This window comes from Pusillimonas sp. DMV24BSW_D (genome assembly GCF_011388195.1).
Lineage (GTDB): Bacteria > Pseudomonadota > Gammaproteobacteria > Burkholderiales > Burkholderiaceae_B > Neopusillimonas > Neopusillimonas aestuarii.
Map to the genome: position 1 here is coordinate 2,276,388 of NZ_CP049990.1, position 56,856 is coordinate 2,333,243.

At 53.5% G+C, this 56,856-nt stretch carries 55 protein-coding genes (2 of these 55 running past the window's edge); 42 read left to right on the forward strand and 13 right to left on the reverse strand.

All coding sequences use genetic code 11. The features are described from left to right. The 9 genes from aceE to G9Q38_RS11120 all read left to right on the forward strand — a co-directional run. On the forward strand, positions 1–1,798 hold the 3' portion of the coding sequence (gene aceE, locus G9Q38_RS11080) for a pyruvate dehydrogenase (acetyl-transferring), homodimeric type (RefSeq protein WP_166130951.1). The gene continues 917 nt to the left of window position 1, outside the view; 1,798 of the gene's 2,715 nt are visible here — the last part of the coding sequence; its start codon lies beyond the left edge, outside the window; it ends in the stop codon at positions 1,796–1,798. 14 nt (positions 1,799–1,812) lie between these two features. Beyond that, positions 1,813–3,543, forward strand: a complete 1,731-nt coding sequence (gene aceF / locus G9Q38_RS11085) for a dihydrolipoyllysine-residue acetyltransferase (RefSeq protein ID WP_166130954.1) — start codon at positions 1,813–1,815, stop codon at positions 3,541–3,543. A 9-nt stretch (positions 3,544–3,552) separates the two neighbouring features. Further along, entirely contained in the window at positions 3,553–5,337 is a 1,785-nt protein-coding gene (lpdA, locus tag G9Q38_RS11090) for a dihydrolipoyl dehydrogenase (RefSeq protein WP_166130957.1), read from the forward strand. A 12-nt stretch (positions 5,338–5,349) separates the two neighbouring features. Continuing rightward, positions 5,350–6,657, forward strand: a complete 1,308-nt coding sequence (gene folC / locus G9Q38_RS11095; protein ID WP_166130960.1) for a bifunctional tetrahydrofolate synthase/dihydrofolate synthase — start codon at positions 5,350–5,352, stop codon at positions 6,655–6,657. A 47-nt stretch (positions 6,658–6,704) separates the two neighbouring features. After that, entirely contained in the window at positions 6,705–7,556 is an 852-nt protein-coding gene (locus tag G9Q38_RS11100; RefSeq protein ID WP_166130962.1) for an SPOR domain-containing protein, read from the forward strand. Further along, a complete protein-coding gene (locus tag G9Q38_RS11105) occupies positions 7,553–8,041 on the forward strand; it encodes a CvpA family protein (protein WP_114421679.1) in 489 nt (162 codons plus the stop codon). Before G9Q38_RS11100 ends, G9Q38_RS11105 begins: the two co-directional genes overlap by 4 nt. 24 nt (positions 8,042–8,065) lie before the next feature. Next, the gene (purF, locus tag G9Q38_RS11110; RefSeq protein ID WP_166130964.1) at positions 8,066–9,568 is read left to right on the forward strand and encodes an amidophosphoribosyltransferase; all 1,503 of its coding nucleotides are present in this window, start codon (positions 8,066–8,068) and stop codon (positions 9,566–9,568) included. A gap of 159 nt (positions 9,569–9,727) precedes the next feature. Further along, positions 9,728–10,861 (forward strand): FAD-dependent monooxygenase, encoded by a 1,134-nt coding sequence (locus G9Q38_RS11115; protein ID WP_166130966.1) that lies wholly within the window; start codon positions 9,728–9,730, stop codon positions 10,859–10,861. A gap of 6 nt (positions 10,862–10,867) precedes the next feature. Then, entirely contained in the window at positions 10,868–11,668 is an 801-nt protein-coding gene (locus G9Q38_RS11120) for an IclR family transcriptional regulator (protein WP_166130968.1), read from the forward strand. Positions 11,669–11,684: 16 nt separating this feature from the next. On the opposite strand, the gene G9Q38_RS11125 is transcribed toward G9Q38_RS11120, so the two are convergent. Genes G9Q38_RS11125 through G9Q38_RS11145 form a run of 5 tightly spaced genes read right to left on the reverse strand, consistent with a single transcriptional unit; the run spans position 11,685 to position 14,553 of the window. Further along, positions 11,685–12,473 (reverse strand): IclR family transcriptional regulator, encoded by a 789-nt coding sequence (locus G9Q38_RS11125; protein WP_166130970.1) that lies wholly within the window; start codon positions 12,471–12,473, stop codon positions 11,685–11,687. Positions 12,474–12,501: 28 nt separating this feature from the next. Next, positions 12,502–12,936, reverse strand: a complete 435-nt coding sequence (locus G9Q38_RS11130) for a RidA family protein (RefSeq protein ID WP_166130972.1) — start codon at positions 12,934–12,936, stop codon at positions 12,502–12,504. 5 nt (positions 12,937–12,941) lie between these two features. Beyond that, a complete protein-coding gene (locus tag G9Q38_RS11135) occupies positions 12,942–13,976 on the reverse strand; it encodes a Rieske 2Fe-2S domain-containing protein (protein ID WP_166130974.1) in 1,035 nt (344 codons plus the stop codon). A 20-nt stretch (positions 13,977–13,996) separates the two neighbouring features. Continuing rightward, positions 13,997–14,233 carry a recombinase-like helix-turn-helix domain-containing protein gene (locus G9Q38_RS11140; protein ID WP_114421685.1) on the reverse strand — a complete coding sequence of 79 codons (237 nt, stop codon included), beginning with the start codon at positions 14,231–14,233 and terminating at the stop codon, positions 13,997–13,999. Next, positions 14,233–14,553, reverse strand: a complete 321-nt coding sequence (locus G9Q38_RS11145) for a hypothetical protein (protein ID WP_119442645.1) — start codon at positions 14,551–14,553, stop codon at positions 14,233–14,235. Before G9Q38_RS11145 ends, G9Q38_RS11140 begins: the two co-directional genes overlap by 1 nt. A 358-nt stretch (positions 14,554–14,911) precedes the next feature. Here G9Q38_RS11145 and G9Q38_RS11150 point away from each other — a divergent pair, with 358 nt between their 5' ends. The 12 genes from G9Q38_RS11150 (at position 14,912) to G9Q38_RS11205 (ending at position 26,515) form a co-directional block, all read left to right on the forward strand. Further along, the gene (locus G9Q38_RS11150) at positions 14,912–15,694 is read left to right on the forward strand and encodes an ABC transporter ATP-binding protein (RefSeq protein ID WP_114421687.1); all 783 of its coding nucleotides are present in this window, start codon (positions 14,912–14,914) and stop codon (positions 15,692–15,694) included. 66 nt (positions 15,695–15,760) lie between these two features. Further along, entirely contained in the window at positions 15,761–16,756 is a 996-nt protein-coding gene (locus tag G9Q38_RS11155; protein WP_114421688.1) for an ABC transporter substrate-binding protein, read from the forward strand. 104 nt (positions 16,757–16,860) lie between these two features. Further along, positions 16,861–17,637 carry an ABC transporter permease gene (locus G9Q38_RS11160; protein ID WP_370523855.1) on the forward strand — a complete coding sequence of 259 codons (777 nt, stop codon included), beginning with the start codon at positions 16,861–16,863 and terminating at the stop codon, positions 17,635–17,637. Between the two features lie 11 nt (positions 17,638–17,648). Beyond that, positions 17,649–18,431, forward strand: coding sequence for an SDR family oxidoreductase (locus G9Q38_RS11165; RefSeq protein WP_166130976.1), 783 nt, complete (start codon positions 17,649–17,651; stop codon positions 18,429–18,431). 17 nt (positions 18,432–18,448) lie between these two features. Continuing rightward, the gene (locus G9Q38_RS11170) at positions 18,449–18,979 is read left to right on the forward strand and encodes a cupin domain-containing protein (protein ID WP_166130978.1); all 531 of its coding nucleotides are present in this window, start codon (positions 18,449–18,451) and stop codon (positions 18,977–18,979) included. 25 nt (positions 18,980–19,004) lie between these two features. After that, positions 19,005–19,859: an alpha/beta fold hydrolase gene (locus tag G9Q38_RS11175; RefSeq protein ID WP_158536718.1), complete on the forward strand. Its 855-nt coding sequence runs from the start codon at positions 19,005–19,007 to the stop codon at positions 19,857–19,859. A 2-nt stretch (positions 19,860–19,861) separates the two neighbouring features. Next, positions 19,862–20,665, forward strand: coding sequence for an IclR family transcriptional regulator (locus G9Q38_RS11180; RefSeq protein WP_166130980.1), 804 nt, complete (start codon positions 19,862–19,864; stop codon positions 20,663–20,665). Between the two features lie 32 nt (positions 20,666–20,697). Beyond that, on the forward strand, positions 20,698–21,489 hold the full coding sequence (locus G9Q38_RS11185) for an SDR family oxidoreductase (protein WP_166130982.1): 792 nt from the start codon (positions 20,698–20,700) through the stop codon (positions 21,487–21,489). Continuing rightward, positions 21,482–23,167, forward strand: a complete 1,686-nt coding sequence (locus G9Q38_RS11190; RefSeq protein WP_114421694.1) for a thiamine pyrophosphate-binding protein — start codon at positions 21,482–21,484, stop codon at positions 23,165–23,167. The genes G9Q38_RS11185 and G9Q38_RS11190 overlap by 8 nt, the downstream gene beginning before the upstream one ends. A gap of 13 nt (positions 23,168–23,180) precedes the next feature. Continuing rightward, the gene (locus G9Q38_RS11195; protein WP_114421695.1) at positions 23,181–23,996 is read left to right on the forward strand and encodes an aspartate dehydrogenase; all 816 of its coding nucleotides are present in this window, start codon (positions 23,181–23,183) and stop codon (positions 23,994–23,996) included. A 68-nt stretch (positions 23,997–24,064) separates the two neighbouring features. Next, entirely contained in the window at positions 24,065–25,540 is a 1,476-nt protein-coding gene (locus G9Q38_RS11200; protein WP_166130984.1) for an aldehyde dehydrogenase, read from the forward strand. A gap of 12 nt (positions 25,541–25,552) precedes the next feature. Further along, entirely contained in the window at positions 25,553–26,515 is a 963-nt protein-coding gene (locus G9Q38_RS11205) for a VOC family protein (protein WP_166130986.1), read from the forward strand. 276 nt (positions 26,516–26,791) lie between these two features. Here G9Q38_RS11205 and G9Q38_RS11210 read toward each other — a convergent pair whose 3' ends face one another. The 4 genes from G9Q38_RS11210 to map form a co-directional block, all read right to left on the reverse strand. Then, the gene (locus G9Q38_RS11210) at positions 26,792–27,940 is read right to left on the reverse strand and encodes a porin (protein WP_166130988.1); all 1,149 of its coding nucleotides are present in this window, start codon (positions 27,938–27,940) and stop codon (positions 26,792–26,794) included. 432 nt (positions 27,941–28,372) lie between these two features. Continuing rightward, positions 28,373–28,849 carry a disulfide bond formation protein B gene (locus G9Q38_RS11215; RefSeq protein WP_166130991.1) on the reverse strand — a complete coding sequence of 159 codons (477 nt, stop codon included), beginning with the start codon at positions 28,847–28,849 and terminating at the stop codon, positions 28,373–28,375. A 15-nt stretch (positions 28,850–28,864) separates the two neighbouring features. Beyond that, positions 28,865–31,465, reverse strand: coding sequence for a [protein-PII] uridylyltransferase (locus G9Q38_RS11220; protein ID WP_166130993.1), 2,601 nt, complete (start codon positions 31,463–31,465; stop codon positions 28,865–28,867). Between the two features lie 24 nt (positions 31,466–31,489). Then, entirely contained in the window at positions 31,490–32,311 is an 822-nt protein-coding gene (gene map / locus G9Q38_RS11225) for a type I methionyl aminopeptidase (RefSeq protein WP_114421747.1), read from the reverse strand. 222 nt (positions 32,312–32,533) lie between these two features. Here map and rpsB point away from each other — a divergent pair, with 222 nt between their 5' ends. The 17 genes from rpsB to G9Q38_RS11310 all read left to right on the forward strand — a co-directional run bounded on the left by rpsB (position 32,534) and on the right by G9Q38_RS11310 (position 48,883). Beyond that, positions 32,534–33,289, forward strand: a complete 756-nt coding sequence (gene rpsB / locus G9Q38_RS11230; protein WP_114421702.1) for a 30S ribosomal protein S2 — start codon at positions 32,534–32,536, stop codon at positions 33,287–33,289. 96 nt (positions 33,290–33,385) lie between these two features. Then, the gene (gene tsf / locus G9Q38_RS11235; RefSeq protein WP_166130995.1) at positions 33,386–34,261 is read left to right on the forward strand and encodes a translation elongation factor Ts; all 876 of its coding nucleotides are present in this window, start codon (positions 33,386–33,388) and stop codon (positions 34,259–34,261) included. A gap of 121 nt (positions 34,262–34,382) precedes the next feature. Continuing rightward, a complete protein-coding gene (pyrH, locus tag G9Q38_RS11240) occupies positions 34,383–35,105 on the forward strand; it encodes a UMP kinase (protein ID WP_114421704.1) in 723 nt (240 codons plus the stop codon). Positions 35,106–35,125: 20 nt separating this feature from the next. After that, complete coding sequence (frr, locus tag G9Q38_RS11245; RefSeq protein WP_114421705.1) at positions 35,126–35,686, forward strand: ribosome recycling factor; 561 nt, start codon at positions 35,126–35,128, stop codon at positions 35,684–35,686. 27 nt (positions 35,687–35,713) lie between these two features. Further along, the gene (gene uppS, locus G9Q38_RS11250; RefSeq protein ID WP_166130998.1) at positions 35,714–36,475 is read left to right on the forward strand and encodes a polyprenyl diphosphate synthase; all 762 of its coding nucleotides are present in this window, start codon (positions 35,714–35,716) and stop codon (positions 36,473–36,475) included. 14 nt (positions 36,476–36,489) lie between these two features. After that, entirely contained in the window at positions 36,490–37,341 is an 852-nt protein-coding gene (locus G9Q38_RS11255; RefSeq protein WP_114421707.1) for a phosphatidate cytidylyltransferase, read from the forward strand. 8 nt (positions 37,342–37,349) lie between these two features. After that, complete coding sequence (ispC, locus tag G9Q38_RS11260) at positions 37,350–38,567, forward strand: 1-deoxy-D-xylulose-5-phosphate reductoisomerase (protein ID WP_166131001.1); 1,218 nt, start codon at positions 37,350–37,352, stop codon at positions 38,565–38,567. 45 nt (positions 38,568–38,612) lie between these two features. Then, positions 38,613–39,947 carry an RIP metalloprotease RseP gene (gene rseP / locus G9Q38_RS11265; protein WP_166131003.1) on the forward strand — a complete coding sequence of 445 codons (1,335 nt, stop codon included), beginning with the start codon at positions 38,613–38,615 and terminating at the stop codon, positions 39,945–39,947. A 53-nt stretch (positions 39,948–40,000) separates the two neighbouring features. Then, positions 40,001–42,337 carry an outer membrane protein assembly factor BamA gene (bamA, locus tag G9Q38_RS11270; RefSeq protein WP_166131006.1) on the forward strand — a complete coding sequence of 779 codons (2,337 nt, stop codon included), beginning with the start codon at positions 40,001–40,003 and terminating at the stop codon, positions 42,335–42,337. 62 nt (positions 42,338–42,399) lie between these two features. After that, entirely contained in the window at positions 42,400–42,957 is a 558-nt protein-coding gene (locus G9Q38_RS11275; protein WP_114421711.1) for an OmpH/Skp family outer membrane protein, read from the forward strand. A gap of 6 nt (positions 42,958–42,963) precedes the next feature. Beyond that, positions 42,964–44,052 carry a UDP-3-O-(3-hydroxymyristoyl)glucosamine N-acyltransferase gene (gene lpxD, locus G9Q38_RS11280; RefSeq protein ID WP_119442664.1) on the forward strand — a complete coding sequence of 363 codons (1,089 nt, stop codon included), beginning with the start codon at positions 42,964–42,966 and terminating at the stop codon, positions 44,050–44,052. Between the two features lie 44 nt (positions 44,053–44,096). Continuing rightward, on the forward strand, positions 44,097–44,552 hold the full coding sequence (gene fabZ, locus G9Q38_RS11285) for a 3-hydroxyacyl-ACP dehydratase FabZ (protein ID WP_114421713.1): 456 nt from the start codon (positions 44,097–44,099) through the stop codon (positions 44,550–44,552). Further along, on the forward strand, positions 44,549–45,343 hold the full coding sequence (gene lpxA, locus G9Q38_RS11290) for an acyl-ACP--UDP-N-acetylglucosamine O-acyltransferase (protein ID WP_166131009.1): 795 nt from the start codon (positions 44,549–44,551) through the stop codon (positions 45,341–45,343). The genes fabZ and lpxA overlap by 4 nt, the downstream gene beginning before the upstream one ends. Further along, positions 45,340–46,530: a lipid-A-disaccharide synthase gene (lpxB, locus tag G9Q38_RS11295; RefSeq protein ID WP_166131011.1), complete on the forward strand. Its 1,191-nt coding sequence runs from the start codon at positions 45,340–45,342 to the stop codon at positions 46,528–46,530. The genes lpxA and lpxB overlap by 4 nt, the downstream gene beginning before the upstream one ends. Beyond that, positions 46,508–47,128 carry a ribonuclease HII gene (rnhB, locus tag G9Q38_RS11300; RefSeq protein ID WP_199532539.1) on the forward strand — a complete coding sequence of 207 codons (621 nt, stop codon included), beginning with the start codon at positions 46,508–46,510 and terminating at the stop codon, positions 47,126–47,128. The genes lpxB and rnhB overlap by 23 nt, the downstream gene beginning before the upstream one ends. Then, positions 47,128–47,907, forward strand: a complete 780-nt coding sequence (locus tag G9Q38_RS11305; RefSeq protein WP_114421716.1) for a TrmH family RNA methyltransferase — start codon at positions 47,128–47,130, stop codon at positions 47,905–47,907. Before rnhB ends, G9Q38_RS11305 begins: the two co-directional genes overlap by 1 nt. Before the next feature lies 1 nt (position 47,908). Further along, positions 47,909–48,883, forward strand: a complete 975-nt coding sequence (locus tag G9Q38_RS11310; protein ID WP_166131014.1) for a calcium/sodium antiporter — start codon at positions 47,909–47,911, stop codon at positions 48,881–48,883. Between the two features lie 22 nt (positions 48,884–48,905). Here the strand turns inward: G9Q38_RS11310 and ppsR are convergent, their stop codons facing one another. Beyond that, complete coding sequence (gene ppsR, locus G9Q38_RS11315; protein WP_114421718.1) at positions 48,906–49,739, reverse strand: posphoenolpyruvate synthetase regulatory kinase/phosphorylase PpsR; 834 nt, start codon at positions 49,737–49,739, stop codon at positions 48,906–48,908. Positions 49,740–49,900: 161 nt separating this feature from the next. On the opposite strand from ppsR, the gene ppsA reads away from it, so the two are divergent. After that, complete coding sequence (ppsA, locus tag G9Q38_RS11320) at positions 49,901–52,267, forward strand: phosphoenolpyruvate synthase (protein ID WP_119515611.1); 2,367 nt, start codon at positions 49,901–49,903, stop codon at positions 52,265–52,267. A 42-nt stretch (positions 52,268–52,309) separates the two neighbouring features. On the opposite strand, the gene G9Q38_RS11325 is transcribed toward ppsA, so the two are convergent. After that, the gene (locus G9Q38_RS11325) at positions 52,310–52,942 is read right to left on the reverse strand and encodes a TetR/AcrR family transcriptional regulator (protein ID WP_114421720.1); all 633 of its coding nucleotides are present in this window, start codon (positions 52,940–52,942) and stop codon (positions 52,310–52,312) included. A 66-nt stretch (positions 52,943–53,008) separates the two neighbouring features. Here G9Q38_RS11325 and G9Q38_RS11330 point away from each other — a divergent pair, with 66 nt between their 5' ends. From G9Q38_RS11330 to G9Q38_RS11340, 3 genes are read left to right on the forward strand one after another with little or no spacing between them, the layout of a single operon-like run. Beyond that, entirely contained in the window at positions 53,009–53,695 is a 687-nt protein-coding gene (locus G9Q38_RS11330; RefSeq protein ID WP_228276119.1) for a methylated-DNA--[protein]-cysteine S-methyltransferase, read from the forward strand. A 44-nt stretch (positions 53,696–53,739) separates the two neighbouring features. Beyond that, on the forward strand, positions 53,740–54,159 hold the full coding sequence (locus G9Q38_RS11335; RefSeq protein ID WP_166131017.1) for an NfeD family protein: 420 nt from the start codon (positions 53,740–53,742) through the stop codon (positions 54,157–54,159). Positions 54,160–54,164: 5 nt separating this feature from the next. Next, positions 54,165–55,103 carry an SPFH domain-containing protein gene (locus G9Q38_RS11340; protein WP_119442672.1) on the forward strand — a complete coding sequence of 313 codons (939 nt, stop codon included), beginning with the start codon at positions 54,165–54,167 and terminating at the stop codon, positions 55,101–55,103. Positions 55,104–55,105: 2 nt separating this feature from the next. Here G9Q38_RS11340 and G9Q38_RS11345 read toward each other — a convergent pair whose 3' ends face one another. Together G9Q38_RS11345 and G9Q38_RS11350 are read right to left on the reverse strand one after the other, a co-directional pair. After that, positions 55,106–55,891, reverse strand: coding sequence for an ABC transporter ATP-binding protein (locus tag G9Q38_RS11345; protein WP_166131019.1), 786 nt, complete (start codon positions 55,889–55,891; stop codon positions 55,106–55,108). 8 nt (positions 55,892–55,899) lie between these two features. Next, positions 55,900–56,856, reverse strand: the 3' portion of a protein-coding gene (locus G9Q38_RS11350) for an ABC transporter permease (RefSeq protein WP_166132387.1). It continues 711 nt past the right edge of the window; the window shows 957 of its 1,668 coding nt (coding positions 712–1,668); its start codon lies off the right edge, out of view; its stop codon occupies positions 55,900–55,902.

Genomic DNA, 56,856 nt, shown 5'->3' on the forward strand with positions numbered 1-56,856 from the left:
TGGCTATTGGGATCCGCTTCTGGCGCGCGATAAAGAAGGTATTTTGCGCAAGATTATGGAAGAAACCGTCGATGGCGAGTATCAAACCTATAAAGCCAACGACGGCGCGTATGTCCGTGAGAAATTCTTTGGCAAGCATCCCAAGCTGCTCGAACTGGTAAGCCGCATGAGCGACGAAGATGTTTGGCGCCTTAACCGGGGTGGACACGACCCGTATAAGGTTTATGCCGCATTCCAGTCGGCCTCAAGCCACAAAGGTCAGCCCTCAGTGATTCTGGCAAAAACGATCAAAGGTTATGGCATGGGGCATGTCGGTCAGGCCAAGAACCCGACTCACCAGCAGAAAAAACTGGACATCGATGCCATTCGTGAATTCCGTGATCGTTTCAATATCCCGGTTCCCGACGACAAGCTGGAAGAAGTGCCTTACGTGAAGCCGGCGGAGGATTCCCCGGAGATGAAATATTTGCACGAACGCCGTGAGGCACTGGGCGGGTACTTGCCCAAGCGCCGCATGCGCGCAGATGAGTCCTTCAAGGCGCCACAGCTCGACGCGTTCAAGGCAACGCTTGAGCCGACTACCGAGGGCCGTGAAATCTCAACGACGCAGGCATTTGTGCGTGTGTTGAACCAGGTATTGCGTGACAAGGCCTTGGGGCCGCGTGTTGTGCCCATTTTGGCCGATGAATCACGAACCTTTGGTATGGAGGGCTTGTTCCGCCAAATCGGTATTTATGCGCCGGAAGGGCAGAAGTACGAACCGGTCGATAGAGACCAGGTGATGTATTACAAAGAAGCTGCCAACGGCCAGTTATTACAGGAAGGCATTAACGAAGCAGGCGCTTTCAGTTCCTGGATTGCCGCGGCAACGTCTTATTCCACCAACAACCGCATCATGGTGCCGTTCTACGTGTACTACTCCATGTTCGGTTTCCAGCGTATCGGCGACCTGGCTTGGGCTGCGGGCGACATGCAGGCACGTGGCTTCCTGATGGGTGGTACTGCAGGCCGCACAACTTTGAATGGCGAAGGTCTGCAGCATGAAGACGGCCATAGCCACATTATGTCGTCGCTTATTCCCAACTGCGTGTCGTACGACCCTGCGTTTGGGCACGAATTGGCGGTGATTATTCAGCATGGCATGAAGCGCATGGTTGAAGATCAGGAAAACGTCTTCTACTACATTACGATCATGAACGAGAATTATGCCCACCCTGGTTTGAAGCAGGGTGACGAAGAGGGCATTATTCGCGGCATGTACAAGCTTCAGAGCAACGGTAAAGAGAAAGACAAGTTGCGCGTTCAACTGATGGGGTCGGGAACGATTCTGCGCGAAGTCATGGCGGCTCAGGACATGCTTCTGGAAGATTGGGGCGTGAGCTCCGATCTTTGGAGTGTGACCAGTTTCACCGAATTGCGTCGTGACGGTCTCGATTGCGAACGCGAGCGCCTTTTGCACCCCGAGCGCAAAGATTTGCCTGTTCCCTATGTTACGCAACAACTTGAAAAAACCAGTGGCCCCATTGTGGTTTCAACGGATTATGTAAAGCTGTTCGGCGACCAGATTCGACCCTTCGTACCTAAAGGACGCTCCTACAACGTGTTGGGCACCGACGGCTTCGGGCGTTCCGATTTCCGTTACAAGCTGCGTGAACATTTCGAGGTGGATCGTCGATTCGTTGTGTTGGCGGCATTGCGTGCTTTGGCGGACGAGGGTGCGATTCCGCTCTCCAAAGTGTCCCAGGCCATCAAGAAGTATGAAGTCAATCCCGATAAAGCCAACCCACAATACGCCTGAGCAGGGGAGTCGTCATGAGCAATATCGTTGAAGTTAAAGTGCCGGACATCGGAGATTTCGATAATGTCGAAGTGATCGAGGTGCTGGTATCCGAAGGTGATACCATCGAGGCGGAACAAAGTTTGATTACCGTAGAGTCGGACAAGGCCTCTATGGAAATTCCCGCGTCGGCCTCGGGCAAGGTCAAGTCACTTAAGGTCAAAGTGGGTGACAAGGTTCACGAAGGGTCTGTTATTCTTGAGTTGGAAAGCGCTCAGGCGCAGAAGCCGGCTGATAAGAAAGAAGCGGAAAACGCATCTAAAGCCGATCCTGACGAGCCGAAAGCGGATTCCGCTTCAGATTCGAATACGGCTGACTCCGGTCAGAAAGAGCACGAGCCCGCGAAGCAAGCCTCATCAGGGGCTAGTAGGTCGGCAACTGTTGTTATCCCCGATATCGGCGACTTCGACGAAGTTGAAGTCATCGAGGTGTTGGTCAATGAAGGTGATTCCGTCGAGGCCGAACAGAGCCTGATTACCGTTGAGTCCGATAAAGCTTCAATGGAAATTCCATCGTCTGAGTCGGGTACGGTTAAATCACTGAAAGTGAAAGTAGGCGATAAAGTCAGCAAAGGAACGGAAATTCTGGAGCTTGCCGTAACAGGTTCAGGCGGTGCCAAATCGTCACAGGCGCCTGCCAAAGCGTCGGACGCGTCGTCAAACGAGGAAAGCAAGCCTGTTGAACAGGAAGAGAAGCCTGAACCGCGTGGCGAAGAGTCAGCCGAAGAGTCAGGCCAAACACAGCGCGTATCACCTACCCAGGCTTTTGAAGAGGACAAGCGTCCGTTACGCGATTTGCCGCATGCATCACCTTCCGTCAGAAAGTTTGCGCGCGAGCTGGGCGTGAATCTTGCTCAGGTTAAAGGTTCCGGTCCGAAAAGTCGCATTCTGGCCGATGACGTGCGCCAATTCGTGAAGCAAGCTGTCGCGGGTACCGGTGCCGGAACGGGTACTGCGTCCGGCGCGGGCGGCGGGCTTCAGGTGCTGGCTTGGCCGAAGGTGGACTTTGCCAAATTCGGGCCGGTGGAAAGCAAACCCTTATCGCGCATCAAGAAGTTGTCGGGCGCTAACTTGCATCGTAACTGGGTCATGATTCCCCACGTTACGAATAACGATGAAGCCGACATTACCGACCTTGAGTCGTTGCGCAAACAACTGAACAAAGAGAACGAGAAGTCCGGTGTAAAGGTCACCATGCTGGCGTTTCTCATCAAGGCCTGCGTGGCGGCTTTGAAGAAGTTTCCCGAGTTCAACGCATCGCTTGACGGTGATAACCTGGTCTTGAAGCAGTATTACCACATTGGTTTTGCCGCTGATACACCGAACGGCCTGGTGGTACCGGTTATTCGCGATGCCGACCAAAAAGGTATTTTGGACCTTGCGCGTGAAATGTCTGAACTGGCGGCCCAGGCGCGCGACGGCAAGTTGTCGCCGGCGCAAATGCAAGGGGGAACGTTTTCGATTTCGTCGCTGGGCGGCATCGGTGGAACAGACTTCACGCCCATTATTAATGCGCCCGAAGTCGCCATTCTGGGGGTCTCGCGCTCGGGTATGCAGCCAGTATGGGATGGCAGTGCATTTCAACCGAGGTTAATGTTGCCGTTGTCGCTTTCCTATGATCATCGCGTGATTGATGGTGCCGCCGCTGCACGCTTCAACGCGTATCTGGGGCAACTGCTGTCAGATTTCCGCCGTATCGCTTTATAAGGGCCGAATATGAGCAAGTATGAGCTGAAAGTGCCGGACATCGGCGACTTCGATGAAGTTGAGGTCATTGAGGTTTTGGTTAGTGAGGGCGATACCGTCGAGGCGGAACAGAGCCTGATCACGGTCGAGTCCGACAAAGCATCCATGGAAATTCCGGCCGACAAAGGCGGTAAAGTGGTGAAACTGCGGATCAAGGTAGGCGATAAAGTGGCGCAAGGTGCCGTTATTGCCGAAATAGAAGCGCAAGCGTCTGAGAAAATAGAAGAACAAGCTTCTGAGAAAACGCCGGATGCAGCCTCAAGCGCCGATAACAAAGCAGAGCAGGGTCACGTTGAGAGCAACAAAGGTTCAGCCCCCTCCGCCGGTCAGTTTTCAGGTTCAGCCGATCTCGATTGTGATGTATTGGTTTTGGGTGCGGGGCCTGGCGGTTATTCCGCTGCTTTTCGCGCGGCCGACCTTGGCCTGAAGGTGGTGCTGGTTGAACGTTACAGCACACTGGGTGGGGTTTGCCTGAACGTGGGTTGCATTCCGTCGAAAGCGTTGTTGCATACCGCAGCGGTACTGGAAGAAGCACAATCGCTCGCAGCACACGGTATTAAATTTGGTGAGCCTTCAATCGACCTGGATGCCTTGCGCGGTCATAAAGACGGTGTGGTTTCCAAGCTTACCAATGGCTTGGCCGGCATGGCCAAAGCACGAAAGGTCACGGTGGTGACAGGGTCGGGACAGTTTGTTGACCCGCATCATTTGCAGGTGGAAACAAAAGACGGCACGCAAACCATCAAGTTCGCTTCGGCCGTTATTGCCGCCGGCAGCCAGTCGGTAAAATTGCCCTTTTTACCCGATGATCCGCGGGTGGTCGATTCAACCGGAGCCCTGGAGCTGGCGTCAGTACCAAAGCGCATGCTGATTGTGGGTGGTGGCATTATCGGTCTCGAGATGGGCACTGTTTATTCCGCCTTGGGTGCCCGTCTTGATGTCGTTGAAATGCAGTCGGGCTTAATGCCGGGAGCCGATCGTGACTTGGTGAAAGTTTGGGAGAAAATGAATGCCGAACGTTTCGACCACATTATGCTCGAGACCAAAACCGTTGATGCGAAAGCAGATAAAGACGGTATTTGGGTGACCTTCGAAGGTAAGAACGCACCTTCCGAACCCCAATGTTACGACCTTGTGCTGCAGGCCGTTGGCCGTGCGCCGAATGGAGGTCGCATCGGTGCCGAACACGCCGGTGTGCAGGTAACCGAACGCGGCTTCATTGAGGTTGACCGTCAAATGCGTACGAATGTGTCCCATATTCACGCCATTGGCGACATTGTGGGTCAACCTATGTTGGCGCATAAGGCAGTGCACGAAGGACACGTGGCGGCCGAGGTAATAGCCGGCAAAAAGAGCTTCTTTGATGCACGTGTTATTCCGTCGGTGGCCTATACCGACCCTGAAATTGCCTGGGTGGGAATCACAGAAGACGAGGCCCGCAAGGAAGGCGTTAAAGTGGATAAAGGGTTGTTTCCCTGGGCTGCATCGGGGCGAGCCATTGCAAATGGCCGCGACGAAGGCTTTACCAAGTTGTTGTTTGATGCCGAAACTGGGCGAATTCTGGGTGGCGGCATCGTCGGCACCCATGCGGGCGACCTGATTGGTGAAGTGGTTTTGGCCATTGAAATGGGTGCTGATGCGGTCGATATCGGCAAAACGATTCATCCGCATCCAACGTTAGGTGAGTCAATCGGCATGGCGGCGGAAGTCGCGCATGGCAGTTGTACCGACTTACCCCCGCAAAGAAAGAAATAAAGAAATCGCAACATGTCTTCTTCTTTAACTGCAGCCAGTCCTTTACAGGACTGGCTGACGCATCTTGAAACCATCCACCCCAAGAAAATAGATCTTGGGCTCGAACGTATTACAACGGTTGCGCAGCGACTGGGTGTTCATACACTGCCGTGTGTCACCATTACGGTGGGCGGAACCAATGGAAAAGGCTCCACTTGCGCCATGTTGGAGGCCATACTGGTTGCGGCCGGTTATAAGGTAGGGCTCTATACCTCGCCTCATTTAATCGACTTCAACGAACGAATCAGGGTGAACGGCAATATCGTCGACGATGCTCAAATCGTTCAGCAGTTTGCTCGTATTGAAGCCGCGCGTGCCGATGTTTCACTGAGTTACTTTGAATTTGCAACGTTGGCTGCACTACTAACGTTCACCGATGCCAAAGTCGATGTCGCGATTCTTGAGGTTGGGTTGGGTGGTCGTCTTGATGCAGTGAATATGCTCGATGCCGATTGCGCTGTAGTGACGAGTATCGATCTCGACCACATGCAATGGCTGGGAGACACACGCGACCAAATCGCGCTAGAGAAGGCACATATTTTTCGTGCAAATTGCCCGGCCATTTGTGCCGACCCTGTGCCTCCCCAAACGCTGATTGATCATGCGCAGGCAATTGGCGCAGACCTTTGGCTGTTCGGGCGCGATTTCAATTATTCCGGTGATCGTCAACAATGGGCATACGGAGGTCGCGACAAGCGCCGTCCGGGCCTGGCGTACCCGGCTTTGCGGGGAGCGAATCAACTATTGAATGCAAGCGCGGCGCTGGCGGTTATCGAAGCGTTACACCCGCGGCTGGCGGTGCCTCAACAGGCTATCCGGATCGGTCTGGCTCAGGTTTCGCTGCCTGGGCGTATGCAAATATTGCCGGGCTCACCGGTTGTAGTATTGGATGTAGCCCATAATCCCCATGCGGCGGCAGTGCTTGCACAGAATCTGGATAACATGCCTTTTTATCCCTATACCCATGCAGTGGTTGGCATGTTCAAAGATAAGAACATAGAAGCAACATTGCAAAAACTCGCCGATAAAGTGGATCACTGGTATTGTGCCGATATCGACGGCCCCAGAGCCGCTCCGGGTAAAGAGTTGGCGCAGATCGTTGAAAATCTAACCGCCTCACGTCCGGCTGACGAGGTCGTCACGACTGCCGTTTTTGATGATCCGGTACAAGCATTTAAAGCAGCTCAGAATCAGGCCGCAGAGAATGATAGAATTCTTGTATTCGGGTCATTTCACACTGTTGGCCCGATACTGAGGGAACTCGGTCGCAAGGCGCATTAACACGCACCTCCCACCGCATTCATCGTTTGGCCAATCAGGGTTGTTACATGGGTTTATTTTCTCGTGATTCAGGGTCGGCTTCCGACCGCCGTAAATCAGGCCGTTCCACGACGGATTCCCAGGCAAACGAACTGCGCGTGCGGGCACGTCGGCGTTTGGTAGGGGCTTTGGTCTTGGTTGTGGCGGCGGTTATCGTGGTTCCCATGCTTATTGATACCAACCCGCCGGCTAACGACGCGCTGCAGCCTATTGTGCTGCCACCGGTTGCGTCGTCGCCCGAAGGGCAGCTTGCCCAGTCCGGTAACAGTACCGGTTCAATCACGATCGAGCGGGTTGATATCCCTGCGCCTTCGGATAGCGCCAATAATGGGGCCAATCCCGAGGCTTCTTCGGGTTCCCAGCAGTTGCAACAAACCTCAGAGCCGGCAACCGGTTCAACCTCTTCGTCCGCAAGTCAGCCTCCCGCTGCCAATAATGATGAGTCTGAAACGCGCAAACCCGAATCAACGTCAGAAAGCGCGCAAAGCTCTACCAGTACAAACGCGCAAGCACAACAGGAGCCGGCTCGTAACTCACGCTCCGACGACGGCGCGGTTGCATTGGCTCTGCTTGAAGGAAGGCAGCCACCCGGTGCGGGTGAGGGCCAGACGGCACAAAGCGACACGGGCAGCTTTGTTCTGCAAATCGCTGCTTACACCACAGAGCAAGATGCCAATGCCCGACGTGACAAACTGTTCGAGGCCGGCGTGACCAATGCTTTTGTGGAGCGGGCCGTGTCCGGGGGTAAGCCCACATACCGGTTACGTGTAGGGCCTTTCCCATCCCGTGAAGCTGCCCAGGCCGCACAAACCCGTTTGCGCGCCTTGGGTTACGACAACGGCTTTATTTCCAGCAAGTGACCAGTTTCGATTACATCCTGCTCGCAATTCTGGGGGTTTCGGCCTGTTTGGGTTTGCTGCGTGGCCTGGTTAAAGAATTGCTTTCGCTGATTGCCTATCTGGCCGCCTTTATAGCAGCGGTATGGTGGGGCCCAAGGGTGTCGGTGTGGTTATCCCCTTACCTTGAAAATGATCTTCTTCGTACCGCGGTAGCTTACGCTGCGGTTTTTATCGTTGTGTTGCTTTTGGTGGGCCTGGTGAATATTACCCTGGCCACTTTTATCAAGAAAACGGGTCTGACACCGGCCGATCATGGCCTGGGTGGACTGTTCGGATTGTGTCGCGGTGTCATTATTGTGTTGGTTTTGGTGGCCCTTGGCGGCTATACCGAACTGCCGCGTGAGCCGTGGTGGCGCGATGCCCGCTTTGCGCCACTTGCTGTGCAAGGGGTGCAAGCGGTAAAGCAGGTTCTTCCTCCCTCGTTGGGGTCCTGGTTGCCTTATTAAGTTGTTATTTCGGGAATTGAAAACATGTGTGGAGTTGTAGGGATTGTTGGCCGCAATCCAGTGAACCAAACCATTTACGATAGTTTGCTGCTTTTGCAGCACCGGGGCCAGGACGCTGCAGGCATTGCCACATCCTACGACCAGTTTTTCAGCATGTATAAAGCGCATGGGCTGGTACGCGATGTATTCCGTACGCGAAATATGCGTTCTTTGCCCGGTAACAGCGGTTTGGGCCAGGTACGTTATCCCACCGCCGGTTCCAGCGACAGCGTCGACGAGGCACAACCTTTCTATGTTAATGCGCCGTTTGGCATTACCTTTGTGCATAACGGCAACCTGACTAATTGGCGTGAGCTGCGCGAAGAACTGTTCCGCATTGATCGCCGCCATATTAATACCAACTCAGACTCCGAAGTCTTGCTGAATATTTTTGCCCATGAGTTGCAGCGCGCTTCAACGGGGGTGTCGCTCGACGAATCCGCAGTATTCGAAGCGGTAGCGGCTGTACACCGGCGCACGCGCGGTGCGTACGCCGTTATTGCTCAAATTGCCAGTTTCGGCATGGTGGCATTTCGCGATCCGTTTGGCGTGCGCCCTCTGTGCCTGGGAACTCAGGAAACCGAACAGGGTGTGGAGTGGATGGTTGCCTCGGAGTCCGTGGCGCTAACCGGGTGTGGTTACACATTTGTGCGTGATGTCCAGCCCGGCGAGGCCATTATTATTGATGAAGACGGCAATTTAAGCAGTCGTCAGTGTGCGGAATCACCGCGCTTAACGCCATGTCTATTCGAATACGTCTATTTTGCGCGTCCCGACTCCTTAATGGATGGAGTTTCCATTTACGATGCGCGTTTGCACATGGGTGAGTACCTGGCGGATAACGTCGCCAAATCATTGCGTTTGGGTGAAATCGATGTTGTCATGCCTATTCCTGATTCCTCCCGACCTTCGGCCATGCAACTGGCTGCGCGCCTGAACCTGAATTACCGTGAGGGGTTCATTAAAAATCGCTACGTCGGCCGCACCTTTATTATGCCCGGGCAGGCGGTGCGAAAGAAGTCGGTGCGTCAAAAACTCAGCGCAATCGACATGGAGTTCAAAGGTAAAAACGTGCTGCTTGTCGACGACTCGATCGTTCGTGGCACGACCAGCCGACAAATTGTAGATATGGCGCGCGAGGCCGGGGCGAACAAGGTGTTTTTTGCCTCTGCCGCGCCACCCGTTCGTTTTCCGAACGTGTACGGAATTGATATGCCGACGCAATCGGAACTCATCGCTTTCGAGCGCGAACCGAACGATGTTGCGCGTGAAATTGGCGCCAATGGTTTGGTTTATCAAGAGCTGGCCGATTTACAGCGTAGTTTGCGCGACCTGAATCCGGCGATGACGCAGTTCGAGTCTTCCTGTTTTAACGGTGAGTATATTACCGGCGACGTCGATGCGGCCTATCTCGATCGTTTAAGCCAAACCCGCGGAAAAGCGGCTTTGGCGCAAGCCAGTTTGAATACCGGTGCCGACGACCGCTAAAACGCTGTTTGTGTGCACCCAATGCTAATGCAGGCAGCCGGGTTTACCCGGCTGTTTTTTTTGTCTTAAATGGTCGCTTCGTATGTTTTCGTTGACGTGCTTATGCAAGGTGAGTTAAATTATGAACATATCGTTCATTTTTGATCATAAGGATGAGGCATGACACAACGTATTGGGGTTTCAGGTGCAGGCATTGGCGGGCTGAGCGTTGCCATAGCATTGCAGCAGGCTGGAAAAGAGGTGGTGGTGTTTGAGCAGGCAAAGCAATTTGCACGCGTTGGTGCCGACATCAATTTAACGCCGAATGCCGTTCGAGCAATAGACGGCCTGGGACAGGGGGTTGGCGAAGCGTTGCGTAAAACGGCGGCACGGCCACGTTATCGTATCAGTCGAGACGGTTATACCGGCGAAGAAACCTCGCGTATTGAAATGGCCGAGGCGGCGCAAGAGAAATACGGTGCGCCCCAGCTTACATTGCACCGCGCCGATGTCATGTCTGCGTTGGAAGAGGGCGTTCAACCCGGTACGGTGAAACTGGGCAAAAAAGTGACTCGGATCGACGACCAGGCGGGCGGTGTGACGGTTCATTTTGATGATGGCAGTCAGGAGCAGGTGGATGTGCTGATTGGCGCAGATGGTATTCATTCCACCGTGCGCACCGCGATGTTTGGGCCGGAGCAGCCGGAATTTACCGGTGTGGTGGCCTACAGGGCAGTGGTGCCGGTTGCGAAGCTGGGTAATTTGCCGAATCTTGATAGCTTTACCAAATGGTGGGGCAAACAACCCGAAGTGCAAATCGTTTCCTTCCCGCTCAATCAAGGCAAAGACTTGTTTATTTTCGCGACTACGCCACAGGAAGGTTGGCACTTGGAGTCCTGGACCGCGCCGGGCGAGGTAAGCGAACTTCGGTCGCATTACGTTGATTTTCATGAAGAAGCTCGCGCATTGCTTGATGCCTGTGATTCGGTGCTGAAGTCGGCACTGTACGTGCGTGATCCATTGCCGGAGTGGCACAAAGGGCGGCTGGTATTGCTGGGCGATGCATGTCATCCCATGATGCCGTTCATGGCGCAAGGCGCCGGGCAAGCCATTGAGGATGCCGTTGTGTTGGCGCGCTGTCTCAGTTCCAACGATTTTGCCGAACCTACTGCGGCATTCGGTGCATATCAGAAAGCGCGTCACGATCGTACGGCGGAAATACAAATTGCGTCGCGTGGCAATAATTGGTTGAAATCGGGCACCAACGCCGATTGGGTTTACGGCTATGATGCGTGGTCGGTTAAATTGGGTTAGGCAGGAATGGCAAAAGAGTCAGTGGGGCGCGGCGAACAATCGAGCCTGGAACCGGGGGCTTTGGTCACCCCCATGGTGCGTGGCTTACGGTTGCTTGAATACATTGCGCAGGGCGGCAATACCAGTAATTTAAGCGAAGTTGGGCGGCTGATCGATGTGAATCGCGTAACCGTCACGCGCTTGCTGGCCACGCTGGAGCAAGAGGGCATGATCGAACGTCTGCCTTCGGGCGGCCATCGTGTTAGCCTGCGTTTTCTGGCTTTGTCGGCCACCACATTGGGTCATAATGATTTCATATCGGTGGTTAGGCGTTATGCGCAGTCCATTTGTCATTCCTTGGGCATTTCGGTTTATTACACTGTGTTGGATGGCACTGATATGGTGTATCTGTTGCGGGAAATGCCGCCTGCGGGGCTGGTGAGTCATATCACGCTGGGTAGCAGGGTGGCGGCCTGGCAATTGGCGCCGGGAAAAGCAGTGTTGGCAAGCCGTTCCAACGATGAGTTAAACCTCATGTTCGGCCCTTCTGCACCGAAGCCTATTCCCGATTTCGATAGATGGATGCAGGAAATAGGCAATATTCGCGAAACGGGCTATGTTTGGAGTCGGTCTCGGTTGGAGAAAGGGATTAATGCTTGCGCCGCGGCAATTAAGGACGCGGGCGGCGGCGCTGTGGGTGCATTAAGTGTTGTCGGCCCGGAACAGGTTTTTATTGAAGATCAAGCGCTGGAAGTACAGGCTCAAAAAGCCGTGTGCGAAGCGGCCCGGGCGTTATCGGAAATTAAATGCTGCGATGGCAGCAGCTGAAATTTGCCAAGTGTATTCAAGCGTATGCGCCGCTGTAGTTCAATGAAATCGACAGTGATCGCGCTGCATTTTTTACCTTTTCAATAAGCTGTTCGCGTTCAACTTCCGGTATGCGCAAATTGGGTACAGTTAAGCCCAGTGCGGCAGCCACTACGCCAGACTCGTCGTGTACGGGTGCGGCAATTGTTGAAATATTGGTTTCGAAGAAACCTTCTTCCATCACATAGCCCCTGGCTTTGTCTTTTTGAAGCAAAGTGTAAAGGTCATGTGTGGTGGCCGGCGTGTTAGGCCCATGCGCTTGAAGCCGCTCTTCCGGATAAAGTGTCTGCAATTGTTCGAAGCTGTGATGGCTGAGCAATACCCGGCCCAAGACGGTTGCGTGTGCCGGAAGCCGCGTACCGATATGCACCGAGCTGCTGAATACCGATGCCGGAGCCACCTTCTGGATATAAACGATGTCGCGTCGGTCTCGAATGACTAAATTGGATGAGTAGCCGGTGTCGTCGCGCAGACGCTCGAGAATAGGTCGGCTAAGCTCAGTAATGGATAAAGACGCCAGATACTCGAAGCCCAACCGAAGCACCGCTGTGCCTAATTGGTAATCGCGCCCGTTGTTCAGTCTTTCAACAAATCCCAGATTTTCCAGCGTGACCAGCAGCCGAAAAATGGTTGTACGAGGCACGCTGAGACGGCGAGCCAGTTCCGGCGCGGTGAGCGTAGGGGTTTGGCGGGAAAATTCACTGAGTATGCGTAGACCGCGCTCAAGTCCGGGCACTGCATATTTTTCTGTATCTTTAGCCGCCATATTCAGTAGAAGTTATCCCTGTAAGTCATTAACGGGTTTGTGCTTGCCTTAAATCAATATCAAGCCGGGCAAATGCGTCGATTTCAATACTGAGACCCGGAAAAGCAAATGCACTTACCTCAACCAGCGTGGAGCACGGGAAAGTACCAGCGAAATAGTGTTTGCGCAACTCGGAAACAAGGGCTTTATCTTCTGCGTTCGTTAGATAAACAACCAGTTTGTAGATATTGTGCAAATCGCCACCGGCCGCCTGCAGCATGGCGCGGATGCGCTCCATAATACGAGTGCCCTGAGCTTGCGTACTCAAGGTTTCGCCTTGGTCGTTCACTGCCGGATTGGCGGTGACGCCCGACATGACCACTTCCTGCCCGATAACCAAACAGTTCGACCAGGTTGCGTTGGGCGGTTCAGGAACAGACGGCACGTTAATGTGCCGCACGTTCCCGTTCTGATTTGGCGCCATGGCCACTACAGAACACCCCGGTTCAATTGATCGGTCGCCAGTTTGCGTAGTTGCCGGCGTGCGCGGGTGACCCCGACATCATGTTGATAAAGGTGTTCGCGTTGGTTTGCGTCCGATTCCATTTGCTCGAGCACCACGCGGTCTTGCTCCAGAACCGTCCAATGACGTGCTTCCAAACGATTTTTGTAAAGGAAACGCCAGGCGTCGCGCTGCCAGCCTTCAACTTTGCGAACGCGCCAGTGGAATACCGCGGTGATGTCGGGCGAAATAGGGGTGTAGCAGCCGATAATGCCGAAATTGCCGCCAGGGCCACCAGTTTTGGGGTAGGGGATTTCCAGTCGCAGCCAGATTAGCCCGGTGTCGGCCCATTCCGACCAGTCGAAGTTAACGTCACGCTGGCCTGCCTTCTCGAAAATAAAGCCGGTATCGGTATCGCGCAGTTGGAATTCGGCTGAACGCGCGCCCACCGACATACTGTGCGACTGCTTGTGCAGATACGTGCCGTGCATCGGGTCCATGACGTTGTCAATTACGTAGCGATAGCCGCCACGCCATTCCGTGTAGCACAGGAAGGCGGAATATTCGCCGGATGTCAGTTGCTCGGGCAATACCAGTGGAGGGGGTTCGTCGACGTTTTCAGACGAGTTATACATGAAAATTGCACCGGCGCTTTCCTGTATATGAAAAGCACGTGTGGGACGCGAACCTTCCAGTTTACAGCCGGGGTTGCCGGGAACAGAGACGACTGTGCCGTCGCAACTGACTTCGACGCCATGGTAGCCGCAGGCAATTTTATTACCCAGCGGGATGCCGAAAGAAAGTGGGGCGCCGCGATGGGGGCAATGATCTTCGAGACAATGTACTTTGTTGTCGGCATCGCGCCAAAGCACCAGTTTGCGACCCAGGCGGCGCAATGATACCGGCGTGTCTTTAACAAAATGCGACGGACAAATGGCGTGCCAGTAATCTTTCAGGCCATCGGTCAGGATTTTCTCAACTTGCGCTTCGGTTTCTGCGCGGTTTGCAGTTGCTGTACTCATGGAATGTCCTATTGATCTCGTTAGTCGTTGGCGAGACGCTTGAGCTCTTCAGCCAGATTATCTGTTGTCCAGTTATCTGCCGTTTGTGGCTGGGGCCCTTGGTCGTTCAAAAAGGTGACGAGTGCATCGAGTTCGGTAATACCGGAACCAAAAGCACGTTCAATACTGTCGCCCAACAGGTTTTCGTAAGCGGTTGGCTCATGACTGCGAGCCTGATGGGGATCAAGATAACAAGGGGTGAGGTAGCGGTCTTGCATTATTGGCCTCCGTTACGTACGCGTTCCTTGATTCGTTCGCGTACAGGGATAAAGTCATAAGTGGGAAAACATTCGGTGGTGAATACGCCCCACGCCGAACGTTCAAGTTCGACATTCACAACCGGAAGTAAGTGTGGCGGAACGCGTAGCGTGACGATTTGTCCAAACCCCATGGCAACCGTCCAGGAAACAATTTCAACACCGTCGGGCGGAAAGCGATCCCACCATTCGGCGGCTTTGAGCTTGCCTTGAATAGTGTCCAGGTTCTGCGACTGATCGTGTTTAAGAAATACGGTTAATAGTGTGGTGTCAGACGCCATGCCGGCTCCGTAGTATGGGTAATACGTTGACATGGTTTGCGATAGAATTCCATGTCAACGCCGTGTTCCATATATTAAACAGCGTTTTACATAAGGTTAGTGTAGGGGTGGCGGAAATAACGATCCATAAGTAAAAACCCTAGGTTTATTTTATCGGACAACAATAAGACATTGAAATAAAAGCAATTTTATTATTTATATTTGCACATAAATATCGCCTGAATTGTTGATTTATGTCAATTTACAGCTAATACAAAGGGTTTTCCCTAATATATTCAGACCCGTCAAGCAGATAAAGTCTGTTTAAAGAGCAAAACATCAGTTCATATATAAAACATCGCTAAGGAGCGCACCGCTCATGGTCGAAATTGAATTCCGTGATGTCACCAAGTCGTTCATTGATCGCCAGACATCCAAACCTATCACCGCCGTTACCGACGTCTCCCTGTCTATTAAAAAGGGGGAAGTGGTTTCGCTTATCGGGCCTTCAGGCTGTGGCAAAAGTACTTTGTTGAATATGGGCTCTGGCCTGTATCAGCCTACCGAAGGCGAGGTCTACGTGGGTGGCAAGCTGGTGACCAAGCCTGTGCGTGAAGTGGCTTTCATGTTGCAAAAAGATTTGCTGATGCAATGGCGCACCATCGAAGATAACGTGGCGTTAGGGCTTGAAATTGCCGGTGTCGGCAAAGCCGAACGCATGAAGATCGCACACGAGCTTCTGTATAAGTGCCATCTTAAAGGGTTTGAAAAGCATTACCCTTATCAACTGTCTGGCGGGATGCGTCAACGTGCTGCGCTGGCTCGTACGCTCGCCGTCGATCCGCACGTTATGTTGCTCGACGAACCCTTTTCGGCGCTCGACGCCCAAACCAAAATGGTGCTTCAGCAAGATCTGGCTCAGATGTTGTACGAGAAAGAGCGCACAGCCCTGTTCATCACCCACGACCTGGTCGAAGCCATTGCTCTGTCTGACCGTCTGCTGGTAATGAGCGAACGGCCCGGCACCATTATTGAGGAAATTGTTATCGATCTTCCGCTGCGCGAGAATCCACTCGAGCGGCGCAAGCTACCAGAAGTTGGGCCCTTGCAGGGGCGCTTAATGGACCTGCTGAAAATTGGCAAAGAAGAATTGGCTCATTAAGCAATCAGGTGGTACCCGTTGTTCCTTTTTTGAAATTCCGATACTTACTACGATCCGGAGGACATAATGAAAAAACTACTCGCCATTACCGCGCTGGGCGCATGTTCGCTTTTCTCCACAACCGCCGCGTTGGCTGCTGAAGCAGGTAAAGATCTGCAAAAGGTAACGTATTTGTTGCCTGCACCTAAAACGCTCCCCGCTTTTGCGCCTTGGCTGATCGCTCAGCATCAGGGTTATTTCGCCGACGAAGGGCTTGAAGTTGAGTTCGTGACCGGCAAAGGCGGTGTTGATGTCGCCAAGCAAGTGGGTGCCGGCAACGCCGTTATCGGTGGCGCCATTGGTGACACTTCAATTATCGTGCGCGCCAACGGTGTGCCCGTTAAGTCTGTAGCCGTATTGGGCGCAGGCTCGTTAACGCTGGTTGCCTCTCATGCCGATAAGCCGGTAAACAAGCCCGCCGAATTGAAAGGCAAAGTGATTTCGGTTATGGCCTATACCGACACCACTTACTACTCTTTGTTGGGTACGATGCGTAAAGCCGGATTGTCGCGCGATGATGCCGATATTCAGGCAGCCGGGCCCGCTGGTGTATGGCAATTATTTGCATCCGGAAAGTCGGAAGTGATGGCAGGCGTGCCCGACTGGGTTGTGAGCGCTCGCGCTGCCGGAACCAAAGTTCATATTATGCCGCGCGAAGAGGGTTTCAACAGTATGGCCCAGGCTATTCTGGCCTCTGATGAAGCAATCAAGAACAACCCTGAACTCATTCAGAAAATGGTCCGTGCCACGCTGAAAGGCATGACGCTGATCATGAACGAAACCGATAAGGCCGTTGCGTCTTATGTGGAAGCAAACCCGGCGTTTAAGGGTAAAGAAGATCAGGTGCGTCAGGTGTTCGACCTGTACAACGAATACGTTTATGCAAACCAGGAAGTGCCCGGAACAATGGATCCCGAGCGCCTGGCCAACGTACAAAAGTTCTACGTATCTGAAGGTATTGTGAATACTGAAACGCCGCTCGACGAGCTGTACACCAATCAATTCGTTGGAGGCGGTCAATGAGTTTGGAGTCATCCACGGTCAGCGTTAACCAACCTGTAGGGATGTCCCGTTCGCAAAAGCTCAATAAGCCCAAACCGAAAAAGCACTCTACAGGAGGACCTGGTGTGTCTAAACAAACTTTTACCGCATTGTGCAGCCTGGCTGTTTTGATTCTGGTGCTGGCCGCCTGGGAGTGGATCCCGGTGTGGCTGGAGACACCGGCCTATATCTGGCCGGTGTTTTCCTCGGTCGTTGAAGAGGGCATCAGAATGTGGAATACCGGTAATTTGCTCGAGCATTTCGGTATCACCGCGCTTGAGGTCGTCATCGGGTTTTTTCTGGGTGCGTTGCTTGGGTTGTTTGTTGGCGTCGTACTGGGTTTGTCGCCCACCACGGAATCGGTGTTGTCGCCTTACATCCTGGCACTGCAAATTGCACCGAAAGTGGCTTTTGCCCCTTTGTTCGTCATGTGGATGGGTTACACCATTTACCCGAAGATTCTGGTGGGCATCCTGATTGTGTTCTTCCCCATCATGATCAACGTGTTGTCTGCCATTCGTACGGTTGACCCCGACATGGTGAATCTGGTTCGAACGTTGAACGCAACGCGGCTGCAAATTTTCCGCCTGGTCGAGTTTCCCTCGTCTTTGCCGGCTTTGTTTTCGGGTTTGCGTATCGGTTCCACGCTGGCTGTTATTGGTGTCACCGTGGGTGAACTGGTGGGCGGCAACCAAGGCTTGGGTTTCCTGCTGGTCGACTCTGAAGGCCAAGGCAATACGGCCGGTGTGTTTGTGGCTATTATCGGGCTGACCATCATCGGGATCGTGGCCTACGCGGGCGTTGTTTGGGCTGAACGTCGTTGCCTGCATTACATCCCGAAAATCACAACCACCACAGCTTAATGGAAACCAGGATGCAACCCGATCAAGTTTCTATCGCAGCACAAGGTTTAATGAAAGGCCGCCGGGTTTTGGTTACCGGCGGTGCCCGGGGGCTCGGCCTGGAGTTCGCCCGTCATGCAGGGCGTGCCGGCGCGGCAGTGGTGATTGCCGATATTCTGGCGAATGAATTGCATGCTGCAGCGGAAGGTTTACGCGCTGAAGGCATTCAGGCACATAGTGTGGTGTTCGACCAAAGTAATCCGGAGTCGATTACGGATTGTGCGGCGCAGGCGGAGCAATGGCTGGGTGGGCTCGACGGCCTGGTCAATAACGCGGCCATTACCAATTCCGGTGGTAAAGCTTTGAATGAGCTGGATATCGATGTTTGGGACAAGGTCATGGCGGTGAATGTGCGGGGCACGTGGCTAATGAGCCGTGCTTGCTGGCCTGCGCTGAAGGTGTCGGGGCGCGGCAGTATTGTCAATCTGGCGTCAGACACCTCGTTGTGGGGTGCGCAAAACCTCCTGGCCTATGTTGCCAGCAAAGGCGCCGTTATCGCAATGAGTCGGTCGATGGCGCGCGAAATGGGTGTCGACAATATTACGGTCAATGCCGTGGCACCGGGATTAACGCTGGTTGAAGCAACCGAATATGTCCCTAAGCATCGTCATGAGCTTTATGAAGGGCAACGGGCCATTCAGCGTCAGCAAGTCCCCGACGATGTCAGTGGTGTGGTTACTTTTCTTCTTTCTGACTTGTCACGGTTTGTGACAGGTCAAGTCATGGCTGTCAATGGCGGCTTTGTCATGCATTAACCATAAAGGTGAGTTCTATGAGCGAACAAGCAGTAAGTGAGAAACCTTCCTGGGAGCGCCCAGAAGGCGCCAGTTTCGAAGATTGGATGCAAACACGTATTGCGCGTTATTCAACGCGCAAATACGACTGGGACGCCTTGAAGTTCCAGGCTGATTACGACCCCAAGTATCGTCGGGCCCAAATGCGTTACGTGGGTACCGGTGGTACCGGTGTGGCGCAAGACGTGAATACCGTTCCATCGGAAAATTTCACGTTTTCAACCATGGTTATCCCGGCCGGGCACATTGGCCCATCTCATTTGCACACCGACGTTGAAGAAGTGTTCTTCGTTATTCGCGGCAAGATGAAGCTGATTCTTGAGAAAGATGGTGAGCGCTTTGAAACCATTCTGACCGATCGCGACCTCGTTTCAGTTCCACCGGGCGTTTACCGCGAAGAAATCAATATCGGTGACGAAGATGCGTTGATGTGTGTGATGCTGGGCGCTAAAAAACCCATTATCCCCACCTATCCGCCCGAGCATCCTTTGTCGAAAATCAAGCGCTGATCTCTACAAAACAAAGGAGCGACCCGTGACCCAGGCTTTTCCCAACAGTGATACTCCGACTTCTTCCGAGCCTTTTTTCACTTACGAGATTGTGAAAACAGGGAAGGGCGATATCGGTTTGCGTCGCTGTGGCCAGGGGCCTCACACGGTTGTACTTTTGCATGGCATCAGTTCGGGCGCCGACTCCTGGCGGGAGTGCGCCCGATTATTGCAGAACGATATGCAGGTTGTCGCCTGGGATGCGCCCGGCTATGGTCATTCCACCCCCTTGGCGCAAGCTCAGCCGCAGGCGGTTGATTATGCTTGCCAATTGCAATGTTTGTTAAACGAGTTGGGCGTTGATCACTGCCTGGTAGTGGGGCATTCACTGGGTGCGCTCATGGCGTCGGGCTTGGCAAAACAACACGACCCTCGTGTTAAGCAGTTTTTGTTAATCAGTCCGGCGCTGGGTTACGGTGGTACTGATAAAGCCGATCAGGTTCGAGCAGGCCGGTTCGCGGCAATGGCCGAGAAAGGCGTGCAGGGCATTGCCCAAGCCTTGCCGAACCGACTGCTTTCGGCGTTAGCTTCAGAGGCTCATCGGCAAGCCGTGACTGCAAACGCCATGAAGCTTAATGAAGGCGGATATAGACAAGCGGTCGAGCTGCTCTGTGGCGACGATATTTATCGTTATGCCGATGATTTTCCTCAGAACACGCGTGTTTATTGCGGTGATGCCGATATTGTGACGCCACCCGAACAATCGGCTGAATTTGCCAAGCGCTTGGGCTTGCCGTTTGAGCTGATTTCACAAGCGGGGCATGCCAGTTACATTGAACAGCCGCAACAGATCGCCGATTTAATTCAGCAGGCCATGTCGAATGTTCGAGGTGTTGCGTGAACATGAATGAATTCGGCCGCCTTGAGGCGGCTCAGCGTTATACGGTCCCGGGGTTGGAGCGTGGTTTGCGTATTCTGACCGCTTTTACACGCCGGGAGCCGGTGTTGTCGGCGCCGGATCTTGCCCGTCGCTTGTCCATTCCCCGCTCTACAGTGTTTCGTTTGCTATCAACACTGGAGCAGTTGGGTCTGGTTGAGCGCGATGAAAGCGGGCGTGATTATCGTTTGGGTACCGGTGCGCTTCGTTTGGGGTTCGAATGCCTGGCCTCGAAAGAGCTTACTGAACTGGGGCGTCCGATTCTTGAACGCTTGCGTGATATCACCGGTTGTTCATGCAATCTGGTGGTGCGCGACGGTCGTTCCGTGGTGTATGTTGCCCGGGCGGTGGTGCAAACCCCCTACGCAAATACGGTTCACCTGGGAACCCGTTTACCCGCACACGCCACTTTGTTCGGCCGTGTTTTATTGCGTGACCTGTCATTCGAAAAGCTGCAACAGCTTTATCCCGAAGAGCAATTGCAGGCGGCCACACCGAAAACACCGGCAACGGTTGCGCAACTGTATCGCCTGATTCAAACCGACCGGACACAGGACTACGTGTTTGATCAAGGTTATTTTGAGCCGAATATTTCCACCCTGGCTGTACCCGTTTTCGGGCAGGCGGGGAAAGTGGTTGCCGCTTTAGGCATCACAGTTTCCGGGAATAAACATACTCCCGAAAACATCACTGAATTAGCGCGCAGCGCGTGTGAGGCGGCCGACGATCTGTCGAGCCTGCTCGATCACGTGGCCGCATCCCGTCATTAAGCGTGTAAAAGTTTACGAATGAAGAGGTATCAATGATTAACCTGGAAGGAAAAGTGGCGGTGGTTACCGGCGGCAGTTCCGGTATTGGTCTGGCAACAGTAAAGCTGTTGCTGGAGCAAGGCGCCCACGTTGCCTTTTGCGGCCGCAGTGCCGAGCGACTTGAGTCGGTTGTCGCTCAACTGCGTAAAGATTTTCCGCAGAGCCGTTTCATGACACAAATATGCGATGTTTTGAATCCGGACGATGTCCACGCGTTTGCGCAGGCTGTACGCGATCAATTGGGCAAGCCCACGATGTTGATCAATAACGCTGGGCAAGGGCGTTTGTCGACGTTTGCCGATACGGATGATCAGGCCTGGGAAGAAGAGTTGCGTTTGAAGTTCTTCTCGGTGATTCATCCAACGCGTACGTTTCTGCCCGATCTGGAAACGCAGGAAGAGGCGGCTGTTGTGTGCGTTAACTCATTGCTGGCGGCCCAGCCTGAACCACATATGGTGGCAACTTCAGCCGCGCGCGCCGGCGTAATGAACCTGGTTCGGTCTTTGGCTACCGAGTTTGCCCCCAAAGGTATTCGTGTGAACGGTATCTTGCTGGGCCTGGTCGATTCCGGCCAGTGGCGCCGCCGCTTTGAGGCGCGCGAAGATAAAAGCCAGACTTGGGAGCAATGGTCTCTTGAGCTGGCACAACGTAAACATATTCAACTAGGGCGATTAGGGCGGCCTGAAGAAGCCGCCCGCGCCATTGTTTTTCTTGCGACGCCGTTGTCCTCTTATACAACAGGCTCACATATCGACGTTTCCGGAGGAGTGTCCCGCCATGCATAAAAAGAATGTTGAAGTAACTGTCGGCTCGGCGATAGCCGCCTTTCTTGAAGAATGCGGGGTGAAAACGGCATTCGGTGTCATCTCCATTCACAATATGCCCATTCTCGACGCATTCGGCGAGCGTGGCGTTGTGCGATTTGTTCCCGCACGCGGCGAGGCCGGTGGAACCAATATGGCCGATTCGTATGCCCGCACCACAGGTGAGTTGGGCGTTTGCCTGACCAGCACGGGTACGGCTGCCGGCAATGCGGCGGGTGCCATGGTGGAAGCCTTAACGGCGGGTACCCCGATGTTGCATATTACGGGTCAAATCGAGAGCCAGTATCTAGACCAGGGCCTTTCGTATATTCACGAGGCGCCCGATCAACTGACTATGCTAGAGGCCGTGTCCAAGGCCGCTTTCCGGGTGCGCAGCGCGGAAACGGCGCTCAGTACCATCAAGCATGCGGTACAAATTGCCATGACGGCACCAACCGGCCCGGTAAGCGTCGAAATTCCTATCGACATTCAAGGCGCGCTAATTAGCATGCCCACCGATCTTCGTCCTCTGGAGGTGCCGGTTTATCAACCCTCAGAAGCCTCACTGGATCGTTTGGCCGAGCGTTTGTTGCAGGCCAAGCGTCCCTTGCTGTGGCTGGGCGGCGGCGCGCGTCATGCCGGCCAGGCAGTTCAGCGCCTGATGAAGATGGGTTTTTGTGTGGTGACCAGTACACAGGGGCGCGGCATTGTTCCCGAGAACGATCCGCAATCGCTGGGGGCCTTTAATTTGCATAAGCCGATTGAGGCGTTTTATCAAACTTGCGACGCCATGGTGGTGGTCGGTTCACGCTTGCGTGGTAATGAAACACTGAAGTATCAGTTGAAACTGCCACGCCCGCTGTATCGCGTGGATGCCGATCCCGGCAGTGAAGGGCGTTGCTATGAAACCGACGCCTTCGTACATGGCGATTCGCGTTTGGTGCTGGAAGGCCTGGCCGATCGTCTGGAGGGCAAAATGCGCGTTGACGCCCAGTTCCAAAGCGATTTACAAGCGGCCAAAAGCGTTGCCGTGGCCAGTTTGGTTGATGGTTTGGGGCCGTATTCCACGTTGGTCGAGGCGTTGCAAGCCGCCGTCGGCCAGAACTTCAATTGGGTACGCGACGTTACGGTGTCCAACAGCACCTGGGGCAACCGTTATTTGTATTTGTTCGACCCCAAAGCGGGTGTACATGCCTTGGGCGGCGGCATTGGCCAGGGGTTGGCCATGGGCATTGGCGCGGCAATTGGGTCGGCGCAAGCTCACACGGGCAAGAAAACGTATTGCCTGGCCGGTGACGGCGGTTTCATTCTGAATTTGGGTGAATTGGCCACGGCTGTGCAAGAGAAAGCCAACATGGTCATTATTCTGATGAACGATAAAGGCTATGGCGTAATTAAAAACATTCAAGATGCGCAATATGGCGGGCGGCGCCATTATGTCGATTTGCATACCCCCGATTATGCTGGATTGTGTGAGTCGCTTAGCATTCCGCACGCCCGGGTCAGCAATCTGGAAAGCATTGGTGAGGTGTTGCAAACGGCTATTGCAACAGAAGGCCCGTTTATGGTGGAGATCGACATGCTGTCCATCGGTCAATTCAAGACGGCATTTGCCGGGCCTCCGGTGAACCAGCCGGAACCAATGACAATGAACTCGTAATCGAAGGTAGAAAATGACAGTAGAACGTATCGCTTTGGTTGGTTTCGGTGCTATTGGTCGCGCTGTGTTCGATTTGATTGCAGACGACAACCGTTTGGAAATTGACCAAATCGTGGTGCCCGCCGAGTTGGTTCAGCCGATAAAAGAGGAGTTGGCGCAACGCCCCAATGCCGCTTCGGTGACGGTATCCGATCATGTTTCGTATGACAACCGCCCTGATCTCATCGTTGAGTGTGCCGGTCATAGCGCCATTGAAACGCACGTGCTGCCGGGCCTGAAGGCCGGGATTCCCTGCATGGTGGTCTCTATCGGCGCGCTATCGGCACCGGGTTTGCCCGAACAACTGGAAGCCGCCGCGCAGGCCGGCGATACACAGGTGCATTTGCTGTCGGGCGCCATTGGCGGTATTGATGCTTTGGCGGCGGCACGCGTGGCCGGGCTGGATGAGGTCACTTATGTTGGCCGCAAACCGCCTTTGGGTTGGTTGGGCACCCCTGCCGAAGAAAAGCTTGATTTGCATAACCTGAAAGAGAAAGCGATTTTCTTTGAGGGATCCGCCCGCGATGCGGCGCGCTTGTTTCCCAAGAACGCGAATGTGGCGGCTACCTTATCGTTAGCCGGGATCGGACTGGATAAAACCAAAGTGAAGCTGTATGCCGATCCAACCGTGTCGGAAAATATTCACTATTACGAAGCGCAAGGCGCATTCGGCTTTATGGGCGTGACCTTGAAAGGCAAACCGTTGGCAAGCAACCCGAAAACGTCTGCGTTAACGGTGTATAGCGTGGTGCGTGCCCTTAAAAACCGTGTTCAACCTGTGGCTGTTTGAAACGTTTCAGCGCAAGGCTCAATGGCATGGGCGAATTGAGCGCGCATGAATGGATGAAAGGATAAGTAATGAGCAAAGAATTACTGCCAATTTGCATTGCCGGAAAATGGCGATTGGGGCAGGGGCCCGAGTACACCACGTACTATCCGGCCACCGGCGAAGCCGTGGCGTCATTGAATGCGGCCGGACCCGAAGACGTGGAAGAGGCTATTCAAGGCGCGCAGAAAGCGTTTGAGCAAAGCGGCTGGCCGCAACGAAAGCCGCACGAACGCGCTGCGGTGCTGTATCGCATTGCCGAGCGGATCCGCGCTGAAGCGGAAGATCTGGCGCAACTGCAACGGTTGGATAACGGCAAGCCCATTAGTGAAACGCGTGCGCTGGTAGCGAGTGCGGCCGGTACATTTCAGTTTTTTGCTTCGGCTTGCGAAACCCTGGAAGAAACCTTAACGCCGTCGCGCGGCGACTACTTAACCTTAAGTGTTTACGAGCCCATGGGCGTGGTGGCGGCCATTACGCCCTGGAATTCACCCATTGCCAGCGAAGCGCAGAAAATTGCGCCCGCATTGGCCGGGGGCAATGCCGTGGTTGTTAAGCCCGCTGAAATCACGCCGTTACTGGCGTTGGAGCTGGCGCGCATCTGCGAAGAGGCCGGCTTGCCTAAAGGCTTGGTTAGCGTACTGCCTGGTAAAGGCTCGGTGATTGGCGATCTTATCACCCGTCATCCGTTGGTACGCCGCGTTTCCTTTACCGGCGGCACCTCGGTAGGGCGTCATATCGCCGGTATTGCGGCTGATAAATTCATGCCGGCCTCGCTGGAGTTAGGTGGCAAATCGCCCACCATGGTGCTGGAAGACGCCGACCTGGATCACGCTGTTTCCGGTGTTTTGTACGGCATTTTCAGTTCTTCGGGTGAGTCGTGTATTGCCGGTTCGCGCCTTTTTGTGGCCGAGTCGCTTTACGACACGTTTATGGAACGCCTGGTAAAGGGGGCTGAACAATTACGCGTGGGCGACCCTTCCAGTGAACAAACACAAATGGGACCGCTTATCAGCGAAAGCCACCGTGCCTCCATCGAGCGCTATGTTCAAAAAGGTCTGGATGAAGGCGGCCGCTTATTAACGGGCGGCAAACGCCCTGAAGGCGATCTGTACGACAAAGGCAGTTACTACCTGCCCACCATTATCGATGGGCTGAAGAATTCAGCCACCATTTGCCAGGAAGAAATTTTCGGGCCGGTATTGGTGGCGATGCCGTTCAAGAATATGGATGACCTGATCGAACAGGCGAATGACAGCGTGTATGCTTTGGCCGCGGGTATCTGGACCAAAGACTACAAAAAAGCCTGGAATCTGGCCCGTGCGGTAAAGGCCGGCAACGTATGGATTAACACCTACAAGCTGTTTTCCATTGCCACGCCCTTTGGTGGCTGGCGCGATAGCGGCCTGGGCCGCGAAAAAGGGCGCCAGGGCATTCTTCAATATATGGAACAGAAAAGCATTTACCTTGGCATGAATGAAAACCCCATGCCCTGGGCCGGCTTGTAAGCGAAAGGAGTCATGATGAAAGTAATAGGCATCGATGAAATCACCTACGGGGCTAATGATTTTGATACCTGCAAAAAGTTTTTTAGTGATTGGGGCCTGTCGCTAACTAACGAGTCAACATCAAAGCTGGTGTTTTCCACATTGAACGGCTGCCGCGTCAATGTAGTGCGTGAAGATGATTCTGCTTATCCCGAACCCATTGAGAGCGGACCCACACTGCGTGAGGTGGTTTGGGGCGTGTCTTCATCCGATGTTGTAACCGAGTTTGCCCAACGTCTGGCGACAGTTGCGGGCTACAGGAACGAGAACGGTCGTGTGTCATGTATCGACCCCACGGGTATGCTGGTGAGTTTTCAGCTTACGCAAAAGAAAGAGATAGAAGTCGAGTGCGGCGAATCCAACACTTGGAATAGCAAACCGCGACGCAATGCCGCCAGCCCCATTTACGACCGTGCTTATCCCATTGAGGTTGGGCATGTGGTCTTTTTTGTGAAAGATCTGGAAGCGGTGGAAAAATTCTATGTGGAGAATTTCGGTTTCGTACCGTCCGACCGTTATCCAGGCCGTGGCGTATTCCTGCGCTGCGACCCCGACGGCGGTCACCACGACTTGTTTCTGTTGCAAACGCCAGACAAAAAAGTGGGTTTGAACCATGTGGCTTTTGCGGTGCGTGACATTCACGAAGTATTCGGCGGCGGCCTGCATTTCGACCGCTGCGGCTGGAAAACGCAGTTGGGTCCAGGGCGCCACCCCATTTCGTCGGCTTACTTCTGGTACTTCGTGAACCCTGCCGGTGGGTTAATCGAGTACTACGCCGACGAAGATCAGCTGGATGAAAACTGGCAGCCCCGCGAGTTTGAACCCGCACCCACCCGTTTTGCTGAATGGGCGGTAGACGGTGGGCTGGATGGCTACACACGACGGCAAAAAAATACAGAAGCGCCTGAAGGGAAGTTTCTGACGGATAGAAAATAATAAAGTATCCATAGATCTGAAACCGTAGCGCCCTGGAAATGGAATAAAAATCCAGTTTCCGGGGCGTTTTTATTGCTGTGCTTTGCGTGCGAAGTGAATCATAAAAAGCGTTGACGTCATATTCCGGACGTAAAAAAACCGGGCTCGTTTTCACATAGCCCGGTTTAAACTCAAATCTACGTATTGCATTTCTGCGCTAGCGTAGAAGTTACTACTAACGACTTCAGATAAACAGATCGGGCTTAAAGCCCGATCTGTTAAAGCATCATGCTTCGATTAGAAGCTGTGACGCAGACCTGCCATTACAGCAGTTTGGCTTTGACCGGCATTGGGGAGAATGTTTGGTCCGGGAGTGCCACCAGCAGCCGACAGACGGGTTGCGTCGTCGTTGTCCATGTACGAAGCAGATGCGTATACGGACGTGCGCTTGGACAATGCATATTTCACACGAGCAACGTAGTACCAAACTTTCTGGCTACCAGCTGTGGCATTTTTGTAACGCATGTAGTTAACAGAGCCATCAAGAGTAACAGCAGGTGTTACACCATAGGAGGCACCCAATGACCACAAGTCGGAACGGTCGCCCAAGCCTGGAACATTGTTACCAACACCGTTGACGCCGTCATTCTTACGGTTCAAGTAGGTAAGAGCGACTTTCAGTGCGTCGAACTTAACATAGGCGTTAGCCAGGATACGACGGTCTTTGTCGCCGGAGCCCAAACCGTAGTAGTTGTTTGCGCCTGTGCCTTCACCTTTGAGCACGTCATAAGCAGCGTTTACACCCCAACCAGCGGTGTTATAGCCCAGCATGAACGAGTATGCGCCGCACTCACCGTTGTTGTTGTAGTCAACACCACAGTTCGAACCACCAGGGCCACCAGCACTTGATGTATCACGACCACGTGCCCAAGCGGCACCAAATGTGAAGTTGTCAAACGAACCACGATATGTAACGGAGTTGTCCATACGGGCATTGGGGAAGTAGTTGTCGAGTGTACCCAGGCCATAGGCGTTGGGGCCCATGATGTCACCATGGATGTTCGCCCAGAAGAGCATGCTGTACTGGCGGCCTAATGCAAATTGACCCCAGTCACCCTTCAGACCAACCCAAGCCTGACGACCGAACAAACGGCCACCTTGGCCGGACATGCCAGTCGCTTGACCGAAACCAGATTCCAAAGTGAAAACGGCGCTAAGGTTGTCGGAGAGCTTTTCCGTACCACGCAGACCCCAGTATGAAGGCCAGGTGGAAGTGGCTGTTGTGAAGTGAACGGAGCTGTTGCTGCCGCCGGTGCCGTCGGCGATGTTGTTGACGTATTCAACAGCTGTGTCGATGTTACCGTAAAGGGTAACGCTAGTTCCCTGGGCGGATGCCAGCATCGGGAACGAGAGGGCCAGGCCCACTGTAAGTGCTTTTAACTTCATTGGTTAGTTCTCCAACGTTGATGAAAATTATGCCGTTTGGCGGCACTGTTTTAGTAATGCAACCAACTGCGTCACTTTACTACTAACTGTAAATTTGTTACACCAGGAAACTCGGTTAACTGCGCCGCAAGGTTTTCAGTTGGTGTGACCAGTTTGGCACATTTTCACTGTTTTGCCCTACGTTGTTTTTCATGCGTAATCGCTTGATAACTGTACGTTTCCTGAGCGTTGAAGTGAGTGTAAAGAGGGTGTCATATGAGCACGATAAGGGTTAACCCTTCGTTAGGCCGTTGTGTATTAAAAAAACAACGTAATTATGACGATTTGATGAAGCCACAAGGAAAAGTGTGGTTTTTATACCGCAGTTTTAAGCGTACTGAACGTTGTAAAAATATGACGCTTAACTAGACGGAAGGGCGAATTTTATGGGTTTCAGCGTTTGCGGATTAGAACCAGGGCACTTAAAAAGGCCACCACGGCAAACAAGCCCATGCTCCACAGTGCGTATTCAATGCCGATCAGGTTCACCCGTGCGTCCATACATGTAGCGTAAATGCCGAACAGCCAGGGAAAGCCGGCATCCAGACCCGACGCCACCATGAAACGGTCGGCAAAAGTTTGTGCGCATGAAAACATTTGTGCCGCCACGGTGTATTGATACCAGGCAGCCATGACACCCAGCAATCCCAGAATCAATGTTGTGCCGCCAACGATACGGTGCCCCAGGCCGGGGCGTAACACCAGCACGCCAAGCCAGCACACAATTGCAATGACTATATAAACAAGCCGCTGCAATACACACCAGGCACAAGGTTGCATATCGAATACGTGCTGCGACACCAGGGCGACGCCTACAGCAGCAATACAAACAAGCGCGATGGTATGAAGCAGTTTGGTTGTGGTAGACATAGAAAGCTTTGTTGGTTAAAGACTATGCGCAAGCGCTGGGTTGGGGGTGTCGCTTAAGCGGGCCAATAAGTTACGTTCGAATTGTAACTGTGCCCGAGGGTGTTCCAGCGCATCGCCTTGAATAATAAATACATCTTCAACGCGGTCGCCCAGGGTGAGTACTTTGGCCATTTGCAGGTTAATGTCGTGGCGGGCAAACACCTGCGCCAGACTGTACAACAAACCGGGGCGGTCGGACGCGGTAACCGCGAGGCGCCACGACTTGGAATTTTCGTCGGGTTGCAATTCAACATTTGGCACGATGGGAAATACACGCGACCGTCGCGACATACGGCCAACAACAGGGCGTGGTACTTCGGCATTGTTGGGCAGTGTTTTTTGAAGGGCGTCGGTTAACTCGTGCTCAACCAGGCTGGCCCAGGAGCGGTAGTCGGTGTCACGGCTGGGTAATAAGACAATGAAGCTGTCGAGCGCCCAGCCATGGTGTGTGGTGTGGATGCGTGCATCCTGAATGCTTAGGGTGTGTTGGTCGAAGTAGGCGCAAATGGCAACGAAAAGGTCGGGCCGGTCTTTGGCGTAAACCATAATCTGCAAACCTTGATTCTGTCCGATCACACGCGCTTTTACAATTGGCGTTTCCGCATTGACGCGGTAATACAAATGGCGTGTGTGCCAGGCAATTTCCGAGGCATCGTGGCGCAGAAAATAGGCAACATCAAGTACTTTCCAAAACGTGTCGCGCGCGTCGTCGCGTAAGCCCATTAAGCGAATTTCAGAGCTGGCCGCTTGTTTGCGTTGAGCCAGCACCGTGCCGGTGTCGGGCTGTGCACCACCCAGTGCCTCAAGGGTCAGATGGTACAAGTCTTCAAGCAATTTGCCTTTCCAGGAGTTCCATACTTTTGGGCTGGTACCGCGAATGTCGGCGACGGTTAGCAGATATAAAGCAGCCAATTTCCGCTCGGTTTTCACATAGCGGGCGAACTCGTGCACTGATTGCGCGTCGGTGAGGTCGCGTTTTTGCGCAAACTTCGACATGGTCAGGTGCTCGCGTACCAGAAACTCCACCAGTGCCGTATCGTCTTTATCCAGGTTGTGGTTTTTGCAGAAGCGACGCACGTCGCGCGCGCCCAGCTCGGAGTGATCGCCGCCCCGACCTTTTGCAATATCATGGTAAAGCGCAGCAATATAGAGTAGCCACGGCCGGTCCATGTCGGCAATCAGTTGACTGGCCAACGGGTATTCCTGGGCGTGCTCCGGCATGGTGAAGCGTCGAATATTACGAATAACGCGCAGAATGTGTTGATCAACTGTATAGGCGTGGAACAGATCATGTTGCATTTGGCCCACGATTTTGCGGAATTCCGGCAGGTAGCGCGGCAATATATTCAGCAGAGTCATGCGCCGCAACGCGTGCACAATGCCACGTGGTTGTTGCAGTATTTGAATAAACAGATAACGGTTGATGGGGTTGCGCCGGAATTGAGTGTCAATTAAGCGCCGCGCATGCCACATGGCCCGCATGACCTGTGCCGACAAACCGGTGAGCTCGGCATGTTCCTGCATTACCAGAAAAGCGCGCAACAGCAGGGTGGGGTTACGTTCGAAGGCGTCGGGTAATTGGGTGTCGAGCCGGTTGTAAGCCACACAGAAATCGTCATCCAGCGCGCGCCATTCGCCGCGCGTTTCAGGGAACAGGCGCTCCTCGAAGGTTTGCATCAAAATGGTGTTTAGCTGGTTCACCACACGCGCAGCCCAGTAATAACGCTGCATTAATAGCTCGCTAGGCCGGCGCGTGCGTGTGGCTTCAAACCCGTAAACTTTAGCCAATGAGGGTTGCAGGTCGAACAACAGGCGGTCTTCGCGGCGCCCGGCTAAAAGGTGCAGTTCAATACGCAGCCGTTTGAAGGCCAGTTCCGCCCGACGCAGGGCCCGGTACTCGGAAGGGGTCACCAAATCGGTTTGTCCGATTTCGCGCCAGGTTTGCCCGATACCCGAGGCCTGAGCGATCCATAACAACACCATCAAGTCGCGCAATCCGCCTGGCGCCTCTTTGCAGTTTGGTTCTAATGCGTAGGGGGTGTCCTGGTGGCGGGCGTGCCGTTGCTGCATTTCCGACCGCTTGGCCTGGAAAAAAGCACGTGGGTCGCGTTGTGAGGCCATGGTATCGGCCAATTGTGTCAGTAGCGCTTTACTGCCCGCCAGCCAGCGGCACTCCATTAACGCCGTTTCTACAGTAATGTCGTTTGAGGCTTCACGCCGACAGTCTTCAATAGTGCGAACGCTGTGACCCACCTCAAACCCCAGATCCCATAGCGCCGCAACCAGTTTTTCCAGACGCACTTGATCTTCGCTATCAGGCTCGTGTGCCAAAAGGATCAGAACATCAATATCGGAATAAGGATAGAGCTCCCCGCGTCCATAGCCCCCCACAGCGGCGAGCGCTGCGTCTCGGGGCAACGGTGCAGTTTTGAGGATTTCGCGCAAGGTTTGGTCAGTTACGCGCCGCAAGGCTGTTAATAAAGCTTCCGGGCGTAAATGACGTCGATAGCTTTCAATGACGTTGTGCCGCTTTTGGGTGTATGTATCGCGAAGCGAATGCAGGTGAGCGAACGTCATTGAAGCTATGTCTATGTGCTTGAGTTAAGAAATATTAAGTACCCCATACCCCTTTGCGAAGGCGGGTGGGGTTGGCATGTTTGGCGAAACAGTAAGCACTTCGTATGCCGACTCTGTGACCAATACGCTGTGCTCCCATTGTGCCGACAAGCTGTGGTCTCGCGTGACGACTGTCCAGCCGTCAGCCAGCTGGCGAATGTCTTTGCGACCAGCGTTAATCATGGGTTCGACCGTAAAAATCATCCCGGGTTCCAACTCAATGCCGGTACCTGCTTTACCGTAATGCAGAATTTGCGGGTCTTGATGAAATTTTTGCCCAACACCATGGCCGCAATATTCGCGAACAACCGAAAAACCCTGTTTTTCGGCATGTTTTTGAATAGCCGAGCCAATGTCGCCCAACCGCGCGCCGGGTTTCACCTGCTCAATGCCCAGCCACATGCATTCATAGGTGGCCTCTACCAGGCGACGGGCAAGAATGGAGGGTTCACCAATATAGAACATACGGCTGGTGTCGCCGAACCAGCCGTCTTTAATGACTGTTACGTCGATGTTCAGAATATCGCCGTTTTTCAGTACCTTTTCGCCAGGAATGCCGTGGCAGATAACGTGGTTCACCGAAGCGCAGATGGCACCGGGGAACGGTGGATACCCTGGTGGCGCGTAACCCACCGTCGCCGATTCGACGTTGAGTTCGTTGGTAATGTAGTCGAGGCACAGTCGGTCGAGCTCACCCGTGGTGATACCGGCGCGCACGTGGGTTGCCAGGTAGTCCAGGGTTTGTGCCGCCGCCTGACAGGCAGCGCGCATTTTGTCGAGATCGTGTGGGTCGGTTACCAAAGGAATCATAGGAACTTGAGCAATATAAACAAAAGATAGTAGAATTATAGGCTTTCCTGAATTTGGCGAACATCTAAGCCAACAGGAAAAAATCGCGTGCCTGGTCGAACAGGGTGTTTGAGGCGCTGAACTGATTAACGCTTAAGTTGGGTTTAAACCAATACAGTATCAGATTGGCGCAATCAAATCATACGAACCGGGTGCAAGACCTAACCCTTGGAGAATACTATGTCTTTAATGCGTGAAATGCTGGAAGCCGGTGTGCACTTTGGCCACCAAACCCGTTTCTGGAACCCCAAAATGGCACCATATATTTTTGGTGCCCGTAACAAAATCCATATCGTCAACCTCGAGCGCACGGTTGAAAAATACCTTGAGGCTGCCAAGTTCATGCGCCAAACGGCAGCGCGTGGCGGCAACATTCTTTTCGTCGGCACCAAGCGCGCCGCTCGTGAAATTGTGGCCGAAGAAGCAACGCGCTGCGGTATGCCCTATGTTGACGCCCGCTGGCTCGGCGGCATGATGACCAACTTTAAAACGGTTAAAACATCCATTAAACGCCTGAAAGACATGGAAGCTCAGAAAGCGGAAGGCACGACTGAGCTGAAAATCAAAAAAGAAGCACTCATGTTTGAACGCGAGCTCGAGAAGCTGAATAAAGCACTGGGCGGCATTAAAGACATGAACACTTTGCCCGACGCTTTGTTCGTCATTGACGTCGGCTTTCACAAAATCGCCATTGCCGAAGCGCGTACCCTGGGTATTCCCGTTGTGGGCGTGGTTGATACCAACCATTCACCTGACGGTATCGACTACGTCATTCCCGGCAACGATGACTCCACCAAAGCGATTACGCTTTATGCAAAAGGCATGGCGGATGCAGTTCTGGAAGGGCGTGAGCAAAGCCTGAATGGCCTGGTGGAAGAATTGGCCGAAGGCGAAGAAGAGTTTGTCGAGGTTGAAGAAGAAGCGCGCGGCGAGTAATTCCCGATGCGAAACGTCTGAATAAGGCGTTTCATTCAACCGTTTACCCGCGCCCCGGTTTTACCCGGGGCGCGTCTTAATGAATTGGAGAATATTGTGGCTCAAATTACCGCATCAATGGTTAAAGAACTGCGTGAAAAAACCGACGCGCCCATGATGGAATGCAAGAAAGCATTAACCGAAGCCGATGGCGACTTGGCGCGTGCTGAGGAAATTCTGCGCGTAAAGCTGGGTAATAAAGCCAGCAAAGCGGCCAGCCGCGTTACGGCCGAAGGCCTCATTACCGTTAACATTGCCGCCGACAGCAAGAAAGGCTCGGTTGTTGAAGTGAACTGCGAAACCGACTTTGTTGCCAAGAACGATGATTTCATCGCTTTTGTAAATGAAGTTGCTGCACTCGTTACCGAAAAGAACCCTGCCGACGTTGCTGCGTTGTCGGAATTGGCTTTCCGCGATGGTACGGTTGAATCCGTGCGCACCGGCCTGGTTGGCAAAATCGGTGAAAACATTTCGGTTCGTCGTTTCAAGCGTTTCGAAACCGAAAATAAACTTGCCTGCTATGTTCACGGCGGCAAAATTGGTGTGCTGGTTGATTTCAACGGCGACGACGAAGTGGGTAAAGACCTGGCCATGCACATTGCTGCTACCAAGCCTAAAGCACTAGACGCCGCCGGCGTCGCAGCCGAGGATATCGAGAAAGAGCGTTCGGTTGCCCAGCAAAAAGCCACGGAATCGGGCAAGCCGGCCGACATCGTAACCAAAATGGTCGAAGGCTCGGTTGCCAAATTCCTGAAGGAAGTTACGCTGTTGTCACAGCCTTTCGTAAAGAACGACAAGCAAACAATCGAGCAAATGCTCAAAGCGAATAACGCTGGTATCGCCGGCTTCGCCTTGTATGTTGTCGGCGAAGGGATCGAGAAAAAGTCTGAAGATTTTGCCGCCGAAGTTGCCGCAGCAGCCGGCAAAGCATAAAGTACGGTTACGCGTACTTCGCTTAGCGTATCATTAAGTGTAATAATGCCCGGGCACACTGTGCTTGGGCATTGTTACGCACCTGCGGCTCGGCCGGACTATTTTCTCGGGAAAATTACCTATGACCTCCAGATCGTACAAGCGTGTTCTTCTTAAACTGTCCGGCGAAGCGCTGATGGGTGAAGACGCCTTTGGGATCAACAGAACCACCATTTTGCGCATGACAGAGGAAATTGCCGATGTTGTGGCGCGCCATGGGGTTGAACTTGCCATCGTCATTGGTGGCGGCAATATTTTCAGGGGCGTGGCCCCCGGTGCACAAGGTATGGATCGCGCTACGGCCGACTACATGGGCATGATGGCCACAGTGATGAATGCGCTGGCGCTGCAAGACGCACTGAAGAATCGCGGCGTCGACGCGCGCGTTCAGTCTGCATTGAATATTGATCAGGTGGTTGAACCTTATATTCGACCCAAGGCCTTGCGATATCTCGAAGAGGGTAAAGTCGTCATTTTCGCGGCCGGTACGGGAAATCCTTTTTTCACCACCGATACCGCGGCTGCGCTGCGAGGCGCCGAAATTGGTGCTGAAGTGGTCTTGAAAGCAACCAAGGTCGACGGCATTTATAGTGCGGATCCCAACAAAGATCCCGACGCCACACGCTATACCCGCATCAGCTTCGATGAAGCGATTGTGCGTCGTCTGGAAGTAATGGACGCAACGGCATTTGCCTTGTGTCGCGATCAAAAATTGCCAATCAAGGTTTTTTCCATCAACAAGCCTGGTGCTCTGGAACGCGTGGTATCGGGTGATGAAGATGAAGGAACGTTGGTACACGTTTAATCGGAAACAAGGATTGAAGAATGAGCTTGTCTGAAATTAAGAAAAATACCCAGGAGCGCATGGGTAAAAGTATCGAGGCTTTAAAGACCAATCTGGCCAAAATCCGAACGGGTCGCGCTCATGCCGGCATCCTCGATCATGTTCAGGTTGAATACTACGGTTCACTGGTACCGGTTGGGCAGGTTGCCAACGTCAGCGTGGTCGATGCCCGTACACTGAATGTCCAGCCGTATGAAAAAACACTGGTGGGCCCTATCGACAAAGCTATCCGCGACTCCGATCTGGGTTTGAACCCTTCGGCCATGGGTGAAAGCATTCGTGTTCCCATGCCCGCGCTTACGGAAGAGCGCCGTCGGGAACTGACCAAGGTCGTCAAGGCCGAGGGGGAAGACGCAAAAGTAGCGATTCGTAATCTACGTCGTGACGCCAACGATGGGGCGAAGAAGCTGGTGAAAGACAAAGAAATTTCCGAAGACGACGAACGTCGTATGCAGGATGAGGTTCAAAAGCTCACCGACAAACATGTTGCTGAGATCGATAAAATTATTGCCCAGAAAGAAGCTGAAATCATGACGGTTTAATCCGTCATTCGCTGTTACCCAATCCGCATGACCAAGAGCTCAACGCAAACCATTCCCGAGGCAACAGACACACCACAGCATGTGGTGATGATCATGGACGGGAATGGGCGTTGGGCAACCGACCGCTTCCTGCCCCGCACCGCAGGCCATGTGCGCGGGGTGCAGTCGGTTAGACGGGTGGTTGAGGCCTGTGGTCGAAAAGGCGTTCGATACCTGACCCTTTTTGCATTCAGCTCAGAAAACTGGCGCCGTCCGCAGGAAGAGGTTTCCCTTTTAATGCGTTTGTTTGTGCAAACGCTTGAAAAAGAGGTCGATAAACTGGAAGAGCAGGGCGTTCGTTTGCGCGTGGTGGGTGATTTGTCTGCTTTTGAGCCACGACTTCAAGAGCTCATTAAGGCTGCTGAAAAACGCACAGAGCACAACAACACGCTTCATCTGACGATTGCAGCCAATTATGGCGGGCGTTGGGATATTCTTCAGGCCACTCGCCAGGCCTTGCGTGATTTACCCGATCTTGCCGCGCATCCCGAAAACTTCACCGAATCGGTATTGGCCGAGCGTTTGTCTATGGCTTGGGCGCCTGAACCGGATTTGTTCATTCGAACGGGCGGCGAACAGCGCATTTCAAATTTTCTGATCTGGCAGCTTGCCTATACGGAAATGTATTTTACGTCGGTATATTGGCCCGACTTCGACGCGAACGCGCTTGAAGAGGCTTTTGCGTGGTACCGAGGTCGAGAGCGCCGGTTTGGGCGCACCAGTGCGCAACTGGCTGAGAAGCAATCCTGAGGGAAAGGTCATTCATGCTTTTGCAACGCACGCTAACTGCTATTGTATTAATCGTTGTGTTGCTGGCAGCCGGGCTATCGCCGGTAAACTGGCCGCTGCTGGTTTTTTTTGGTGTGGCGGCGTCGGCGTGCTTGTGGGAATGGATGCGCATGACGCTGGGTGGCGGTCGCATGGGTGTTCCGGCTGTCGTGGCGCTGGCATTTTTATGTTTAACCCTGTTGGTTAGTTTTCAGGGTACGGATGCAGTCGCAAATACTTTCCCGGTCACTGATCGCCTGCGCGGTTTTATGGCAGTGGTTTTGCTGGCCTGGGTCATTATCGCGGGCGCAGGCCTTTATGGTGGAAACGCCACCAAACCATCCCGCTCACTCGGATTAAGTCTGTTCGGTTTGCTGTCTGTTTTTGCCGCCTGGCTGGCACTGGTTTATGTGTACGAGCAGGCCGGTGTGGTGTTTCTCGTGTCGTTTATGGGGCTGGTTTGGGTTGCTGATATTGCGGCCTATTTTGGTGGTAAGGCCCTGGGGCGTCGCAAACTTGCGCCCTCCATCAGTCCCGGGAAAACCTGGGAAGGCGCTTTTTTCGGCGTATTGGGAAGTGTGGCTTGGGTTATTGCAACCCAAATGTGGCCAGGCAGTTTTGCCGCTTATCTTTTCGGTGAGTTTTCCTGGTGGTTCGTGGTGGTGCTCACCATTGCGCTGGCTGTGCTTTCCATTATGGGCGACCTTTTCGAATCATTGCTTAAGCGCCGTGCCAACATGAAAGATTCCAGCCGTTTGTTACCTGGGCACGGGGGGGCTTTTGATCGTCTCGACGCGCTGCTTCCCATAGCGCCGCTGGCGTATCTGTTACTGACTCGACCCTTGTGAATAGCGCGATGCAACACATTTGTATTCTTGGATCAACCGGGTCAATTGGCGAAAATACAATCGACGTTGTCTTGCGCCATCCCGAGCGCCTGTCAGTTTATGCCCTTAGCGCGCATTCGCGAATCGAAAAACTGATGGCGCAAGCGCTTCAAACGCACGCGAAAGTTGTCGTGGTGCCCGATGACGCCGCACGGCGGCGTTTTATTGAGATCTGGCCTGCCAAAACACCCAACATCCGCCCCGAAATCCGTGTCGGTGCCCAGGCCCTGGCGGACACCGCCGCCGATGCGGCTGTGAGCACCGTCATGGCGGCCATTGTGGGTGCGGCCGGACTGCCTTCTGCGTTGGCCGCCGCCAAAGCCGGCAAGCGCATTCTTTTGGCGAACAAAGAGGCGTTGGTTGCTGCGGGTAGCGTATTTATGCAGGCGGTACACGATAATAAGGCTGAACTTTTGCCTATCGACAGTGAGCATAACGCGATCTTTCAGTGTTTGCCGCAAGAGGGGAAAGCCGATGGCGCGCATCAGGCCGCTCATGGTGTTCGGCGGTTGATTTTAACCGCATCGGGTGGGCCTTTTCGTGAGACACCGATCGAGGCGCTGGCAAGCGTAACGCCTGAACAAGCTTGTGCGCACCCCAACTGGAGCATGGGCCGCAAAATATCGGTGGATTCTGCGACTATGCTGAACAAGGGGCTGGAGGTGATTGAAGCACACTGGTTATTTGCCATGCCGCCCGAACGCATACAAGTGCTGATTCATCCGCAAAGTGTGGTGCACTCCATGGTTGAATATCACGATGGCTCGGTGCTGGCGCAATTGGGGCAACCCGATATGCGTACGCCTATTGCTTATGGTCTGGGCTACCCCGAACGGCTGCAAAGCGGTGTCGGCATGCTTGATCTGGCCGCCTTGGGCCGGCTTGATTTCTATATGCCCGACATGCAGCGTTTCCCATGCTTAAAACTGGCGCTCGACGCGCTTGAGGCGGGGCAGCATGCATGCATTGCGTTGAATGCCGCCAATGAAATAGCGGTGGCTGCCTTTCTTGAGGGCAAAGTGGCGTTCAGTGCGATCGCGCAAATTATTGAGGTTGCGTTGAATAAGAGCCAGCCTTTGGGTGCTCGCGAACTACCCGATAGTCTCGATGCAGTACTGGCGTTTGATTCGCTGGCGCGTCGTCATGCAGAACAGGCTTGCCAACATATAATGGCGACTGCCCGTTAAAATGGTGCACCGCGTGTATTCCCGTTTGTTATTTATTGGGTATTTATGATTTTCACTTTGTTGGCGTTTGCCGTTGCGCTTGGCCTGCTGATTACTTTTCATGAGTTAGGGCATTATTGGGTCGCGCGCTGGTGCAACGTCAAGGTTTTGCGTTTTTCCGTCGGCTTTGGCCGGGTGTTGTTACGCAGAACGGACCGCAACGGCACCGAGTGGGCGCTGTCGGCCATTCCGCTGGGCGGCTACGTAAAAATGCAAGATGAGCCCGAGGTGGGGGCAAACGCACAAGAACAATCTCAGGCGTTTAACCGCAAGCCTGTTAGCCGGCGATTTGCCATTGTTGCTGCGGGGCCGGTTGCGAATCTTTTGCTCGCGGCCTTGCTTTATGCCGGTTTAAGTTGGGTGGGAACACAAGAGCCGGCCCCTATTATCGGGGCGCCCGCTGCGCAAACTCAAGCTGCTCAGGCGGGCTTCCAGGCCGGCGATCGTTTACTTGAAGTCAACGGCACCCCTGTCGAGTCCTGGGGTCAGGCCCGTTGGGCCTTACTTGATGTGTTAACCAGCGGCGGATCCGCCGAAATTCGAGTACAGGGTGAGCACGGCGGCACGGCAACGAGAACATTGCAGGTTGCAGCCTCGAATATGGGTGTTGACGAAGCCGATCCGCTGGCACTGGCTGGGTTGGCACTGGCGTCGCCGCGTGCCAGGGTTGGCGAGGTGATCGAGAGCGGGGCGGCGGAGGCAGCCGGTTTTCAAGCGGGCGACATCATTCTGGGCGTGGATAACCAACCCGTCAGTGACGCCAATGCCTTTGTTACCGCCATTCAGGCTCAGCCTGGTGAGCGTGTGCCGGTTACCGTTCTGCGGCAGGGAGCGCAAATTACATTAAATGTGACGCCTCAGGCGGAACAGGGCCCGGACGGGAAAACAATCGGACGTATCGGTGTCATGCTGACCGCCGACTTCCCCATGGTGACGGTGCGTTACGGCTTGCTGGGCAGTATTACGCACGGCGTTGAGCGCACATTTGAAACCGCATGGTATTCGCTGAAGATGATGGGGCGCATGCTTACCGGTGAAGTTTCAGTCAAGAATATCAGCGGGCCTGTCACCATTGCCGATTATGCCGGGCAAACCGCACGTATCGGTGTTGCGGCCTATATCAGCTTTCTGGCACTCATTAGTGTTAGTATCGGCATTTTGAACTTGCTGCCTATCCCTATGTTGGACGGGGGGCATTTGATGTACTATTTGCTGGAAATGGCAAGGGGCAAGCCTGTACCGGATGCCTGGCTCGAAACAGGGCAGCGCATAGGTTTGGGTTTGCTGGTGGCGTTAATGAGTCTGGCTTTTTTCAATGACTTCACGCGCCTTTTCAGTTAACCCTGTTGTACTTTACAATCCACCACCATTTGATCACCTGAGGACTCGCCAGGATGTCGTTTCGTCGTAAGTTTTCGCTCGCTCGCCGCATTATGCCTTTGGTATTCACGGCGTTGCTGGTACCCGGTCTGGCCAATGCATTTGATCCATTTGTTGTTCAGGATATTCGTGTAGAAGGCGTACAGCGCGTTGACCCCGGCACCATTTTTACTTATTTGCCGGTCAAGGTGGGCGAACAATTTACGCAGGAGCAAGCAGCCGAGGCAATCCAGCGTTTGTATGCCACCGGATTTTTCAGCGACGTGACCATCGATACGCAGAATGATGTGTTGGTGGTTCAGGTGAAAGAGCGCCCCACTATTGCGTCGGTTACGTTTAATGGCATGCGTGCTTTTGATACGGAAGTGTTGAACAGCGCGCTGGCGGGTGTGGGTTTCGGCCCTGGCCGGGTGTTCGACAAGGCATTGCTTGAGCAAGCCGAATTTCAGCTCAAGCAGCAGTATTTGTCGGAAGGTAAATACGGCGTGGAAATTACGCCTATTATTACGCCGCTGCCCCGCAACCGTGTGGGTATCAGTTTCGATATTTTTGAGGGCGACGTCGCCACGATCAGTCGTATCAATTTTGTCGGTAATAAGGTCTTTTCGTCGAGTGATCTGCGCGATGAAATGGAGTTGACCACCTCCGGCCTCATGACCTGGTACACAGGCACCGATAAATACTCCAGGGAAAAACTGGAAGGCGATCTCGAAACCATCCGTTCCTTTTATCTGGATCGCGGCTATCTTGAGTTCAGCATGGAGCCGCCGCAGGTCACGATTTCGCCCGATCGGGAAAGCATTTACATCACCATTACCATCAACGAGGGCGAACCCTACAAAGTGCGCAGTGTGAAGCTGGCGGGCGACTTGCTCGGCCTGGACGCACAAATGCAGGAGATGGTTCAGGTAAAAGAAGGCGAAACCTTTTCGGCTGCGAATGCCAATGCCACCGTTGAAGCCATTACCGATTATCTGGGCGGGCTGGGGTACGCATTCGCCAATGTGAACCCTAACCCGGTGCTCGATCGCGAAAACAAAGAAGCGGATTTAACGTTTTATGTTGATCCCGGCCGTCGCGTTTATGTGCGTCGCATTCAAATTGGCGGTAACACACGTACACGCGACGTCGTCGTACGCCGTGAGATGCTTCAGGAAGAAGCTGCCTGGTATGACGCAAACAGTATCAAGGAATCGCGTGATCGCATTGATCGTCTGGGATACTTCAATGAACTGAATGTCGAGACGGCACCGGTGCCGGGTTCACCCGACCAGGTTGACATCAATGTTGACGTTAAAGAAAAGCCCACCGGCCTGATCAATCTGGGCGTGGGTTATGGTTCAACCGAGAAAGTGATTTTGTCGTTCGGTATCAGTCAGGACAATATTTTCGGTAGCGGCAATAGTTTGTCGTTAGACGTCAACACCAGTAAAACCAACCGTACACTGGTTGTTGCCCACACCGACCCTTACTGGACCAAAGACGGCATCAGCAAAACCACGTCGCTCTACTATCGCCGTACGAGGCCATACGACACGCGTGACGGCAACCAGGGTGATTACCGTGTTACCGCCTATGGCGGCGGTCTTAACTTCGGCGTTCCTATTTCCAAGTACGATCGGGTGTTCGCCGGTTTCACATACGAGCACAATAAACTCGAGCTTTACGATCCGCCACAGGCCTATACCGACTTCGTCAACGAATATGGTGAGTCGACCAACGCGCTTATTTTCAACGTAGGTTGGTCAAAGGATACGCGTGACAGCGCCATCGCTCCACGCCGGGGTAGCTTCACCCGTTTGGCAGCCGACTTCTCCACAGGCGATCTGCGCTACTACATGCTGAAAGCGCAACAACAGTACTATTTGCCTCTGGGCCGCAATTTTACGCTTGCATTGAATGCGTCAGCTGACTGGGGCCATACCTATGGCGACAAAACCTTCCCGGTTATCAAGAACATGTATGCCGGTGGTTTGGGGTCCGTGCGTGGTTATGAGGGGGCCTCGCTGGGGCCACGTGACCCGCGTACAGGTGATTACCTGGGCGGTTCGCGCCGCTTCGTCGGCAACGTGCAACTTTACCTGCCGTTCCCGGGCGCCTCTCGCGATCGCACTTTGCGCTGGTTTATCTTTGCCGATGCGGGGCAGGTTTCAACAACAGGAAGTTCACCGTGCTACACCGGTATTGGCGGCAACGTGCAAGACCCATGCGGTTGGCGCTATTCCGCAGGTGTCGGCTTCTCTTGGGAATCACCCATGGGGCCATTGGAAATTTCCTGGGGTAAAGCACTTAACTCGAAACCGGGTGACGATCTGCAGGCATTCCAGTTCCAGATTGGCACCGGTTTTTAATGAAACCTAATTAATGGCACAATAGCTCTTTATTTTCGGCTAATTCGCAAGGTAGATTGTTCATGAAGTCTAAATCTGTATCGACCCTCATTTCCGTCGTTAATCGTTTGGCACGTGCACATCGTGCAATCGCCGTGGCGGCGGTTTTAGGTGCTGTAACACTGGTTTCCGTGCCTTCCGTTCAGGCTCAGGGAACAAAAATCGGTTTTGTCAGCACAGAGCGCATCCTGCGCGACTCCAAACCTGCTAAAGCAGCCCAGGCCAAAATCGAGTCGGAATTCAAAGCACGCGACCAGGAGCTGCAAAACCTGGCAAACCGCTTGCGTAATATGGCCCAGGAGTTCGACAAAGACGCTCCGGTCATGTCTGAGTCCGATCGTATTCGTCGTCAGCGTGAACTGGCTGATCTCGATTCCGACCTGCAGCGCAAGCGTCGTGAATTTCAGGAAGACTTCAATCGTCGTCGCAACGAGGAATTTTCGAATATTGTTGAGCAGGCTGACAAAGCCATTCAGCAGATTGCAGAGAGCCAGGGCTACGATTTGATTATTCAAGACGCCGTTACCGTTAGCCCCCGTGTTGATCTTACCGACCAGGTTCTTCAAGCGTTGGGTGGCTAAAATTTCATGCCGGTGTTGCTCGCGCCTGAACAGGCGCCTTCTTTAACTAATCTGCTGGCCAACGTTAATACGGCAGGGTTGAATACATTTATTGCAGATAACTCACAGCCGGATCCCATTATCCAGGGAATCGGCTCTTTGCAACAGGCGGGGCCCAACGAGATTAGTTTCCTGTCGAATCCTCGTTTGAAGGCAGAGCTCGATCGCTGTAAAGCTGCTGTGGTTATTGTCCCGCCAGAAGTATTTGAAGCGCTGAAAGATCGAGACCTTTCGTATCGGCTGGTTAAGTGCGATCAGCCCTATCTTTTATATGCGTTGCTGGCACAGTGGTTTGATCGCCATCGAATTAGCCGGCTCCCGTCGGGAGTTCACCCCACTGCGGTTATTCATAGCAGTGCACAGCTTGAATCAAACGTCCATATTGGGCCGCATTGTGTTGTTGAAGCGGATGCCCGTATCGGCTCCGGTTCGCGTCTCGGCCCAGGGTGTGTAGTAGGGGAAAAGAGTGTTTTAGGGCACGATTGCCTGCTGCACGCCCGCGTGACCATTTATCACGGTGTTCAAATCGGTAGCCGGGCTATTTTGCATAGCGGCTCGGTGATTGGGGCAGATGGCTTTGGTTTTGCGCCTGACCCATCCAGCCAGGGTGCCTGGGCCAAAATTGCCCAATTGGGTGGTGTACATATTGGTGACGATGTGGAAATTGGTGCCAATACCACGGTTGATCGCGGCGCGCTCGACGATACGGTTATTGGTAACGGCGTAAAGCTGGATAACCAAATCATGATTGCACACAATGTGCATATTGGTGACCACACCGCCATGGCGGCGTGTGTCGGTGTGGCGGGGTCAACTGTGATCGGCAAACGTTGTACCATCGGCGGGGCGGCGATGTTGTCCGGCCATATCACGTTGGGCGACGATGTACACGTTTCGGGTGGTACGGCTATCACGTCAAATGTTGCTCAGCCGGGGCGTTACACCGGGGTTTATCCATTTGCCGAGCACGTTCAGTGGCAAAAAAATGCAGCCGTTATTTCCCAGCTTTCGCAGTTGCGACGCCGGGTCCGGGCCTGCGAAAAAAATCAGGATTGAATCGTTTGTATTAGGTATGGCGCGCAAAGCGCTTAGGAATAATTATGGAACTGGACATCAAGCAAATAATGGCGCGCCTGCCGCATCGGTATCCGATGCTGCTGGTTGACCGCGTACTGGAAATGGTGCCGGGTAAAAGTATCGTTGCGATCAAGAATGTTTCAATGAACGAGCCATTCTTCGAAGGTCATTTTCCCCATCACCCAGTGATGCCGGGCGTGCTGATTATCGAAGCGATGGCCCAGGCTTCTGCACTTTTTTCCTTCGAGGGAGACGAAACCGTTAATCCGGGTGACAAACAAATTGCTTACTATTTGGTGGGGGTCGACGGCGCGCGTTTTCGGCGTCCTGTTGTGCCGGGCGACCAGTTACGTTTGGAAGTCACCGCCGATCGCATTAGTCGCACTATGTGCAAATATACGGGTCGGGCTACGGTTGACGGTCAGGAGGTGGCGGAAGCTAAACTCATGTGCGCAATTCGCGTTCTGGAAGACGCATGACGAACTCGATTCACCCAACGGCACTGGTGGCTCCCGAGGCCCAATTGGCCGATGGTGTCAGTGTTGGGCCTTATAGCATTATTGGTCCAAACGTGAGTATTGATGAAGGCACGCAAGTGGGCCCGCATTGCATTATTGACGGCCATACAACGATTGGGCGTAATAATACTTTTTACCGCTTTTGTTCAATAGGCGGTATGCCGCAAGACAAAAAATACCAGGGTGAACCCACACGCCTGGAAATCGGCGACGGCAACATGGTGCGCGAATATGTAACCATTAATACCGGTACAGTGCAAGATGTAGGTGTTACCCGCGTTGGGCACGATAACTGGATCATGGCGTATGTACACATTGCGCACGATTGCCAGGTGGCTAATCAAACTATTCTGGCTAACAACGTGCAATTGGCAGGACATATCCACATTGGAGATTGGGCCATTATCGGCGGTTCCAGTGCGGTGCATCAGTTTGTACGTATCGGTGCGCACAGCATGGTTGGCGGCACCAGTTCCATTCGCCAAGATATTCCTCCCTACGTGATGGGCGCCGGCGATCCTTTCCGCCCTGTGGGCATTAACTCCGAAGGCCTTAAGCGGCGCGGTTACGAGTCGGACACAGTGTCCGCACTGAAAGAGGCGTACAAATGCCTGTATCGGCGTCAATTGAATGTCGAGCAGGCGCTTGACGCAATTCGCAACTTACAAGCTGAGCGTAGCGGAGCGCATGACGCATTGCAGGTGCTTATCGATTTTCTAACCGCCGACGGGCGCGGTATCGCTCGCTTATGACAACGCGTATCGGGCTGGTTGCCGGGGAGCCTTCGGGTGACCTGTTGGCGGCGCGAATGATGGCGGGTCTCACGGAACACATTGAGCAAGGGCAGTTTGAAGGTATTGGTGGACCGGCCATGCGGGCGCAAGGCCTGAGCCAGTGGTATCCCATGGATGCACTGTCGGTCTTTGGCTACGTTGATGCCTTGAAACGGCTGCCTGGTTTGCTCCACACATACTCCCGCGTACGTTCGCGCTGGTTAAAAAACAAACCCGATGTGTTTGTTGGTATCGATGCACCGGATTTCAACCTGCGGCTGGAAAAAACGTTGAAGCAAGCCGGCGTACCTACTGTGCATTTTGTCGGTCCGTCGATTTGGGCCTGGCGCTATAGCCGCATTCACACCATACGCGAATCTGTTTCGCACATGCTGGTTCTGTTTCCGTTCGAAACTGAGTTATATGAACGGGAAGGTATCCCGGTGACATTTGTTGGGCATCCATTGGCCGACCTGATTCCCGTACAACCTGATCGTCGAGCCGCCCAGGCGCGGTTGGGCCTGGATCCTAATCGGAAAGTATTAGCTGTTTTACCGGGAAGCCGGGCATCGGAAGTGCGACTGCTTTCCGCACGGTTCCTGCAAGCGGTGCAGTTATTACAAAAACAATCCCCCGATTTGCAAATTGTTGTTCCTATGGTGAATCAACAACGGCGGCGGGAATTCGAAGCCATTGCGCAAGAGAATGCGATTGAGCATTTGTTGATTATCGATCAGTCTTTACAGGAGGGACGTCCGGTGGCATGGGAAGCAATGGAGGCCGCCGATGCGGTTCTGGTTGCCAGCGGCACTGCCACATTGGAAACGGCACTCTTCAAACGACCTATGGTCATTTCATATGTGTTGTCACCCATGATGCGACGTCTAATGGCCTGGAAGTCTGGCCAGGAAAAGCCCTATGTGCCGTGGGTAGGTTTGCCTAACGTTCTGTTGCAGGACTTTGTTGTGCCGGAGTTATTGCAAGACGATGCCACCCCTGTAAAGTTGGCTGAGGCTTGTTGGAATGCCTTGTCGGATGAAACCTATGTTGCCGACGTTGAAAAAAAGTTTGAACAATTACATCAAAGCCTGAAGTGCGACACGCCGAAACGGGCCGCAAACGCTATTTTAAAAGTCTTGAATCGTGAAGCAGACACAACTGTTTGAGTCTCTTTCCAGGTCTGAGTATGTTGCGGGTGTTGATGAAGCCGGCAGGGGGCCTTTGGCCGGCCCGGTTTTCGCGGCAGCGGTCGTGCTTGACCCCGATCGTCCCCTTTTGGGGCTGGCCGACTCCAAAAAACTGTCGCCGGCCCAGCGCGATGTGCTGGCGGATCGGATTCGTCATTCGGCCCTGGCCTGGTGTGTTGCCAGCGCATCGGTAGAGGAAATTGATGAGCTGAATATCCTGCAGGCCACCATGTTGGCAATGCGCCGAGCGTGCGACGGCCTGACGCTTGCCGTATCGGCGTATCTTATCGACGGTAATCGGATACCACATGGTTTAAACGGCCCGGCCGAAGCCATTGTTAAAGGTGACAGTAAAGTGCCCGCCATCTCCGCCGCATCGATCTTGGCGAAAACGGCGCGTGATGCAGTATGTGAAGCGTTACATGAACAGTATCCCGTTTATGATTTTGCACGTCATAAGGGCTACGGTACCGTATTGCATCGACAGCGGCTGGCCGAGTTTGGGCCGTGCCCGGCACACCGTAAAAGCTTCAGTCCTGTGCGAGACGCCCTTTTGCTACACAAAGGTGTGACGTAATGAAGCAAATCGAGTCGCGAGACAATGCATTATTCAAAAGCTTTGTTCGGGTTGCAAATGGCAAAAGCCGCAACCAGGCGTGGTTGGAAGGCGTGCACTTGTGTCAAGCCTGGTTGCAGCACGGGGCAACGCCGCCGCAATTTGCCGTTTTCGACGCAAGCCGTGTCGACCAAAGTGTTGAAATACAAGCACTGTATCGGGCGGTACCCGACCAATCGAAGGTTTTGCTTGCTTCCGGCCTGATGAAAAAACTGGACCAGGTAGAGGAGGGGCAGGGCGTAGGTTTTATCGTCGCGCCTCCTGCTGCCGTTATTCCCGAGCATATTAAAGAAACGGTTCTGTGGCTCGATCGTGTTCAGGACCCTGGAAATATGGGGACCCTTTTCCGTACTGCAGCGGCGGCAGGGGTTGGGTCGGTTTATTGTTCGACGGGCTGCGCAGCAGCCTGGTCGCCTAAAGTGCTGCGTAGTGCGCAGGGGGCGCACTTTTCCCTTGCCATTCACGAAAATTGTGATTTGCAAGCGTTGTTCGACAGGCTGGAAGTTCCACTTGCGGCTATGACGCTGCAGGGAAGTGTCTCTTTATATCAGGCTAAGCTTCCTCACCACATAGCCTGGTTGGCCGGTAATGAAGGGCAAGGCATTTTGCCTGCGCTTGAAGCGATTGCTCAATTGAAAGTTTATATTCCTCAAGCAAGCAATATTGAATCATTGAACGTCGCGGCCGCGACGGCAATTTGCTTGTTTGAGCACCGTCGTCGATTTTTATCTGGAGAATAATATGATTTTGGCTGCGCTCGCGATACTGGGTGGTTTCGCGTTAATGATCTGGAGTGCCGATCGTTTTATTGACGGCGCCGCAGCCACCGCCAAGCATGCGGGTATGCCGTCATTGCTGATTGGAATGGTCATTGTCGGGTTCGGCACCTCGGCCCCGGAAATGGTGGTGTCGGCGATGGCCGCCATCGACGGCAACCCAGATTTAGCGCTGGGTAACGCGCTGGGCTCGAATATCGTGAATACCGGCCTTATCCTGGGGGTTACCGCGCTGGTTGCTCCGATTGCCGTACATTCGAAAATCGTGGGCAAAGAGTTGCCGATTCTATTGCTGATCGGGTTGTTCTGCGGAGCGCTGTTCTGGAACGGTGAGCTTAGCCGTTTAGAGGCGTTTATTTTATTGGCCGGTTTTTTTGGGCTGATCGGCTGGACTATTTTCGCGGCAATCAAAGGACGGGGTGATGCGCTGGAGGTGGAAACCGAACAAGAGTTAACGGCGCATCCCATGCCACTCGGGCGCGCGATTATGTGGTTGTGTATAGGCCTGGTTTTGCTGATTGTCAGTTCGCGCATCCTGGTATGGGGCGCGGTGACGATTGCTCAGTCACTGGGCGTCAGTGATCTCATCATCGGCTTGACAATTGTGGCTTTGGGAACGTCATTGCCCGAGCTGGCCGCCTCGGTCATTGCTGCCCGTAAGGGAGAACACGACATCGCCATTGGCAACGTGGTGGGGTCCAATATGTTCAATCTGCTTGCGGTAGTGGGTATTGCCGGTGTTATTTCGCCCATGCCGCAACTGTCTCCCGATGTCTTAACACGCGACTGGCCGGTGATGATGGTCATGACGATCGGCCTGTTCGTTATGGCATATGGTTTTCGGGGTGAAGGCAGGCTTAACCGAATTGAAGGCGTGATATTACTGGCGTCGTATATTGCCTACAACATTTGGTTGTTGAACAGTGTCATGGCGGGCTAACGTCCGCCATGATGCGGGGCATTTAATATTTGTGCCCGTCCAACCCCACTTCCTGCAGTACCTTGGTTGAGATTTCCTCGATCGACCGGGTGGTAGTGGATAAAAACGGGATGCCTTCCATGCGCATGAGCCGCTCGGCTTCGGCAACTTCATATCGGCATTGCGCCAACGAAGCGTATTTGCTGTCGGGCCGGCGCTCATTGCGCACCTCCGAGAGGCGTTCGGGTTGAATTGACAAACCGAATAACTTTGCACGAAACGGCGCCAGTGTAGAGGGCAGGCTACCACGCTCGAAGTCTTCGGGAATCAGCGGAAAGTTTGCCGCTTTAATGGCATATTGCATGGCCAAATAAAGGCTGGTTGGCGTTTTGCCGCAGCGTGAAACGCCAACCAGAATCACATCGGCTTTTGCCAGGTCGTGGATGAATTGGCCGTCGTCGTGTGAAAGGCTGAAATTTATGGCTTCGATCCGGTCGCGGTACTGCTTGGTGCTGCCGCCGGCATGAGAACGCCCCACCGAATGGCTCGATTTCATCCCCAGTGCTTCTTCCAGTGGTTTCACAAAAGTGCCGAAAAGATCAAGAAATGTTGCATTTGCACCACGTAAAATTTCGGCCATTTCCGGATCGACCAAGGTGCTGAAAACCAGGGGGGCATCCCCTGTTTCAACTGCATTGCGGTTAATCCGCTCAACTGACTCTATTAGTTTTTCCCGGCTATCTATAAAGGGTAGGCGAATGGTCCGGAAAGAAACCTGTTCAAATTGCGACAGCACAGAATGGCTGAATGTTTCGGCAGTAATGCCGGTGCCATCGGAAACAATAAAAACGGTGCGTTCGCGGGTAGAGGAAGTCATTGATTGAATCAGCCCATATTGAAGGTGGAACGGGTACAATTGCGTGTTGCCTTTACACCGAAAGATGGCGAGGCTCGTTTGCTTAGTGCACAGATTTATAGCACAAGCCTGCCTGCGCAATAAGCAAACAAGCTTTCTTTTATCGCATTAAAGGTGACTTTATGTCTTATGTTGTATCTTTCGAGCAGCTCCGCATGTCGGATGTTGACTCGGTAGGAGGAAAAAACGCCTCACTGGGCGAGATGATCAGCCAGTTATCAGAAGCAGGGGTTCGCGTTCCGGGTGGGTTTGCCACCACGGCAGACGCTTTTCGCGGCTTTTTGAAACAAACCGGTCTCGACCAGCGTATTGTGCAGCGCCTTGAAACGCTTGATTCCGACGATGTCCGGGAGTTGGCGTCGGCCGGGGCGGAAATCCGTCAGTGGATTGTTGAAACGCCTTTCCCGGCTGAACTGGAGCAGGCCATTCGCGAGGCATTTGCCAAGCTCGATGCCGACGGCAAGGGTTCGTTCGCGGTACGTTCATCGGCAACAGCCGAAGACTTGCCCGACGCTTCATTCGCAGGTCAGCAGGAAACGTTTCTGAACGTAGTAGGCATCGACGACGTACTCGACAAAGTCCGTCACGTATTTGCTTCGTTGTACAACGATCGTGCTATTTCCTATCGTGTTCACAAAGGTTATGCGCACGCCGACGTGGCCTTGTCCGCCGGTATTCAGCGCATGGTGCGCTCCGATCTTGGCAGTGCAGGTGTTATGTTTACGCTCGACACTGAATCGGGCTTTGATGACGTGGTGTTCATCACTTCATCTTACGGCTTGGGCGAAACCGTGGTCCAGGGTGCGGTGAATCCCGACGAATTTTACGTGTTCAAGCCTACGCTGGCGATTGGAAATTACCCCATTATCAGTCGTCGCATCGGCTCCAAGCTCCTGAAAATGGAATTTGACGCTGAACGTGCCTCGGGTTCCTCTGTACGCACAGTTGACGTCCCTGTGTCCGAACGCAATCGTTATTCGTTAACCGACGACGAGGTCATTGAGCTGGCGCGCTATGCTGTAATCATCGAGAGACACTATCAGCGTCCCATGGACATCGAGTGGGGTCGCGACGGCGTCGACGGAAAAATCTACATTTTGCAAGCCCGGCCGGAAACCGTTAAGTCGCAACAGTCGGGGCACGACGTTCAGGAGCGTTACCGTTTGAAAGCAACGGGTGACGTTCTAATTACCGGGCGTGCAATCGGCCAGAAAATTGGTTCCGGTAAAGTTCGTATCGTCGGCGATATTTCTGAAATGGATCAGGTTCGCGCCGGCGATATTCTGGTTACCGACATGACCGACCCGAACTGGGAGCCCGTGATGAAACTGGCTTCCGCCATCGTAACCAACCGTGGCGGCCGTACTTGTCATGCCGCCATTATTGCTCGCGAGCTTGGTATCCCTGCAGTGGTGGGTTGCGGTAACGCAACCGATGTGCTCACCAGTGGCAAAGAGGTGACGGTATCGTGCGCGGAAGGCGACGAAGGTCGTATTTATGATGGCCTGATCGAAACAGAAATCGAGCAGGTTCAGTGGGGTGAAATGCCGGAAATCGGCGTGAAGATCATGATGAATGTGGGTAATCCACAATTGGCGTTCGATTTTTCCCAAATTCCGAATGCCGGTGTCGGCCTGGCGCGTCTTGAGTTCATCATCAACAACAACATCAACGTTCATCCGAAAGCCGTGCTCGATTATCCCAATGTCGACAGCGATTTGAAGAAAGCGGTGGAGTCGGCGGCACGTGGCTATGCCAGCCCGCGTGCTTTCTTCGTTGAAAAGCTCGCCGAAGGCGTGGCCACAATCGGTGCGGCGTTTTACCCCAAGCCCGTTATTGTTCGCTTGTCCGACTTCAAATCGAACGAATATCGCAAACTGGTGGGTGGGTCTCGTTACGAACCTGAAGAAGAAAACCCCATGTTGGGTTTCCGTGGTGCGTCCCGGTATCTGGCCGAAGATTTCGAAGAATGCTTCCGTATGGAATGTGAGGCGCTGCGTAAGGTTCGTGATGAAATGGGCCTGACCAACGTTGAAATTATGGTGCCGTTCGTGCGGACGGTAAAGCAGGCTGAAAAAGTCATTGCCTTGTTGGCCAGCCACGGCTTGGAGCGCGGCAAGAATGACTTACGTGTCGTCATGATGTGCGAGGTGCCTTCCAACGCTATTTTGGCGGATCAGTTCCTTGAGCACTTTGATGGATTCTCCATTGGTTCGAATGACATGACACAGCTCACTTTGGGCCTTGATCGTGACTCGGGCATGGAGTTATTGGCAGCCGACTTCGATGAGAGAGACGATGCCGTTAAGTTCATGTTGGCACGTGCAATTCAAGCGTGTTTGAAAGCGAACAAGTATGTCGGTATCTGTGGCCAAGGGCCCAGCGATCATCCGGATCTGGCTGAATGGTTGCGAGATCAAGGCATTTTGTCGATGTCGTTGAATCCTGATACGGTGGTTGATACTTGGCAGCGTCTGGCGGCAAAATAAGTCGTTTCAGTCAGTGCCTGATGCCCGGCCCGCACACATGTTTTAAACCAGGTGAGCGGGTTCCGGGCATTTTTCTGAATTGTTGCCATGTGCCCGTAGGAACAAATCAACTAAAAGGGTGGCTTTGGCATTCATTTGTTCACGACTCAAAGTTGGCCCGGCCCCTAGCAGGTGGGCCATTAAGTCGCATTCGCACAAGGTACGAAAATGCATGGCCATCACATCGGGGTCGTCTTTTCGCAAATATCCGGCTTGTGCCTGTTGCCTCATGAACTGAGCAACCCGTTGCCATACAACCTCGGTTCCCAAATCAAAAAAACGGCGTCCTATGGTGGATTTGCCACTTACGGAAATGGCAACCCGTAACACTTGCTGGGTTTCCTCCGTTGCCAATACCTGCATGAGCGAATAAGCGAAGCGCGTGAGTTGCGCACGTACGTCGCCATTCGATCCGATAAGTGCAATAATATTCTCACCGTGTTCGCGGGCAGACGCATGCATGGCTTCAAGCAATAGTTCTTCTTTCGAAGAAAAATAGTTGTATAGCGTTGCTTTTGAGCCACCTACGCGAGCTGCAATCTGCGACATGGACGCGGCTTCAAACCCAACTTCGCGAAACACGGCAAGCGCAGTTTGAAGTATGGCGTTGCGTTTGGCTTCACTTTTTCTTCTCATTATTCACCCCGCATGAAAATGGCCGATAAATGCGATTTTAACCATACTGTACGGTAATTCTCCGTTATGCAAGCAGAAACCTTATTTCATCGAGAAATAGAAACGCCATTAGGGTCGGCTGTTTTAGCCGCCGACACAGCCGGCTTGGCCGGTTTCTATTTTTCCGACCAACGTGATTGTCCAATCGCGCTGGATCGGCATCGCACGCAAAGAATCAGCAACCCGCAGGCCGGGGAGCATGAAGGCACAATGCTGCGGCGCTATAGGGTTTTTACACGTTCCGCTAATACCGGCAAGGCACTGCGTCATCCTTTGTATACCAAAGTGAATTGGCAACGCGGGGTGGCTGCCGAAGACGCGAACAGGGCGCAGAGCGCAAACGAATCCGTACCCGATTCGGTCTTATCGTATTTCGAACAAACAATGAAAGAGCTCGACGCTTATTTTCGTGGGCGATTAACGTATTTTTCCGTGCCGCTTTCCCTTAAGGGTACGCATTTCCAGGTGAAAGTCTGGGAAACCCTGGCAAAGTTACCCGAAGATCAGCTTATTTCTTATGGTGAGTTGGGGCGTACCGCCGGGGTGTCGCCTGGGGCGTATCGGGCGGTTGGTGTGGCTGTAGGTCGTAATCCCGTCTCTATTATTGTGCCGTGTCATCGGGTTGTGGCCGCAGACGCACGGCTTACCGGCTACGGTGGTGGCCTGGAACGTAAGGTGGCGCTGCTTGAACACGAAGGTTTTCAGTTACGCTAACAACGTCCGCCCGGCGTTCGGGTGTTTATGATTAAGGCACTCTTATGTGGTTCTGGTTTGGTATAGCGGCTTTGGCCCTAATTGGAGAGGTTCTAAGCGGCACTTTTTATCTATTGTTGATTGCCGTTGGGTTTGCCGCTGCCGGGGTTGCCGCCGCTACGGGCACCGGGCTTGCAGCGCAAATTGCGGTTGTTGCCGTCATTACCGGTTTGGGCTTAATCGTGCTGCGTAAAACCCGATTTTTAAAGAAACGTGAAATAAATGCCGCCCGTAATCGCGATGTTGTTTTAGATATCGGCCAAACCATTATGGTTACGACGTGGTCGGAAGGCAATCGCACCAAGATTCGCTACCGGGGTGCGAGCTGGGATGCGCGTTTGGCCGAAGGGGCAGCGACCAAGCCAGGCCCGCACAAAATTGTAGAAATGGATGGCACGGTGCTGATCCTGGAACCTGAAGAGTAACTGTCATGACATTCCTAGATTCTGATTTTTCGCTGTTCGTATCGATTATCGGTGCCGCATTAGCTTTTGTTATTGTCGTGAAATCAATCGCGATTGTGCCGCAGCAAAATGCTTGGGTGATCGAGCGTTTGGGTAAATACGATCGTACATTATCGCCGGGCGCGGGCTTTCTTATTCCCTTTATTGAACGCATTGCCTACAAGCACTTGCTGAAAGAGGTTCCGCTTGATGTGCCCAGCCAGGTTTGCATTACCAAAGACAATACCCAACTGCAGGTCGACGGGGTGATTTATTTTCAGGTCACTGATCCAATGCGGGCCTCTTATGGTTCATCAAATTATATTTTTGCCATTACCCAGCTTGCACAAACTACCTTGCGCTCAGTCATTGGCAAAATGGAGCTCGATCGCACTTTCGAAGAGCGGGAGTTAATTAACAGTACCGTGGTAGCGGCACTGGATGACGCTGCTTTGAATTGGGGCGTTAAGGTGCTTCGGTATGAAATCAAAGACCTCACGCCGCCCAATGAAATTCTGCGGGCCATGCAGGCGCAAATTACAGCAGAGCGCGAAAAAAGGGCATTGATTGCAGCTTCTGAAGGGCGCCGGCAAGAACAGATTAATATCGCAACAGGAGAGCGCGAGGCTTTCATCGCCCGTTCGGAGGGCGAAAAACAGGCACAGATCAACAAGGCGCAAGGTGAGGCACAGGCGGTACTGCTCGTTGCCGAAGCCACGGCAAAGGCTATTTCACATGTTGCGCAATCCATCAACCAGCCCGGGGGTATCGAAGCAGTGAATTTGAGCGTGGCGGAGCGCTACGTTGATGCATTTGCGAATTTGGCCAAAGAAAGCAACACTTTGATATTGCCGTCCAACCTATCTGACATCGGTGGGTTAATCGCTTCCGCAATGAAAGTTGTTGATAAAGCCGGAAGCAGCTAAGTTTAACTGCCTTCACCGCGCAAATAGGCTTGCGCCCGTTGCGCCATAAGCGCTTCGCGACGCACGAAGTCGGCAACGAAAGTGCTAACCGGGTTATGGTGCAGGCCGTAGGGTGAATCCCATTGCACGATATTCCCTTTTTCCATAACACCGATACGATCGGCAATGGCAAACGCTTCCGCCTGATTATGCGTCACCAGCAGGGCGGTATGACCGGTTGCCTGAAGAATGTCGCGCACCTCGAAAGCCAGCCGCTCCCGAGTGTCGACATCCAGATTCGAGAAGGGTTCGTCGAGCAAAAGGAGTTCGGGTTCGGGGGCCAGCGCACGGGCCAATGCAACACGCTGTTGCTGCCCACCTGACAATTCATGTGGAAAACGGCTTGCTATGTCGGTTAGTCCAACCAGCTCAAGCATCTCCATCACGCGATCACGACGCTCGTGACGATTTTTGTGTTGCAGGCCGAAGCCAACATTTTTCTCAATATTCAGATGCGGGAACAAGGCGTAGTCTTGAAACATCATGCCGACATTGCGATGCTGCGGTTCAACCTGATAACCGGGTTCCGATAACAGCGTCTCACCCAGGAAAATTTTTCCCGCGCGTAAGGGCTCAAACCCGGCTATCGAGCGCAAAACCGTCGTTTTCCCACAGCCCGATGCACCCAACAGGCACCCGATATAACCTTTTTGAAGCGTGAGTGATAGGTCGTCGACAACCGGCAGTAACCCTTCGGGTGTGTCGTAGGCCAGTGAAATGTGATCCAGCTTTAAATGATCTTCAGGCATAGCGTGGTTTAGTGTCCGGATTGCAATTGCTTTCGGGCCAATACAATAACCGGCAGCAACCCTGCCAGTACGATGGCCAGTGCAGCGACGGCGCCTTCTTCGTATGTCCCGCGTGCGGCCTCGGCGTAAAGCCAGGTGGCCAGCGTTTCGAAATTGACAGGCCGTAATAATAACGTGGCCGGCAATTCTTTCATGGTGTCGACGAAAACCAATAAGGCAGCCGCGCCCAGGGCGGGGCGCAATAAAGGTAAATGAACTCTTTTCAATGTTCCCGTTGCCGACTCACCCAGCAAACGCGAGGCCTGCTCTAGTGAGGGAGGAATGCGTGCCAAACCCGATTCGATTCCCCCCACGGAAATGGCGAGAAAACGGATGACATAAGCACAGACCAATGCGGTGGTCGACCCCATAAGGATAAGCCCCGGACTGCTGTCGGAAAACACTTCCACGAGCCAACCAATGGCATTGTCGAAATAAATGAGAGGGGTGAGCAGGCCAATGGCCAGCACCGTGCCGGGTAGGGCATAGCCGATTGTGGAAATACGGGCTAACGCATGATAAGTGCCGGACCATGACGAGGCGCGCGCGCCTCGCGCGGCCCAGGTAACCACCAAGCCGCAAAAAACCACCACCAAGGTGGCGATGAGTGCGATTCGCAGTGTGTTGAAGCCACTCAGTAAAAGCTGTTCCGAGACACCCCCCTTGATTTGCAAATGCTTGATGGTTTCATTCAGCAAGTAAAGCGCCGGCGCAATAAAGCCCACTACGATGGGAATCCAGCCTAATATGACCGCCACGAGTGCGGCCATGCCTTTAAGCTGCTTGGGTTGGACGGGACGCATGCGTTGGGTGTTGGCATAACGCTGCCTTTTGCGCCCCTGACGCTCAAGTAAAATCAACCCCACCACAATCGCTAACATGGCCAGTGCGATTTGTGCTGCACCGGCCAAATCGGTTCGCGTAAC

What these genes read in the sequence shown, in the direction of transcription:
- aceF (WP_166130954.1), top strand. Translation starts at nt 1,813, where the DNA reads ATGAGCAATATCGTTGAAGTTAAAGTGCCGGACATCGGAGATTTCGAT.
- lpdA (WP_166130957.1), top strand. Translation starts at nt 3,553, where the DNA reads ATGAGCAAGTATGAGCTGAAAGTGCCGGACATCGGCGACTTCGATGAA.
- folC (WP_166130960.1), top strand. Translation starts at nt 5,350, where the DNA reads ATGTCTTCTTCTTTAACTGCAGCCAGTCCTTTACAGGACTGGCTGACG.
- G9Q38_RS11100 (WP_166130962.1), top strand. Translation starts at nt 6,705, where the DNA reads ATGGGTTTATTTTCTCGTGATTCAGGGTCGGCTTCCGACCGCCGTAAA.
- purF (WP_166130964.1), top strand. Translation starts at nt 8,066, where the DNA reads ATGTGTGGAGTTGTAGGGATTGTTGGCCGCAATCCAGTGAACCAAACC.
- G9Q38_RS11115 (WP_166130966.1), top strand. Translation starts at nt 9,728, where the DNA reads ATGACACAACGTATTGGGGTTTCAGGTGCAGGCATTGGCGGGCTGAGC.
- G9Q38_RS11120 (WP_166130968.1), top strand. Translation starts at nt 10,868, where the DNA reads ATGGCAAAAGAGTCAGTGGGGCGCGGCGAACAATCGAGCCTGGAACCG.
- G9Q38_RS11125 (WP_166130970.1), bottom strand. Translation starts at nt 12,473, where the DNA reads ATGGCGGCTAAAGATACAGAAAAATATGCAGTGCCCGGACTTGAGCGC.
- G9Q38_RS11130 (WP_166130972.1), bottom strand. Translation starts at nt 12,936, where the DNA reads ATGGCGCCAAATCAGAACGGGAACGTGCGGCACATTAACGTGCCGTCT.
- G9Q38_RS11135 (WP_166130974.1), bottom strand. Translation starts at nt 13,976, where the DNA reads ATGAGTACAGCAACTGCAAACCGCGCAGAAACCGAAGCGCAAGTTGAG.
- G9Q38_RS11140 (WP_114421685.1), bottom strand. Translation starts at nt 14,233, where the DNA reads ATGCAAGACCGCTACCTCACCCCTTGTTATCTTGATCCCCATCAGGCT.
- G9Q38_RS11145 (WP_119442645.1), bottom strand. Translation starts at nt 14,553, where the DNA reads ATGGCGTCTGACACCACACTATTAACCGTATTTCTTAAACACGATCAG.
- G9Q38_RS11150 (WP_114421687.1), top strand. Translation starts at nt 14,912, where the DNA reads ATGGTCGAAATTGAATTCCGTGATGTCACCAAGTCGTTCATTGATCGC.
- G9Q38_RS11155 (WP_114421688.1), top strand. Translation starts at nt 15,761, where the DNA reads ATGAAAAAACTACTCGCCATTACCGCGCTGGGCGCATGTTCGCTTTTC.
- G9Q38_RS11165 (WP_166130976.1), top strand. Translation starts at nt 17,649, where the DNA reads ATGCAACCCGATCAAGTTTCTATCGCAGCACAAGGTTTAATGAAAGGC.
- G9Q38_RS11170 (WP_166130978.1), top strand. Translation starts at nt 18,449, where the DNA reads ATGAGCGAACAAGCAGTAAGTGAGAAACCTTCCTGGGAGCGCCCAGAA.
- G9Q38_RS11180 (WP_166130980.1), top strand. Translation starts at nt 19,862, where the DNA reads ATGAATGAATTCGGCCGCCTTGAGGCGGCTCAGCGTTATACGGTCCCG.
- G9Q38_RS11185 (WP_166130982.1), top strand. Translation starts at nt 20,698, where the DNA reads ATGATTAACCTGGAAGGAAAAGTGGCGGTGGTTACCGGCGGCAGTTCC.
- G9Q38_RS11190 (WP_114421694.1), top strand. Translation starts at nt 21,482, where the DNA reads ATGCATAAAAAGAATGTTGAAGTAACTGTCGGCTCGGCGATAGCCGCC.
- G9Q38_RS11195 (WP_114421695.1), top strand. Translation starts at nt 23,181, where the DNA reads ATGACAGTAGAACGTATCGCTTTGGTTGGTTTCGGTGCTATTGGTCGC.
- G9Q38_RS11200 (WP_166130984.1), top strand. Translation starts at nt 24,065, where the DNA reads ATGAGCAAAGAATTACTGCCAATTTGCATTGCCGGAAAATGGCGATTG.
- G9Q38_RS11205 (WP_166130986.1), top strand. Translation starts at nt 25,553, where the DNA reads ATGATGAAAGTAATAGGCATCGATGAAATCACCTACGGGGCTAATGAT.
- G9Q38_RS11210 (WP_166130988.1), bottom strand. Translation starts at nt 27,940, where the DNA reads ATGAAGTTAAAAGCACTTACAGTGGGCCTGGCCCTCTCGTTCCCGATG.
- G9Q38_RS11215 (WP_166130991.1), bottom strand. Translation starts at nt 28,849, where the DNA reads ATGTCTACCACAACCAAACTGCTTCATACCATCGCGCTTGTTTGTATT.
- G9Q38_RS11220 (WP_166130993.1), bottom strand. Translation starts at nt 31,465, where the DNA reads ATGACGTTCGCTCACCTGCATTCGCTTCGCGATACATACACCCAAAAG.
- rpsB (WP_114421702.1), top strand. Translation starts at nt 32,534, where the DNA reads ATGTCTTTAATGCGTGAAATGCTGGAAGCCGGTGTGCACTTTGGCCAC.
- pyrH (WP_114421704.1), top strand. Translation starts at nt 34,383, where the DNA reads ATGACCTCCAGATCGTACAAGCGTGTTCTTCTTAAACTGTCCGGCGAA.
- frr (WP_114421705.1), top strand. Translation starts at nt 35,126, where the DNA reads ATGAGCTTGTCTGAAATTAAGAAAAATACCCAGGAGCGCATGGGTAAA.
- uppS (WP_166130998.1), top strand. Translation starts at nt 35,714, where the DNA reads ATGACCAAGAGCTCAACGCAAACCATTCCCGAGGCAACAGACACACCA.
- G9Q38_RS11255 (WP_114421707.1), top strand. Translation starts at nt 36,490, where the DNA reads ATGCTTTTGCAACGCACGCTAACTGCTATTGTATTAATCGTTGTGTTG.
- ispC (WP_166131001.1), top strand. Translation starts at nt 37,350, where the DNA reads ATGCAACACATTTGTATTCTTGGATCAACCGGGTCAATTGGCGAAAAT.
- rseP (WP_166131003.1), top strand. Translation starts at nt 38,613, where the DNA reads ATGATTTTCACTTTGTTGGCGTTTGCCGTTGCGCTTGGCCTGCTGATT.
- bamA (WP_166131006.1), top strand. Translation starts at nt 40,001, where the DNA reads ATGTCGTTTCGTCGTAAGTTTTCGCTCGCTCGCCGCATTATGCCTTTG.
- G9Q38_RS11275 (WP_114421711.1), top strand. Translation starts at nt 42,400, where the DNA reads ATGAAGTCTAAATCTGTATCGACCCTCATTTCCGTCGTTAATCGTTTG.
- lpxD (WP_119442664.1), top strand. Translation starts at nt 42,964, where the DNA reads ATGCCGGTGTTGCTCGCGCCTGAACAGGCGCCTTCTTTAACTAATCTG.
- fabZ (WP_114421713.1), top strand. Translation starts at nt 44,097, where the DNA reads ATGGAACTGGACATCAAGCAAATAATGGCGCGCCTGCCGCATCGGTAT.
- lpxA (WP_166131009.1), top strand. Translation starts at nt 44,549, where the DNA reads ATGACGAACTCGATTCACCCAACGGCACTGGTGGCTCCCGAGGCCCAA.
- lpxB (WP_166131011.1), top strand. Translation starts at nt 45,340, where the DNA reads ATGACAACGCGTATCGGGCTGGTTGCCGGGGAGCCTTCGGGTGACCTG.
- G9Q38_RS11305 (WP_114421716.1), top strand. Translation starts at nt 47,128, where the DNA reads ATGAAGCAAATCGAGTCGCGAGACAATGCATTATTCAAAAGCTTTGTT.
- G9Q38_RS11310 (WP_166131014.1), top strand. Translation starts at nt 47,909, where the DNA reads ATGATTTTGGCTGCGCTCGCGATACTGGGTGGTTTCGCGTTAATGATC.
- ppsR (WP_114421718.1), bottom strand. Translation starts at nt 49,739, where the DNA reads ATGACTTCCTCTACCCGCGAACGCACCGTTTTTATTGTTTCCGATGGC.
- ppsA (WP_119515611.1), top strand. Translation starts at nt 49,901, where the DNA reads ATGTCTTATGTTGTATCTTTCGAGCAGCTCCGCATGTCGGATGTTGAC.
- G9Q38_RS11325 (WP_114421720.1), bottom strand. Translation starts at nt 52,942, where the DNA reads ATGAGAAGAAAAAGTGAAGCCAAACGCAACGCCATACTTCAAACTGCG.
- G9Q38_RS11330 (WP_228276119.1), top strand. Translation starts at nt 53,009, where the DNA reads ATGCAAGCAGAAACCTTATTTCATCGAGAAATAGAAACGCCATTAGGG.
- G9Q38_RS11335 (WP_166131017.1), top strand. Translation starts at nt 53,740, where the DNA reads ATGTGGTTCTGGTTTGGTATAGCGGCTTTGGCCCTAATTGGAGAGGTT.
- G9Q38_RS11340 (WP_119442672.1), top strand. Translation starts at nt 54,165, where the DNA reads ATGACATTCCTAGATTCTGATTTTTCGCTGTTCGTATCGATTATCGGT.
- G9Q38_RS11345 (WP_166131019.1), bottom strand. Translation starts at nt 55,891, where the DNA reads ATGCCTGAAGATCATTTAAAGCTGGATCACATTTCACTGGCCTACGAC.